Source organism: Kitasatospora sp. NPDC056273 (genome assembly GCF_042268845.1).
Classification (GTDB): domain Bacteria; phylum Actinomycetota; class Actinomycetes; order Streptomycetales; family Streptomycetaceae; genus Kitasatospora.
The window spans coordinates 57,672-110,083 of the sequence record NZ_JBHJSJ010000027.1; the positions used below are offsets into that span (position 1 = coordinate 57,672).

A 52,412-nucleotide genomic window follows, 5' to 3' on the forward strand; every position below is an offset into this window, starting at 1 on the left:
GGTGCTGGGCGACGAAGCGGAGGCCCAGGCGCACCTGATCACCGGGAACGCGCTCAGCGTCCTGTCCGGCCGGGTGTCGTACACGCTGGGCCTGAACGGGCCCGCGGTGACCGTCGACACGGCGTGCTCCTCCTCGCTGGTGGCGATGCACCAGGCGGTGCAGGCGCTGCGGTCGGGCGAGTGCACGGTGGCGCTGGCCGGCGGTGTGACGGTGATGGCCGACCCGGGCGAGTTCGTGAGCTTCTCGCGGCTGCGCGCGCTGTCGGCCGACGGCCGCTGCAAGGCCTTCGGTGAGGGCGCGGACGGCATGGGCATGGGCGAGGGCGTCGGAATGCTGGTACTGGAGCGGCTGTCGGACGCCCGCCGCAACGGGCACCGGGTGCTCGGCGTGGTGCGCGGCAGCGCGATCAACCAGGACGGTGCGTCGAACGGTCTCACGGCGCCGAACGGTCCTGCCCAACGGCGGGTCATCCGGGCGGCGTTGGCGAGTGCGCAGCTGTCGGCGGCGGATGTGGACGTGGTCGAGGCGCACGGGACGGGTACGGAGCTGGGTGACCCGATCGAGGCGGGTGCGCTGCTGGCGACGTACGGCCAGGAGCGGTTCGAGGACCGGCCGTTGTGGCTGGGTTCGGTGAAGTCGAACATCGGGCACGCCCAGCAGGCCGCGGGTGTGGCCGGTGTGATCAAGATGGTGCTGGCGCTGCAAGCTGGTGTGCTGCCGAAGACGCTGCACGCGGACGAGCCTTCTTCGCACGTGGATTGGGAGACGGGCAACGTCCGTCTGCTGCAGGACGAGGTGGCGTGGCCGGCGGGCGAGCGGCCGCGCCGGGCGGGTGTGTCCGCCTTCGGGATCAGCGGCACCAACGCCCACGTGATCATCGAAGAGGCGCCGGCCGAGGTGGAGACGCCCGTCGACAGTGACGGCGGGAGCGTCGTGCCGGTGCTGTCGGGCGGTGTCCCGGCGTGGGTGCTGTCCGGACGGGACGCCGAGGCGCTGGCCGGCCAGGCGGGCCGACTGCGTGAACACGTGCTGGCGCGGCCGGAGTTGTCGGTCGGCGACGTCGCGTGGTCGCTCGCGACGACGCGTGCGGCGCTGGAGCACCGGGCCGTCGTGCTCGGCGGGGAGCGGGGCGAGTTCGCGGAGCGTCTGGCGGCGGTGGCCACGGGGCAGCCGGCGGCGGGCGTGGTGATCGGTTCGGTGGCTCCCGGTGGGGTGGGGCGGACGGTGTTCGTCTTCCCCGGTCAGGGGAGCCAGTGGGTCGGCATGGGGCGTGAGCTGGCCGCTTCGTCGCCGGTGTTCGCGGCAAAGCTGGCGGAGTGCGCTGCGGCTCTCGCCCCGTACGTGGACTGGCAGTTGGACGATGTGCTGGCCGGGCTTCACGGTTTCGAGGCCGCCGATGTGGTGCAGCCGGCGCTGTGGGCGGTGATGGTGTCGCTCGCCGCTGTGTGGGAGGCGGCGGGTGTTGCTCCGGACGCGGTGGTGGGTCACTCGCAGGGTGAGATCGCTGCCGTCGCTGTGGCCGGGATTCTCTCCCTCGACGATGCCGCGAAGGTCGTTGCTCTGCGGAGCAAGACTCTGAAGGCGCTGGCGGGTCGTGGCGGGATGCTGTCGATCGCGGAGCCGGTGGACGGCGTCCGGGCGCGGATCGCCCCGTACGGTTCCCGTCTGTCGATCGCGGCGGTGAATGGTCCGTCGGCGACGGTGGTTTCCGGTGACGCGGATGCTCTGCGTGAACTCGCGGACTCCTGCGGGGATTCGCCGCGCGCTCGGATGATCCCGGTGGACTACGCGTCCCACAGCGCGCACGTGGACGAGCTGCGCGAGGAGATCCTCTCGGTTCTCCAGGGCATCGCTCCGACCGAGGCCCGGATCCCCATGGTCTCGGCGCTGACGGGCGAGTGGCTGGCGGGTTCCGAGCTGGACCCGGCGTACTGGTACGCGTCGCTGCGGGAGACCGTCGAGTTCGAGCGGGCGGTTCGTCTGCTGGGTGAGTCCGGGCACGGTGTGTTCCTGGAGGTGTCGCCGCATCCGGTGCTGACGCCGGCGATCGGTGACGCCCTGGAGACGATGGCCCCGGTCGTCGCGGGCACGCTGCGACGGGAGGAAGGCGGCGCGCAGCGTCTGCTGACCTCGTTCGCCGAGGTGTACGCGCAGGGTCTTTCGGTCGACTGGGCCGCCGTACTCGGCCGCGGTTCGACGGTGGACCTGCCCACCTACGCCTTCCGCCACCGCCACTACTGGCCGGAGGCGGACCGCAAGCGCGCGGACGTCACGGTGGCCACCGGTGCGGAGGCGGGCTTCTGGACCGCCGTGGAGAGTGGTGATGTCACCGCGCTCGCCGGTCTGCTCGGGGTGGACCCGGCGGATGCCGCGCTGGGTGCGCTGACCGACTGGCGGCGCCGTGAGCGGGCCGGCTCGGCGGTCGCGGACTGGCGGTACCGGGTGTCGTGGGCGCCGGTGAGCGAGTCCAACGGGGTCCTGGCCGGGACCTGGCTGCTGGTCGGGGACGGCACCGACGCGGCTGCGGTCGCGGAGGCGCTGGACCTTCCGGGTGCGCGGGTCGTCCGCTCGACTCCGGACGGTGTCGCCGCTGCGGTGGCCGCGCACTCCGACCTGCGGGGTGTGGTCTCGCTGCTGGCGCTGGACGAGTCGCCGGAGGAAGCGTTCCCGCTGGTTCCCGGCGGTCTGGCCGCGACGGTCGCGCTGGTTCAGGAGCTTGGCCGGCTCGGTGTGTCCGCCCCGCTGTGGGTGGTCACGCGGGGTGCGGTGGGTGCGGTCGCGGGTGATGCGGTGCGGCCGGTCCAGGCGCAGCTGTGGGGTCTGGGTGCCGTCGCGGCGCTGGAGTTGGCGGGCCGCTGGGGCGGGCTGATCGACCTTCCGGCTGCCGTGGACGCCCGCGTCGGTGCGCGGCTGGCGTCCGTCCTGGTCGGCGATGAGGACCAGGTCGCGGTGCGTGCGGGCGGTGTGCTGGCGCGGCGATTGGTGCGCGCCGGCCGTCCGGTCGTCCGCGAGGCGTGGTCGCCGCGTGGGTCGGTGCTGGTGACGGGTGGCACGAGCGGCGTCGGTGCGATCACCGCCCAGTGGGTGGCGGATCGTGGTGCCTCGCGGGTCGTGCTGACGTCCCGTTCGGGACCTGGTGCCGCCGGTGTGGCGGAGCTGGCGGCCTCGATCGCGGCTCGTGGATCGGCAGTCGACGTGGTGGCGTGTGACATCGCCGACCGCGCCTCCGTGGCGGAGATCCTGGACCGTATCGACGCGACGGGCCCGGCGCTGTCGTCGGTGGTCCACTCGGCGGGTGTCGGTGACCGTAGGCCGGTCGAGGAGATCGAGCCTTCGGACCTGTCCTGGCTGCTGTCGGCGAAGGTCGGCGGCGCTGTGGTGCTGGACGAGTTGACGGCGGGTCGGAATCTCGACGCGTTCGTGCTGTTCTCGTCGGGCGCGGGTGTGTGGGGCAGCGGTGGCCTGGGCGGTTACGCGGCGGCGAACGCGCACCTGGACGCGTTGGTCGAGGACCGTCGCTCCCGGGGCCTGGTGGCTTCTTCGGTGGCCTGGGGCCTGTGGGCGGGCGTCGGGATGGCCGCGAGCTCCGGTGGCGAGCGGTTGCGCGAGTTCGGTATGGAGGGCATCGACGGGCGCCGGGGCATGCTGGCCTTGGGTCAGGTCCTGGACGCGGGCGAGGGTGCGATGGTGGTGGCCGGCTTCGACTGGCCGCAGTTCGTGCCGACCTATACCCTTCACCGGGCCAGCCGTCTACTGGCGGACCTGCCTGAGGTTCGGGAGGCCCTGGCCGCCGAGGCCGGCACCACCACGACCGAGGAAGTCAGCGCGTGGGCGGGCCGGTTGGCCGGAATGCCGGCCGCGGAGCGGCGCCAGGTCCTGACCGACCTGGTCCGGGGCCACGCGGCCGCGGTCCTCGGCTACGACTCGGCGGACGACGTGCTGCCGCAACGCGCCTTCAAGGAGCTGGGCTTCGACTCCGTCGGAGCGGTCGAGCTGCGGAACCGCCTCTCGAAGGCGCTCGGTATCCGGCTGGCCTCCACGATGGTCTTCGACCACCCGAACGCCACCGCCCTCGCGGAGCAGATCCTGCGCGAGTTCATGCCGGAGCAGGCCGCTCCGGAGGGTGACGCCGACGAGCTGGCCCTCAGGGAGGCCATCGCGGCGATCCCGCTGGCCCGCATCCGGCAGGCCGGCCTGCTGGACCTGCTGCTGCAACTCGCCGACCCGGCCCAGGACAACGGCGCGGACAGTCGAACGGATACGGAGTCCATCGACGGCATGGACGCCGAAGACCTCATTCGCATAGCCCTCGATGGCAAAGACTCCTGACGCCCTCGTTGATTCGGAGCACATGATCATGGAAACGACCAACGACAGGCTCGTCGAAGCACTTCGCACCTCCCTCAAGGAAGCCGAGCGGCTCCGGCAGCAGAACAGCGCGCTCCTTGCGGCGTCGAGCGAGCCGATCGCGATCGTGGGTGCGGGCTGCCGGTTCCCGGGCGGTGTGACGGGTCCCGAGGAGTTCTGGGACCTGGTGGCCGGCGGTGTCGACGCGGTGGGCGCCTTCCCCGCCGATCGCGGCTGGGAGGCCTTCGAGGAGGCGTTCGGCCGAGGGCAGACGTACCGCCGGCAGGGCGGATTCGTCTACGACGCGACCGAGTTCGACGCGGGGTTCTTCGGGATCAGCCCGCGCGAGGCGCTGGCGATGGACCCGCAGCAGCGCCTGCTGCTGGAGACCTCCTGGGAGGCCATCGAGCACGGCGGGATCGACCCGAAGTCGCTGCACGGGTCGATGACCGGTGTGTTCATCGGAGCGAACACGTCGGGGTACAGCTCGGTTCTGCCCGTCGAGGACGAGAGCCTGGACGGCTACCGGCTGATCGGCGCGGTGTCGGCGGTCGCCTCGGGTCGGATCTCGTACTGCCTGGGTCTGACCGGTCCGGCGGTGACGGTGGACACGGCGTGCTCGTCGTCGCTGGTGGCGATGCACCAGGCGATCCTGGCGCTGCGGGCCGGTGAGTGCTCGATGGCGCTGGCCGGCGGCGTGGCGGTGATGGTGTCGCCGGGTGCGTTCATGGAGTTCGGGCGTCAGGGCGGTATGGCGTCGAGCGGTCGGTCGAAGGCGTTCTCGGAGGAGGCCGACGGGATCGGCTGGGGCGAGGGTGCGGGCATGGTGCTGCTGGAGCGTCTCTCGGACGCGCGCCGTAACGGGCACCAGGTGCTGGCGGTGATCCGCGGGAGCGCGGCGAACCAGGACGGCGCCTCGAACGGTCTGGCGGCGCCGAACGGTCCCTCGCAGCGGCGGGTGATCCGTGCGGCGCTGGCGAACGCGCAGCTGTCGGCGGCGGACGTGGACGTGGTCGAGGCGCACGGCACCGGCACGACGCTCGGTGACCCGATCGAGGCGCAGGCGCTGCTGGCCACCTACGGGCAGGCCGAGGACCGCGCCGCCGACCGGCCGTTGTGGCTGGGGTCGGTGAAGTCCAACATCGGGCACTCGCAGTGCGCGGCCGGTGTGGCGGGTGTGATCAAGATGGTGATGGCGCTGCGGCACGAGGTGCTGCCGAAGACGCTGTTCGCCGAGGAGCCGTCCTCGCACGTGGACTGGACGTCCGGGAACGTGCGGCTGCTCCAGGAACCGGTGGCGTGGCCGGCGGGCGAGCGGCCGCGGCGTGCGGGTGTGTCGGCGTTCGGCGTGAGCGGGACGAACGTCCACCTGATCGTGGAGGAGGCTCCGGCGGCCGTCGAACCCGAGGCGCGGGAGGCCCGGGTGCTTCCGGTGTTCGCCGGTGGGGCGTCGGCCTGGCCGGTCTCCGGTCAGAGCGCTGCGGCGCTGGCGGGTCAGGCGGGTCGGCTGCGTGAACACGTGGCGGAGCGGCCGGAGTTGTCGGTCGGCGATGTGGCGTGGTCGCTGGCGACGACGCGTGCGGCGCTGGAGCGCCGGGCCGTCGTGCTCGGCGCGGACCGGGATGAACTGGCGGCGGGGCTGACGGCCGTCGCCACCGGGCAGCCGGCGGCGGGTGTGGTCACGGGGTCGGTGGCGGCCGCCGGTGTGGGGCGGACGGTGTTCGTCTTCCCGGGGCAGGGGAGCCAGTGGGTCGGCATGGGGCGTGAGCTGGCGGAGGCCTCGCCGGTGTTCGCGGCGCGGCTGGCGGAGTGTGCTGCGGCCCTGGCGCCTTACGTGGATTGGCAGTTGGACGATGTGCTGGCGGGGCGCCACGGTTTCGAGGCCGCTGACGTCGTGCAGCCGGCGCTGTGGGCGGTGATGGTCTCGCTCGCCGCCGTCTGGGAGGCGGCGGGTGTCGCTCCTGACGCCGTGGTCGGCCACTCGCAGGGTGAGATTGCCGCTGCGGCCGTCGCGGGGATTCTCTCCTTGGACGACGCCGCCAAGGTCGTCGCTCTGCGGAGCAAGACCCTGAAGGCCCTTGCTGGTCGTGGTGGGATGCTGTCGATTGCCGAGCCGGTGGAGGGTGTTCGGGCGAGGATCGCTCCGTACGGCTCTCGCCTGTCGGTGGCGGCGGTGAACGGCCCGTCGGCGACGGTCGTCTCCGGTGACGCCGACGCGCTGCGCGAACTCGCGGACTCCTGCGGGGATTCGCCGCGCGCCCGGATGATCCCGGTGGACTACGCGTCCCACAGCGCCCATGTGGACGAGCTGCGCGAGGAGATCCTCGCTGTTCTCCAGGGCATCGTGCCGACCGAGGCCCGGATCCCCATGGTGTCCGCGCTGACGGGCGCGTGGCTGTCGGGCCCGGAGATGGACCCCGCCTACTGGTACGCGTCGCTGCGCGAGACGGTGGAGTTCGACCGTGCCGTGCGGATCCTCGGCGACGCGGGCCACGGCGTGTTCCTGGAGGTGTCGCCGCACCCGGTGCTGACGCCGGCGATCGGTGACAGCCTGGAGGACCGCTCCCCGGTGGTCGCAGGCACCTTGCGGCGCGACGAGGGCGGCGCGCAGCGCCTGCTGACCTCGCTCGCCGAGGCGTACGTCCAGGGCGCCCCCGTCGACTGGGCGTCGGTGCTCGGCGCCGGGACGACCGTCGCGCTGCCGACCTACGCCTTCCAGCGGCGCCGCTACTGGCCCGAGGCCCCGGCAGTGGAGCGGGCGAAGCTGTCGGTGGACGACTGGCGCTACCGCATCACCTGGCAGCCCTCCACCGCTCGTGGCCCGGCGGACCTGTCCGGCACCTGGCTGGTCGTCGGCGACGGCCCCGAGGCGGCGACGGTCGCCGAGGCGTTGGCCGGTCAGGGTGCCGAGGTCGTGACGGCCGTTGGCCCGGAGCAGCTTGGCGCGGTGCCGGCCGAGGGCGTGGCCGGTGTGGTGTCGCTGCTGGCCCTGGACGAGACGCCGCTCGCCGACCACCCGTTGGTTCAGCGCGGGCTGGCGGAGACCGTCGAGCTGGTGCAGGCGTTGGGCCGGGCCGGGGTCGCGGCTCCGCTGTGGGTGCTGACCCGCGGCGCGGTGGCCGTCGGCCCGGACGAGGTGACGACGAGCCCGGTGCAGACGCAGGTCTGGGGTCTCGGCCGTACGGTCGGTCTGGAGCACGCGGACCGTTGGGGCGGTCTGGTCGACCTGCCGCCGGCGCTGGACGCCGATGCCGCCGCTCGTCTGGTCAGCGTGTTCGCCGATGGCAGTGAGGACCAGGTCGCGGTGCGGCCGTCCGGGGTGTTCCTGCGCCGGCTGGTACGCGCTGAGGCCCGGCGCGTCGAGTCGGAGGACTGGTCGCCGCGCGGCACCGTCCTGCTGACCGGCGGCTCGGGTGCGATCGGCGTCGTCCTCGGTCCGTGGCTGGCCGAGCACGGTGCGCCGAGGGTGGTTCTGACCTCCCGCTCCGGCCCGTCGGCGCCCGGGGTGGCGGCGCTCGCGGCCACGCTGGCGCAGGCTGGTTCGGCCGTCGAGGTCGTGTCGTGCGACCTGTCGGTGCGCGAGCAGGTGACCGGCATGGTGACGTGGATCGAGGCCTCCGGCCCCGGCCTCTCCACCGTCCTGCACTCGGCGAACACCCCGTTCCTCGCACGGCTGGAGGACACCGACCGCGACGGGCTCGCCCTGGCGGTCGGCGCGAAGGCGGCCGGCGCCGTCCACCTGGACGAGGCGACGGCGGACCTGGGCATCGACGAGTTCGTGATGTTCTCGTCGATCTCGGCGACCTGGGGCAGCAACGACCACGCCGCGTACGCGGCGGGCAACTCCTTCCTGGACGGGCTCGCCGAGGACCGTCGCGCCCGTGGCCTGCCCGGGACCTCGATCGCCTGGGGTGTCTGGAACACCCGCGACTGGGACGCCGTGGACGCGGCGATGGACCAGGCTCCCGGCCGCGTCACCCCGCACCGCCTGCTGCGGCAGGGCATGAACTTCCTGGACACCCAGCGGGCGCTGACCGCGCTCGCCGAGGTCCTCGCGGACGACGAGACCTTCATCGCGGTCGCGGACGTCGAGTGGGAGAAGTTCGCGCCGGTGTTCACGGCCGCCCGCCCGCGCCCGCTGCTGGACACCATCCCCGAGGCCCAGGAGGACACCGCCCCTCGTACGGTCGACGAGCAGCGCGGCGAGTTCGCCGCGCGCCTGGCGGGCCTGTCGGTGGCCGAGCGGCGCCGGACCGTCGTGGAACTGGTCCGGGCCCAGGCCGCCGCGGTGCTGGGGCACGACTCCGTGGACGAGATCGTGGCCAGCCGGGCGTTCCGGGAGCTGGGCTTCGACTCGCTGACCGCCGTCGAGCTCCGCAACCGTCTCAACGCGGCCGTGGGCGTCCGGCTGCCGTCCACGGTGATCTTCGACCACCCGAGCGCCTCGGCGCTGGCGGACGAGATCCTGGCCGCGCTGTTCGGCACGGACGCGGACGAGGGCCAGACCGTGACGGCGGCGGCGGTGTCGACCGACCCGATCGCGATCGTCGGCATGGCCTGCCGTTACCCGGGCGGTGTCCGGACGCCCGAGGAGCTGTGGGACCTCTTGGCGGCGGGCGGGGACGCGATCGGCGCCTTCCCGGCCGACCGCGGCTGGGACGTCGACGCGCTCTTCGACCCGGACCCGGACGCCGAGGGCTCGACCTACGTGGTCGAGGGCGGATTCCTCAGCGGGGCAGCGGAGTTCGACGCCGGGTTCTTCGGCATCAGCCCGCGCGAGGCCCTCGCCATGGACCCGCAGCAGCGCCTCCTGCTGGAGACCTCCTGGGAGGCCGTCGAGCGGGCCGGCATCGACCCGAAGTCGCTGCACGGCTCCGCGACCGGAGTCTTCGTCGGCGCGGCTTCCTCCGGCTACATCGGCGCCGCGAGCGGCGAGGCGGGAGCCCAGGCCCACCTGATCACCGGGAACGCGCTGAGCGTGCTCTCCGGCCGGATCTCGTACTCCCTGGGCCTGGTGGGCCCGGCGGTGACCGTCGACACGGCGTGCTCGTCGTCCCTGGTCGCGCTGCACCAGGCGGTGCAGGCGCTGCGGTCGGGCGAGTGCGACGTCGCCCTCGCCGGCGGTGTGACGGTGATGGCCGACCCGGGCGAGTTCGTCGGCTTCTCGCGCCTGCGGGCGCTCGCCTCCGACGGCCGCTGCAAGGCCTTCGGCGAGGGCGCGGACGGCATGGGCATCGGTGAAGGCGCCGGCATGCTCGTGCTGGAGCGGCTCTCCGAGGCGCAGCGCAAGGGCCGTCGGGTCCTGGGCCTGGTGCGCGGCTGCGCGATCAACCAGGACGGTGCGTCGAACGGTCTCACGGCGCCGAACGGTCCGGCCCAACGGCGGGTCATCCGGGCGGCGTTGGCCAACGCCCGGATCTCGGCGGCGGACGTCGACGTGGTCGAGGCGCACGGGACGGGTACGGAGCTGGGTGACCCGATCGAGGCGGGTGCGCTGCTGGCGACGTACGGCCAGGAGCGGTTCGAGGACCGGCCGTTGTGGCTGGGGTCGGTGAAGTCGAACATCGGGCACGCTCAGCAGGCCGCGGGTGTGGCCGGTGTGATCAAGGTGGTGCTGGCCCTGCAAGCTGGTGTGCTGCCGAAGACGCTGCACGCGGACGAGCCGTCCTCGCACGTCGATTGGGAGACGGGCAACGTCCGTCTGCTGCAGGACGAGGTGGCGTGGCCGGCGGGCGAGCGGCCGCGCCGGGCGGGTGTGTCGGCCTTCGGCATCAGCGGCACCAACGCGCACGTGATCATCGAAGAGGCCCCGGCCGCGATCGAGGCGAGCGCCCCGGCTCCCGCCCCGGCGGTGGAGAGCGGGGTCCAGGCGTGGGTGGTGTCCGGTCGCAGCGCGACCGCGCTGGCCGGTCAGGCCGGTCGGCTGCGTGAACACGTGCTGGCGCGGCCGGAGTTGTCGGTGGGCGACGTCGCGTGGTCGCTGGCGACGACGCGTGCGGCGCTGGAACACCGGGCCGTCGTGCTCGGCGGCGAGCGGAGTGAGCTCGCGGCGGGTCTCGTGGCGGTGGCCACGGGGCAGCCGGCGTCCGGTGTGGTGACCGGGTCGGTGGCTCCTGGCGAGGTGGGGCGGACGGTGTTCGTCTTCCCCGGTCAGGGCAGCCAGTGGGTCGGCATGGGGCGTGAGCTGGCGGAGGCCTCGCCGGTCTTCGCCGCGAGGTTGGCGGAGTGTGCCGAGGCTCTCACGCCTTACGTGGATTGGCAGTTGGACGATGTGCTGGCTGGTCGGCACGGTTTCGAGGCCGCTGACGTCGTGCAGCCGGCGCTGTGGGCCGTGATGGTCTCGCTCGCGGCCGTGTGGCAGGCGGCGGGCGTCGCTCCGGACGCTGTGCTGGGTCACTCGCAGGGTGAGATCGCCGCTGCCGCCGTCGCGGGGATTCTCTCCCTGGAGGACGCCGCCAAGGTGGTGGCTCTGCGGAGCAAGACCCTGAAGGTGCTGGCCGGTCGTGGCGGGATGCTGTCGATCGCGGAGCCGGTGGACGGTGTCCGCGCGCGGATCGCGTCGTACGGCTCTCGCCTGTCGGTCGCGGCGGTGAACGGTCCGTCGGCGACGGTGGTTTCCGGTGACGCCGATGCGCTGCGTGAACTGGCGGACGCCTGTGGGGATTCGCCGCGTGCCCGGATGATCCCGGTGGACTACGCGTCCCACAGCGCGCACGTGGACGAGCTGCGGGAGGAGATCCTCTCGGTTCTCCAGGGCATCGCTCCGACCGAAGCCCGGATCCCGATGGTGTCGGCGCTGACCGGTGCGTGGCTGTCCGGCCCCGAGCTGGATCCGGCCTACTGGTACGCGTCGCTCCGGGAGACGGTGGAGTTCGACCGTGCCGTGCGGATTCTGGGCGACGCGGGACACGGTGTGTTCCTGGAGGTGTCGCCGCACCCGGTGCTGACCCCGGCGATCGGCGACGCCCTGGAGGACCGTTCCCCGGTCGTCGTGGGCACCCTGCGGCGCGACGAGGGCGGCGCCCAGCGGCTGCTGACCTCGCTCGCCGAGGCCTATGTGCGGGGGCTCCCCGTCGACTGGGCCGGGCTCCTGGGCGGTGGTTCGACGGTGGATCTGCCGACGTACGCGTTCCAGCACCGTCACTACTGGCCCGAGGCGGTGGCCGAGGTTGCCGAGGGCTCCGTCGTCGACGCCGAGTTCTGGGCGGCGGTCGAGGGCGGGGACGCCGACGGCCTTGCGGCGGCGTTGAACATCGACGGTGACCGGTTGGGTGAGGTGCTGCCGGCGCTGGCCGACTACCGGCGCCGTGGCCTGGCCGGCTCGGCGGTCGCGGACTGGCGATACCGGGTGTCGTGGGCGCCGGTGGGCGAGTCCGGCGGGGTGCTGACCGGGACGTGGCTGCTGGTCGGGGACGGCACCGACGCGGGCGTCGTGGCGCAGGCGTTGGCGGATCACGGTGCCGATGTCGTCACTGCGGACCGTCCTGACCGGATCGGTCAGACCGTGGCCGCGCTCGGTGATCTGCGGGGTGTGGTGTCGCTGCTGGCGCTGGACGAGTCGCCGGAGGAGGCGGGTCCGTGGGTGTCGCGTGGTGGCGCTGACACGCTCGCGCTGGTTCAGGAGCTTGGCCGGCTCGGTGTGTCCGCTCCGCTGTGGGTGGTCACGCGGGGTGCGGTGGGTGCGGTCGCGGGTGATGTGGTGCGGCCGGTGCAGGCGCAGGTCTGGGGTCTGGGTGCCGTGGCGGGGCTGGAGTTGGCGGGCCGTTGGGGCGGGCTGATCGACCTTCCGGCTTCCGTGGATGCGCGTACGGGTGCGCGGCTGGTGTCGGTTCTCGCGGGTGTCGAGGACCAGGTCGCGGTGCGTGCGGGCGGTGTGGTGGCGCGGCGGTTGGTGCGCGCTGGCCGTCCGGTCGTGCGTGAGGCGTGGTCGCCGCGTGGTTCGGTGCTGGTGACGGGTGGCACGAGCGGCGTGGGTGCGATCACCGCCCAGTGGGTGGCGGATCGTGGTGCTTCGCGGGTCGTGCTGACGTCCCGTTCGGGTCCGGGTGCCGCCGGTGTGGCGGAGTTGGCGGCCTCGATCGCGGCTCGTGGAACGGCGGTGCAGGTGGTGACGTGCGACGTCGCCGACCGCGCCTCCGTGGCGGAGATCCTGGACCGTATCGATGCGACGGGTCCGGTGCTGTCGTCGGTGGTTCACTCGGCCGGGACGGGCGGGCGGACGCCGGTGGAGCAGCTGTCGGTGGCCGAGCTGTCGCGGCTGCTGTCGGCGAAGGTCGGCGGTGCCATGGTGCTGGACGAGTTGACGGCCGGCCGTGATCTCGACGCGTTCGTGCTGTTCTCGTCGGGCGCGGGTGTGTGGGGAAGCGGTGGCCTGGGCGGCTATGCGGCGGCGAACGCGCACCTGGACGCGTTGGTCGAGGATCGCAGGGCCCGGGGCCTGGTGGCTTCTTCGGTCGCCTGGGGCCTGTGGGCCGGTGTCGGGATGGCCGCGAGCTCGGGCGGTGAGCGGTTGCGCGAGTTCGGTATGGAGGGCATCGACGGGCGTCGGGGCATGCTGGCGCTGGGCCAGGTCCTGGACGCGGGCGAGGGTGCGATGGTGGTGGCCGGCTTCGACTGGCCGCAGTTCGTGCCGACCTATACCCTCTACCGGGCCAGCCGTCTGCTGGCGGATCTGCCCGAGGTCCGTGCGGTCCTGGCCGCCGAGGCCGCCGTCACCACGACGACCGAGGAAGTCGGCGCGTGGGCAAGCCGGTTGGCCGGAATGCCGGTCGCTGAGCAGCGCCAGGTCCTGACCGACCTGGTCCGGGGCCACGCGGCCGCGGTCCTCGGTCACGAGTCGGCGGACGACGTGTTGCCGCAGCGGGCGTTCAAGGAGCTGGGTTTCGACTCCGTCGGAGCGGTCGAGCTGCGGAACCGCCTCTCCAAGGAGGTCGGTGTCAAGCTGGCCTCCACGATGGTCTTCGACCACCCGAACGCCACCGCCCTCGCGGACTACGTACGGGGTGAGCTGGTCGGCACCGGTGGAGCGGACGACGGCGATCCGGTGCTGGAGACCCTGGAGCGGCTGGCCGCCGAACTGGACTCCGTCGACGGGGGAGCCGACGCGCGCCAGGACATCACCGAGCGCATGCAGACCCTGCTGTCCCGGTGGATGCGGCGCGGCGCCCCCGGCGCCGGCGCGGAGGACGGTGGCGCCGCCGCCACCCGGCAGACCGTGGCCGGACAGCTCAACGAAGCCTCGGCCGACGAGGTTCTGGACTTCATCAACAAGGAACTGGGGGCGTCGTGATGATCTCCGGTGCTCAGATCAAGACGACGTCGAGGAGGACCCACGATGGCCGATGAGAAGCAGCTGCTCGACGCTTTGAGGAAGCTGGCCGCCGAGCACTTCGAAACCCGTGAGCGGGTCAAGGAGCTGGAGTCCGGCGCCCGCGAGCCGATCGCGATCGTGGGCATGGGGTGCCGGTACCCGGGCGGGGCGGTCGGTCCCGAGGAGTTCTGGAACCTGGTGGCCGACGGCGTCGACGCGGTGGGCGGGTTCCCGTCCGACCGCGGCTGGGAGGCGTTCGACAACCAGGGCGGATACCGCCGGCAGGGCGGATTCGTCTACGACGTGGCCGACTTCGACGCGGGGTTCTTCGGGATCAGTCCGCGTGAGGCGCTGGCGATGGACCCGCAGCAGCGGCTGCTGCTGGAGACCTCGTGGGAGGCGATCGAGCGCGCGGGGATCGACCCGCGGTCGCTGCACGGCTCGGCGACCGGCGTCTTCGTCGGTGCGAGCCACGCCGGTTACGAGGCCAGCCTGCCCGTCGAGGACGCCAGCCTGGACGGCTACCGGCTGATCGGTACGGTGTCGTCCGTGGCGTCGGGCCGGATCTCGTACTGCCTGGGTCTGACCGGTCCGGCGGTGACGGTGGACACGGCGTGCTCGTCGTCGCTGGTGGCGATGCACCAGGCGATCCTGGCGCTGCGGTCGGGCGAGTGCTCGATGGCGCTGGCCGGCGGTGTCGCGGTGATGGTGTCGCCGGGTGCGTTCATGGAGTTCGGGCGTCAGGGCGGTATGGCGTCCAGTGGCCGGTCGAAGGCGTTCTCGGAGGAGGCCGACGGGATCGGCTGGGGCGAGGGTGCGGGCATGGTGCTGCTGGAGCGCCTGTCGGACGCCCGGCGCAACGGCCACCAGGTGCTGGCCGTGATCCGTGGCAGCGCGGCGAACCAGGACGGCGCGTCCAACGGTCTGGCGGCGCCCAACGGCCCCTCGCAGCGGCGGGTGATCCGCGCGGCGCTGGCCAACGCGCAGCTGTCGCCCTCCGACGTGGACGCGGTGGAGGCCCACGGAACGGGTACGACGCTCGGTGACCCGATCGAGGCCGGCGCGCTGCTGGCCACGTACGGCCAGGAGCGGTTCGAGGACCGGCCGTTGTGGCTGGGCTCGGTGAAGTCCAACATCGGGCACTCGCAGTGCGCCGCCGGTGTGGCGGGTGTGATCAAGATGGTGATGGCGCTGCGGCACGAGGTGCTGCCGAAGACGCTGTTCGCCGAGGAGCCATCCTCGCACGTGGACTGGACGTCCGGGAACGTGCGGTTGCTGAGCGAGTCGGTGGCGTGGCCGGCGGGTGAGCGGCCGCGTCGTGCGGGTGTGTCGGCGTTCGGTGTGAGCGGGACGAACGTCCACCTGATCGTGGAGGAGGCCCCGGCGGCCGTCGAGGCGGCGGCTGAGCCGGCGGGCCAGGAAAACCCGGTACTCACCGGAGCGGCGGGTGTGGCCTGGCCGGTCTCCGGTCGCAGCGTGGCGGCGCTGGCCGGTCAGGCGGGTCGGCTGCGTGAACACGTGGCGGAGCGGCCGGAGTTGTCGGTCCGCGATGTGGCGTGGTCGCTCGCGACGACGCGTGCGGCACTGGAGCACCGGGCCGTCGTGCTCGGCGCGGACCGGGATGAGCTGGCGGCGGGGCTGACGGCTGTCGCCACCGGGCAGCCGGCGGCGGGTGTGGTCACGGGGTCGGTGGCTGCTGCCGGGGTGGGGCGGACGGTGTTCGTCTTCCCCGGTCAGGGCAGCCAGTGGGTCGGGATGGGGCGCGAGCTGGCGGAGGCCTCGCCGGTGTTCGCGGCGCGGCTGGCCGAGTGTGCCGAGGCTCTCGCTCCGTACGTGGACTGGCAGTTGGACGACGTCCTGGCGGGGCGCCACGGTTTCGAGGCCGCTGACGTCGTGCAGCCGGCGCTGTGGGCCGTGATGGTGTCGCTCGCTGCGGTATGGCAGGCGGCTGGTGTCGCTCCGGACGCGGTGCTGGGTCACTCGCAGGGTGAGATCGCCGCTGCGGCCGTCGCGGGGATCCTGTCCCTCGATGACGCCGCCAAGGTGGTGGCTCTGCGGAGCAAGACCCTGAAGGTGCTGGCCGGTCGTGGCGGGATGCTGTCGATCGCGGAGCCGGTGGACGGTGTCCGCGCCCGGATCGCCCCGTACGGCACCCGCCTTTCCGTCGCGGCCGTGAACGGCCCGTCGGCGACGGTCGTCTCCGGTGACGCCGACGCGCTGCGTGAACTCGCCGAGGCATGCGGGGATTCGCCGCGCGCCCGGATGATCCCGGTGGACTACGCCTCGCACAGCGCCCACGTGGACGAGCTGCGCGAGGAGATCCTGACCGTCCTCGACGGGATCCGGCCTCGTGAGGCGCAGGTCCCGATGATCTCCGCGCTGACCGGTGCATGGCTCGCGGGCCCCGAACTGGACCCCGCCTACTGGTACGCGTCGCTCCGCGAGACGGTGGAGTTCGACCGTGCCGTGCGGATTCTCGGCGACGCGGGCCACGGCGTGTTCCTGGAGGTCTCGCCGCACCCGGTGCTGACCCCGGCGATCGCCGACAGCCTGGAGGACCGCTCCCCGGTCGTCGCAGGCACCCTGCGCCGCGACGAGGGCGGCGCGCAGCGCCTGCTGACCTCGCTCGCCGAGGCGTACACGGGAGGCGCCCCTGTCGACTGGGCGGCGGTGCTCGGCGGCGGCACGGCGGTCGAGCTGCCGACCTACGCGTTCCAGCGGCGCCGCTACTGGCCCGAGGCCCCAGCGGTCGAGCGTACGAAGCTGTCGGTGGACGACTGGCGCTACCGCATCACCTGGCAGCCGGCCGCCGCGAGCGGCCCGGCGGACCTGTCCGGCACCTGGCTGGTCGTCGGCGACGCCCCCGACGCGGCCACGATCGCCGAGGCGCTGACGGCGCGTGGCGCCGAGGCGGTGCGGACGACGCTCGCGGGCCTCGACGAGGCCATCGCAGGAGCGGGCGGGGACGTGCGCGGTGTGGTGTCGCTCCTGGCGCTCGACGAGTCGCCGGACGCCGAGTTCGCGTGGCTGTCCCGGGGCAGTGCCGACACCCTCGACCTGGTCCAGAGGTTGGGCCGGGCCGGGACCACCGCTCCGCTCTGGGTGCTGACCCGTGGCGCGGTGCAGGTCGCCGCCGACGAGGTGACGACCAGCCCGGTGCAGACCCAGGTCTGGGGTCTCGGCCGCACGGTCGGCCTGGAGCACGCGGACCGCTGGGGCGGCCTGCTCGACCTGCCGCCGGTGCTGGACGCCGATGCGGCCGCTCGTCTGGTCGGCGTCCTCGCGGACGGCAGTGAGGACCAGGTCGCGGTGCGGCCGTCGGGTGTCTTCCTGCGCCGGCTGGTACGGGCGGAGGCCCGGCGCGTCGAGTCGGAGGACTGGTCGCCGCGCGGCACCGTCCTGCTGACCGGCGGCACCGGCTCGATCGGCGTCTGCATCGGCCCCTGGCTTGCCGAGCACGGCGCGCCGAGGGTTGTTCTGACCTCCCGGTCCGGCCCGTCGGCGCACGGCGTGGCGGCGCTGGCCGCCGCCGTGGCGACCGGCGGTTCGGCCGTCGAGGTCGTCAGCTGCGACCTGACGGAGCGTGCGCAGGTCACGGCGATGGTGGCGTGGATCGAGGACACCGGCCCCGGCCTCTCCACCGTCCTGCACTCCGCCAACGCGCCGATCCTGGCCCGGGTGGAGGACACCAGCCGGGAGGAGCTGGCCGTCGCGGTCGGCGCGAAGGCGGCCGGCGCCGTCCACCTGGACGAGGCGACGGCGGACCTGGGCATCGACGAGTTCGTGATGTTCTCGTCGATCTCCGCCACGTGGGGCAGCAACGACCACGCCGCCTACGCGGCCGGGAACTCCTTCCTGGACGGCCTCGCCGAGGACCGTCGCGCCCGCGGCCTGCCCGGGACCTCGATCGCGTGGGGCGTGTGGAACACCCGCGACTGGGACGCCGTCGACGCGGCGATGGACCAGGCTCCCGGCCGCGTCACCCCGCACCGCCTGCTGCGGCAGGGCATGAACTTCCTCGACACCCAGCGGGCGCTGACCGCGCTCGGCGAGATCCTGGCCGACGACGAGACCTTCATCGCCCTCGCGGACGTCGAGTGGGAGAAGTTCGCGCCGGTCTTCACGGCCGCGCGGCCTCGCCCGCTGCTGGACACCATTCCGGAGGCCCAGGAGGACACGACGGTCCGTCGTGACGAGGACGGGCGCGGTGACTTCGAGCTCCAGCTGGCCGGCCTGTCGGCGGCCGAGCGGCGCCGGACGGTCACCGAACTGGTGCGGACGCACGCGGCCGCGGTGCTGGGCCACGAGTCGGTGGACGAGATCGTGGCGAGCCGGGCGTTCCGGGAGCTGGGCTTCGACTCGCTGACCGCCGTCGAGCTCCGCAACCGCCTGAACACCGCGTGCGGCCTGCGGCTGCCGTCCACGGTGATCTTCGACCACCCGAGCGCCTCGGCGCTGGCCGACGAGATCCTGGCCGCGCTCTTCGGCACGGACGCGGACGAGGGCCAGGCCGTGACGGCGGCGGTGGCGGTGGCGGTGTCGACCGACCCGATCGCGATCGTCGGCATGGCCTGCCGTTACCCGGGCGGTGTCCGGACGCCCGAGGAGCTGTGGGACCTCCTGGTCGCGGGCGGGGACGCGATCGGCGCGTTCCCGGCCGACCGCGGCTGGGACATCGAGGCGCTGTTCGACCCCGACCCCGACGCCGAGGGCTCGACCTACGTCGTGGAGGGCGGATTCCTCAGCGGGGCAGCGGAGTTCGACGCCGGGTTCTTCGGGATCAGCCCGCGCGAGGCGATGGCCATGGACCCGCAGCAGCGGCTGCTGCTGGAGACCTCCTGGGAGGCGGTCGAGCGGGCCGGTATCGACCCGAAGTCGCTGCACGGCTCCGCGACCGGCGTGTTCATCGGCGCGGCGTCGTCGGGCTACATCGCGACGGGTGCCACCGTCCCGGGCGCCGAGGCGCACCTGATCACCGGCAACGCGCTGAGCGTGCTCTCCGGCCGGGTGTCGTACACGCTGGGCCTGAACGGGCCCGCGGTGACCGTCGACACGGCATGCTCGTCGTCCCTGGTCGCGCTGCACCAGGCGGGCCAGGCCCTGCGGTCGGGCGAGTGCTCGATGGCGCTGGCGGGCGGTGTGACGGTGATCGCCGACCCGGCCGAGTTCGTCGGCTTCTCACGCCTGCGGGCGCTCGCCTCCGACGGCCGCTGCAAGGCCTTCGGCGAGGGCGCCGACGGCATGGGCATCGGCGAGGGCGCGGGCATGCTCGTGCTGGAGCGCCTCTCGGACGCCCGCCGCAACGGGCACCGGGTGCTCGGCGTGCTCCGGGGGAGCGCCGTCAACCAGGACGGCGCCTCCAACGGCCTGTCCGCCCCCAACGGCCCGGCCCAACGGCGGGTCATCCGGGCGGCGTTGGCGAGTGCGCAGCTGTCGGCCGCGGATGTCGACGTGGTCGAGGCGCACGGGACGGGCACGGAGCTGGGTGACCCGATCGAGGCGGGTGCGCTGCTGGCGACGTACGGCCAGGAGCGGTTCGAGGACCGGCCGTTGTGGCTGGGGTCGGTGAAGTCGAACATCGGGCACGCCCAGCAGGCCGCCGGTGTGGCCGGTGTGATCAAGATGGTGCTGGCGTTGCGGGCCGGGGTGCTGCCGAAGACCCTGCACGCCGATGAGCCGTCCTCGCACGTCGATTGGGAGACGGGCAACGTCCGGCTGCTCCAGGACGCGGTGCAGTGGTCGGCGGGCGAGCGGCCGCGTCGGGCGGGTGTGTCCGCCTTCGGGATCAGCGGCACCAACGTCCACCTGATCGTGGAGGAGGCCCCGGCGGCCGTCGAGGCGGCGGTTGAGCCGGCGGGCCAGGAGAACCCGGTACTCACCGGGGCGGCGGGTGTGGCCTGGCCGGTCTCCGGTCGTGGCGCGACCGCGCTGGCGGGCCAGGCGGGTCGGCTGCGCGAGTACGTGCTGGCGCGGCCGGAGCTGCCGGTGGGTGACGTCGCGTGGTCGCTGGCCACGACGCGTTCGGTGTTCGAGCAGCGTGCGGTCGTGCTGGGCGGCGAGCGGGGCGAGCTTGCGGCGGGTCTCGCGGCGGTGGCCACGGGGCAGCCGGCGGCGGGTGTGGTGACCGGGTCGGTGGCGGCCGCTGGTGTGGGGCGGACGGTGTTCGTCTTCCCCGGCCAGGGGAGCCAGTGGGTCGGCATGGGTCGCGAGTTGGCCGCTTCGTCGCCGGTGTTCGCGGCGCGGCTGGCTGAGTGTGCTGCGGCTCTGGCGCCTTATGTGGAGTGGCAGTTGGACGATGTGCTGGCGGGCCGGCACGGCTTTGAGGCTGCTGATGTGGTGCAGCCGGCGTTGTGGGCGGTGATGGTGTCGCTGGCTGCGGTGTGGGAGGCGGCGGGTGTCGCTCCCGATGCGGTGGTGGGTCACTCGCAGGGTGAGATCGCTGCCGCTGCGGTCGCCGGGATCCTGTCGCTGGAGGACGCGGCGAAGGTCGTCGTTCTGCGGAGCAAGACTCTGAAGGCGCTGGCGGGTCGTGGTGGGATGCTGTCGATCGCGGAGCCGGTGGAGGGTGTCCGGGCGCGGATCGCTCCGTACGGCTCTCGCCTGTCGGTCGCGGCGGTGAACGGCCCGTCGGCGACGGTCGTCTCCGGTGACGCCGACGCGCTGCGTGAACTGGCGGACTCCTGTGGGGATTCGCCGCGTGCTCGGATGATCCCGGTCGACTACGCGTCCCACAGTGCCCACGTGGACGATCTGCGCGAGGAGATCCTCGCTGTTCTTCAGGGCATCGCGCCGACCGAGGCTCGTATCCCGATGGTGTCGGCGCTGACCGGCGCGTGGCTGTCGGGCCCCGAGCTGGACCCGGCGTACTGGTACGCGTCCCTGCGCGAGACCGTCGAGTTCGACCGTGCCGTGCGGATCCTCGCCGACGCGGGCTACGGTGTGTTCCTGGAGGTGTCGCCGCACCCGGTGCTGACGCCGGCGATCGGCGACGCTCTGGAGGAGCGCTCCCCGGTCGTGGTCGGCACCCTGCGCCGCGACGAGGGCGGCGCGCAGCGCCTGTTGACCTCGCTCGCCGAGGCCTATGTCCAGGGCGCCCCCGTCGACTGGGCGGCGGTGACGGCCGGCGGTACGACCGTCGCGCTGCCGACCTACGCGTTCCAGCACCGCCACTACTGGCCCGCCTTGGACGGCCGCCGTTCCGAAGCGGGCGAGGCCACCGGTGCGGAGGCGGGCTTCTGGACCGCCGTGGAGAGTGGTGATGTCACCGCGCTCGCCGATCTGCTCGGGGTGGACCCGGCGGATGCCGCGCTGGGTGCGCTGACCGATTGGCGGCGCCGTGAGCGGGCCGGCTCGGCGGTTGCCGATTGGCGGTACCGGGTGTCGTGGGCGCCGGTGAGCGAGTCCAACGGGGTCCTGGCCGGGACGTGGCTGCTGGTGGGGGAGTCCCCGGATGCCGCTGCCGTCGCGGAGTCGCTGGAGCACCACGGGGCAACCGTGGTCCGCTCGGCTCCGGACGGCGTCGCCGCTGCGGTGGCCGCGTGCTCCGATCTGCGGGGTGTGGTGTCGCTGCTGGCGCTGGACGAGTCGCAGGAGGAGGCGGGTCCGTGGGTGTCGCGTGGTGGCGCTGACACGCTCGCGCTGGTTCAGGAGCTTGGCCGTCTCGGTGTGTCCGCCCCGCTGTGGGTGGTCACGCAGGGCGCGGTGCGGGCGGTCGCGGGTGATGCGGTGCGGCCGGTCCAGGCGCAGCTGTGGGGTCTGGGCGCTGTCGCGGCACTGGAGTTGGCGGGCCGCTGGGGCGGCCTGATCGACCTGCCGACAACGGTGGACGCGCGTACGGGTGCGCGGCTGGCGTCCGTCCTGGTCGGGGATGAGGACCAGGTCGCGGTGCGTGCGGGCGGGGTGGTGGCGCGGCGGTTGGTGCGCGCAGGCCGTCCGGCCGTCCGCGAGGCGTGGTCGCCGCGTGGCTCGGTCCTGGTGACGGGCGGTACGAGCGGCGTGGGTGCGATCACCGCCCAGTGGGTGGCGGATCGTGGCGCGGCGCAGGTCGTGCTGACGTCCCGTTCGGGCCCGGGTGCCGCCGGTGTGGCGGAGCTGGCGGCCTCGGTCGCGGCTCGCGGTGCGGCAGTCGAGGTGGTGTCGTGTGACATCGCCGACCGCGCCTCCGTGGCGGAGATACTGGACCGTATCGACGCGACGGGTCCGGCGCTGTCGTCGGTGGTTCACTCGGCCGGAACGGGCGGGCGGACACCGGTGGAGCAGCTGTCGGTGGCCGAGCTGTCGCGGCTGCTGTCGGCGAAGGTCGGCGGCGCCACGGTGCTGGACGAGTTGACGGCGGGTCGGGATCTCGACGCGTTCGTGCTGTTCTCGTCGGGCGCGGGCGTGTGGGGCAGCGGCGCTCTGGCTGGCTATGCGGCGGCGAACGCGCACCTGGACGCGTTGGTGGAGGATCGTCGTTCCCGTGGTCTGGTGGCTTCTTCGGTCGCGTGGGGCCTGTGGGTCGGCGTCGGCATGGCGGCCGGCTCGGGGGGCGACCGGTTGCGCGAGTTCGGTATGGAGGGCATCGACGGGCGTCGGGGCATGCTGGCGTTGGGCCAGGTCCTGGACGCGGGCGAGGGTGCGATGGTGGTGGCCGGCTTCGACTGGCCGCAGTTCGTGCCGACCTACACCCTGCACCGGCCGAGCCGTCTGCTGGCGGATCTGCCCGAGGTTCGGGAGGTGCTGGCCGCCGAGGCCGGCACCACCACGACCGAGGAAGTCAGCGAGTGGGCGGGCCGGTTGGCCGGAATGCCGGTCGCTGAGCAGCGCCAGGTCCTGACCGACCTGGTCCGGGGCCACGCGGCCGCGGTCCTCGGCTACGAGTCGGCGGACGACGTGCTGCCGCAACGCGCGTTCAAGGAGCTGGGCTTCGACTCCGTCGGAGCCGTCGAGCTGCGGAACCGCCTCTCCAAGGAGGTCGGTGTCAAGCTGGCCTCCACGATGGTCTTCGACCACCCGAACGCCACCGCCCTCGCGGACTACCTGCGGGGCGAACTCGTCGGCACCGGCGGCCAGACGGCCCAGGCCGACGGCGCGGTCCAGGTCGTGGCCGCGGCGATCGGCGAGCCGATCGCGATCGTCGGCATGGGCTGCCGGTACCCGGGCGGTGTGACGGGGCCCGACCAGTTCTGGGACCTGCTCGTCGCGGGGACCGACACGATCAGCGAATTCCCGACCGACCGAGGCTGGGAGGCCGTCGAGGAGGGCTTCGGCCAGCGGCAGGCGTACCGCCGACAGGGCGGATTCATCTACGACGTGGCCGACTTCGACGCGGGGTTCTTCGGGATCAGCCCGCGTGAGGCGCTGGCGATGGACCCGCAGCAGCGGCTGCTGCTGGAGACGTCCTGGGAGGCGATCGAGCGCGCGGGGATCGACCCGAAGTCGCTGCACGGCTCGGCGACCGGCGTCTTCGTCGGTGCGAGCCACGCCGGTTACGACGCGAGCCTGCCGGCCGACGACCGGAGCCTGGACGGCTACCGGCTGATCGGCACGGTGTCCGCCGTGGCCTCGGGCCGGATCTCGTACTGCCTGGGCCTGACCGGCCCCGCCATCACGGTGGACACGGCCTGCTCGTCCTCCCTGGTGGCGATGCACCAGGCGATGCTCGCCCTGCGGTCGGGCGAGTGCTCGATGGCGCTGGCCGGCGGTGTCGCGGTGATGGTCTCGCCCGGCGCGTTCATGGAGTTCGCCCAGCAGGGCGGCATGGCCTCCAGCGGCCGGTCGAAGGCGTTCTCGGACGAGGCCGACGGCATCGGCTGGGGCGAGGGTGCGGGCATGGTGCTGCTGGAGCGCCTGTCGGACGCCCGGCGCAACGGCCACCAGGTGCTGGCGGTGATCCGCGGGAGCGCGGCGAACCAGGACGGCGCGTCCAACGGTCTGGCGGCGCCCAACGGCCCCTCGCAGCGGCGGGTGATCCGCGCGGCGCTGGCCAACGCCCAGCTGTCGCCCTCCGACGTCGACGCGGTGGAGGCCCACGGCACCGGCACCTCGCTCGGTGACCCGATCGAGGCGGGCGCACTGCTGGCGACGTACGGCCAGGAGCGTTACGAGGACCGGCCGTTGTGGCTGGGCTCGGTGAAGTCCAACATCGGCCACACCCAGTGCGCCGCCGGCGTCACCGGCGTGATCAAGATGGTGATGGCGCTGCGAAACGGCATGCTGCCGAAGACCCTGCACGCGGACCAGCCGTCGACCCACGTGGACTGGGAGACGGGCAACGTCCGTCTGCTCCAGGACGCGGTGCGGTGGCCGGCGGGCGAGCGGCCGCGCCGTGCGGGGGTGTCGGCCTTCGGTGTGAGCGGCACCAACGTCCACCTCATCCTGGAGGAGGCGCCCGACGCCGAAGCCGAGGAGCTGGAAGCCGAGGTGCTTCCGGTGCTCGCCGGTGGGACGTCGGCCTGGCCGGTCTCCGGCCAGAGCGCTGCGGCGCTCGCGGGTCAGGCGGGTCGGCTGCGTGAACACGTGCTGGCGCGGCCGGAGTTGCCGGTCGGCGACGTCGCGTGGTCGCTCGCGACGACGCGTGCGGCGCTGGAGCACCGGGCCGTCGTGCTCGGCGGCGAGCGGGGCGAGCTCGCTGAGCGTCTCGCGGCGGTGGCGACGAAGCAGCCCGCGTCCGGTGTGGTGACCGGTTCGGTGGCTCCTGGCGGGGTGGGGCGGACGGTGTTCGTCTTCCCCGGCCAGGGGAGCCAGTGGGTCGGGATGGGGCGCGAGTTGGCCGAGTCGTCGCCGGTCTTCGCGGCCAAGCTGGCGGAGTGCGCCGAGGCTCTCGCGCCGTACTTGGATTGGCAGTTGGACGATGTGCTGGCTGGCCTTCACGGCTTTGAGGCCGCTGATGTGGTGCAGCCGGCGCTGTGGGCGGTGATGGTGTCGCTGGCTGCTGTGTGGGAGGCGGCGGGTGTTGCTCCGGACGCGGTGGTTGGTCACTCGCAGGGTGAGATCGCGGCGGCCGCCGTCGCGGGGATCCTGTCCCTCGATGACGCCGCCAAGGTGGTGGCTCTGCGGAGCAAGACCCTGAAGGCCCTTGCTGGTCGTGGCGGGATGCTGTCGATCGCCGAGCCCGTGGACGGCGTGCGCGCGCGGATCGCTCCGTACGGCTCCCGCCTGTCGGTCGCGGCGGTGAACGGCCCGTCGGCGACGGTCGTCTCCGGTGACGCGGACGCGCTGCGCGAACTCGCCGACTCCTGCGGGGAGTCCCCGCGCGCCCGGATGATCCCGGTCGACTATGCGTCGCACAGCGCGCACGTGGACGAGCTGCGCGAGGAGATCCTCTCGGTTCTCCAGGGCATCACGCCGAGTGAGGCCCGGATCCCCATGGTGTCCGCGCTGTCCGGCGCCTGGCTCTCGGGCCCGGAGCTGGACCCCGACTACTGGTACGCGTCCCTGCGCGAGACCGTGGAGTTCGACCGCGCCGTGCGGATCCTCGGCGACGCGGGCCACGGTGTGTTCCTGGAGGTCTCGCCGCACCCGGTGCTGACGTCGGCGATCGGCGACAGCCTGGAGGACCGCTCTCCGGTGGTCGCAGGCACCCTGCGGCGCGACGAGGGCGGCGCTCAGCGCCTGCTGACCTCGCTCGCCGAGGCCTATGTCCAGGGCGCCCCCGTCGACTGGGCGGCGGTGCTCGGCGACGGGACGACCGTCGCGCTGCCGACCTACGCCTTTCAGCGGCGCCGCTACTGGCCCGAGGCCCCGGCGGTGGAGCGTACGAAGCTGTCGGTGGACGACTGGCGCTACCGCATCACCTGGCAGCCGTCCGCCATCAGCGGCTCGGCGGTCCTGTCTGGGCCCTGGCTGCTGGTCGGGGACGCGCCGGACGCCGGTGCGGTGGCCGACGGGCTGGCGGGTCGTGGCGCCGAGGTCGTGCGGACGACGCTGGCGGGCCTCGACGCGGCCATCGCCGGTGCCGGTGCGGATATCCAGGGCGTGGTGTCCCTCCTGGCCCTGGACGAGACGCCGGACGCCGAGTTCGGGTGGGTCCCGCGCGGCAGCGCCGACACCCTCGACCTGGTGCAGAAGCTGGGCCGGGCCGGGATCGCCGCTCCCCTCTGGGTGCTGACCCGCGGCGCGGTGCAGGTGGCCGCCGGCGAGGTGACGACCAGTCCGATCCAGACGCAGGTCTGGGGTCTGGGCCGGGCCGTGGGCCTGGAGCACGCGGACCGCTGGGGCGGTCTGGTCGACCTGCCGCCGGTGGTGGACGTCGAGGCGGCCGCCCGGCTGGCCGGCGTGCTCGCCCACGGCCGGGAGGACCAGGTCGCGGTGCGGCCGTCGGGTGTGTTCCTGCGCCGCCTGGTGCGCGCCGAGGAGCACCGGCCCAAGGCCGGGGCCTGGAGCCCGAAGGGGACGGTCCTGCTGACCGGCGGTACGGGCTCGATCGGTGTCTGTGTCGGCCCGTGGCTTGCCGAGCACGGCACGCCGAGGGTCGTTCTGACCTCCCGTTCGGGTCCGGCGGCGCCCGGGGTGGCGGCGCTGGCCGCCACCGTCGCGGCTGCGGGCACCGCCGTCGAGGTCGTGTCGTGCGACCTGACGGAGCGTGCGCAGGTCACGGCCATGGTCGCGTGGATCGAGGACTCCGGCCCCGGCCTGTCCACCGTCCTGCACTCGGCGAACACGCCGTACCTGGCCCGACTCGAGGACACCAGCCGGGAGGGTCTGGCGGCGGCACTGGGCGCGAAGGCGGCCGGCGCCGTCCACCTGGACGAGGCGACGGCGCACCTGGGCATCGACGAGTTCGTGATGTTCTCGTCGATCTCGGCGACCTGGGGCAGCAACGACCACGGCGCCTACGCGGCGGGCAACTCCTTCCTGGACGGCCTCGCCGAGGACCGTCGCGGCCGGGGCCTGCCCGGGACGTCGATCGCCTGGGGTGTCTGGAACACCCGCGACTGGAACGCGGTCGACGCGGCGATGGACCAGGCGCCCGGCCGGGTGACCCCGCACCGGCTGCTGCGGCAGGGCATGAACTTCCTGGACACCGACCGGGCGTTGACGGCGCTCGGCGAGATCCTGGCCGACGACGAGACGTTCATCGCCCTGGCGGACGTCGAGTGGGAGAAGTTCGCGCCGGTCTTCACGGCCGCCCGCCCGCGCCCGCTGCTGGACACCATTCCGGAGGCGCAGGAGGACACCTCCTCCGGCCGTCCGGAGGACGACCAGCGCAACGAGTTCGCCGCCCGGCTGGCGGGCCTGTCGGCCGCCGAGCGGCGCCGGACCGTCGTGGAGCTGGTGCGGACGCACGCCGCCGCGGTCCTCGGCCACGACTCGGCGGACGAGATCATGGCGAGCCGGGCGTTCCGCGAGCTGGGCTTCGACTCGCTGACCGCCGTCGAGCTCCGCAACCGGCTGAACAGCGCGTGCGGGGTGCGGGTGCCGTCGACGCTGGTCTTCGACCACCCGACCCCGGAGGCGGTGGCGGACTTCCTGATCACCGAGCTGACCGGGAGGGAACTGGTCGGCCACACGGCCGTGCTGGACGAGTTCGAGCGGCTGGCCGCCGGGCTCACCCCGTCGGACGACGAGACCCGCGCGGAGATCGTCGCCCGCCTGGAGGCGCTGACCCAGCGTTTCCGCGCCGTCCGCGAGACCGGGGCGGACGGGACGGGCGAGGCCGACGAGCGCGCTCTGCAGGAGGCCACCGCCGACGAGCTGTTCGCCCTCCTGGAGGACGAGCTCGACGACCCGGACTTCGACTGACCATGCCGGGACCGTCGGCGCCAACTCCTCCCGAACGAGGTCGAATGTGAGCGACAGCACCATGCAGAACGAAGAGAAACTGCTCGATTTCCTCAAGCAGACCACCGCCAAGCTCCGCACCACGCGGGCCCGGCTGCGCGAGGCGACCGAGCGGGAGCGGGAGCCGATCGCGATCGTCGGGATGGCCTGCCGCTACCCGGGCGGCGTGCGCACCCCCGAGGACCTGTGGGACCTCCTGGTGGCGGGCGGGGACGCGGTCGGCGGGTTCCCCACCGACCGGGGCTGGGACCTCGGCGCGCTCTTCGACGCCGCCCCGGGCGCGGACGGCACGAGCAGCACCGTCCAGGCCGGGTTCGTCTCCGGGGCCGCGGACTTCGACGGCGGGTTCTTCGGGATCAGTCCGCGCGAGGCCCTGGCGATGGACCCGCAGCAGCGGCTGCTGCTGGAGACGGCCTGGGAGGCGGTCGAGCGGGCCGGGATCGACCCGGCGAGCCTGCGCGAGTCGGCCACCGGCGTGTTCGCGGGCGCCGCGCCCTCCGGGTACGCGACCGCCGGCGGCGACCTCTCGGGCTCGGAGGCGCACCTGATCACCGGTACGGCGATGAGCGTGCTGTCCGGCCGGGTGTCGTACACGCTGGGCCTGACGGGGCCGGCGGTGTCGGTGGACACCGCCTGCTCCTCCTCGCTGGTCGCGCTGCACCTCGCCGTGCAGTCGCTGCGGGCGGGGGAGTGCACGCTGGCGCTGGCCGGCGGGGTGACCGTGATCGTCAGCCCGGGCGAGTTCGTGGGCTTCTCGCAGCAGAACGCCCTTGCCCGGGACGGCCGTTGCAAGGCCTTCGGGGCGGGCGCGGACGGCATGGGCCTCGCCGAGGGTGCGGGTGTGGTGGTGCTGGAGCGGCTGTCGGACGCCCGGCGCAACGGGCACCGGGTGCTGGCCGTGGTCCGGGGGAGCGCCGTCAACCAGGACGGCGCCTCCAACGGCCTGTCCGCGCCCAACGGCCCCGCTCAGCAGCGGGTGATCCGCGCGGCGCTGGCCAACGCCCGGCTGGCGACGGGGGACGTGGACGTCGTCGAGGCGCACGGCACCGGCACCACGCTGGGCGACCCGATCGAGGCGCAGGCGGTGCTGGCGACGTACGGGCAGGGGCATCCGGCCGAACGGCCGCTCTGGCTGGGGTCGGTGAAGTCGAACATCGGGCACGCCCAGCAGGCGGCCGGCATCGCCGGTGTGATCAAGATGGTGCTGGCGCTGCGGCACGAGGAGCTGCCGGCGACGCTGCACGCGGCGGAGCCGACCCCGCACGTCGACTGGTCGGCGGGGCACGTGAGCCTGCTCCAGGAGCGCGTGGCGTGGCCGGCGGGCGAACAGCCGCGTCGGGCGGGCGTCTCGGCGTTCGGGATCAGCGGCACCAACGCGCACGTGATCCTGGAGGAGGCGCCCGCCGGAGGGCCGGCCGCGCCGGAGCCGGACGGGACGCCGGAGCCGGCCGCGGTGTCGGCGCCCGCCGCGCCGCCGGTGCTGGTCGCGGAGCCCGCCGTGCTCCCGGTCACCGTCTCCGGACGGTCCGAGGAGGCCTTGGCGGACCAGGCGCGGCGGCTGCGGGACCACCTCCTGGCCCGACCCGAGCTGCCGCTGCCGGAGGTGGCCCGGTCGCTCGCCACCACGCGGACGGCGTTCAAGCGGCGCGCGGTGGTGCTGGGCACCGACCGTGCCGAGCTGGCGGCGAAACTGGAGGCCGTGGCCGCGGACCGGCCCGGGGCCGGGGTGCTGATGGGCGAGGTGCCGTCGGCCGGGGTGGGGCGGACGGTGTTCGTCTTCCCGGGGCAGGGCAGTCAGTGGGTCGGTATGGGGCGTGAGCTGGCGGAGGTTTCGCCGGTGTTCGCGGCGCGGCTGGCCGAGTGTGCCGAGGCTCTGGCGCCGTATGTGGACTGGCAGTTGGACGAGGTGCTGGCCGGTCGGCACGGTTTCGAGGCCGCCGATGTGGTGCAGCCGGCGCTGTGGGCGGTGATGGTCTCGCTGGCGGCGGTGTGGGAGGCGGCCGGTGTCGTTCCCGACGCCGTGGTGGGCCACTCCCAGGGTGAGATCGCGGCGGCGGCGGTGGCCGGGATCCTCTCGCTGGAGGACGCGGCGAAGGTGGTCGCTCTGCGCAGCCGGACCCTGAAGGCGCTGGCGGGTCGTGGCGGGATGCTGTCGATCGCCGAGCCGGTGGCGGGTGTGCGGGCGCGGATCGCTCCGTACGGTTCCCGCCTTTCCGTCGCGGCGGTGAACGGTCCGTCGGCGACGGTGGTTTCCGGTGACGCCGACGCGCTGCGTGAACTGGCGGACTCCTGCGGGGATTCGCCGCGTGCCCGGATGATTCCGGTCGACTACGCCTCGCACAGCGCGCACGTGGACGAGCTGCGCGAGGAGATCCTCGCGGCCCTCCAGGGCATCGCCCCCCGCGAGGCGCGGATTCCGATGGTCTCCTCCAGCACCGGCGCCACGGTCTCCGGGCCGGAACTGGTGCCGGACTACTGGTACGCCAGCCTGCGCGAGACCGTCGAGTTCGACCGGGCCGTGCACACCCTCGCCGGAACCGGCCACGGCGCCTTCGTCGAGGTGTCCCCGCACCCGGTGCTGGCCCCGGCCATCGCGGACAGCCTGGAGTCGTACGGCCCGGTCGTGGCCGACACCCTGCGCCGCGACGACGGCGGCGCCGGGCGCCTCCTGCTCTCGCTGGCCCAGGCGTACGTCCGCGGCCTGCCCGTGGACTGGACCGCCCTGCTGCCCGCCGGGACCGGGAGCGGCACCGTCGACCTGCCGACCTACGCCTTCCAGTACCGCCGCTACTGGCCGGTGTTCCCGGAGCCGGCGGCCCGGGACGCGGTGGCCGGCTGGCGGTACCGCGTCGAGTGGCAGCCCCTCGACGGGCCGTCGGGTGCGGCACCGGCGGGCTCGGCGCTGTCGGGCTCGGCACCGGCGGCCTCGGTGCCGTCCGGCACGTGGCTCGTGGTCGCCGGCCCGGCCGGGGCCGGGACGGCCGCCGAGGTGGCCGGCGCGCTGCGGGCCGGCGGCGTCGAGGTCCGGGTGCTGGAGACCGGCGCCGCCGATCGCGGGACCCTCGGCGATGTCCTGCGCGGCGTCGGCGAGTTCGCCGGTGTGGTGTCCCTGCTGGCGCTGGACGAGACGCCGCTGCCCGGTCGGCCCCGGGTGCCCGCCGGTCTGGCGGCCTCCAGCGCGCTGCTGCAGGCGCTGCTCGACGCGGGGTCGGTGGTGCCGCTGTGGGTGCTGACCCGTGGCGCGGTGGCGGCGCTGCCGGGCGAGGTGCCCAGTCTGGCGCAGGCCCAGGTGTGGGCGTGGGGGCAGACGGCGGGGCTGGAGCAGGCCAAGCAGTGGGGCGGCCTGGTCGACCTCCCGGCCGGGTCGGACGCGTCGGCCGGGTCCGACGCCTCGGTCGGGGACCGCCTGGCCGGGCTGCTCGCCGCGGGACCGGAGGGCGAGGACCAGGTCGCGTTGCGCGGCACGGGGGCGTTCGCGCGCCGCCTGGTGCGCGCCCCGCGCCCGGAAGCTGGAGCCGCCGAGCCGTGGCGGACCGCCGGGACGGCGCTGGTCACCGGCGGTACCGGCCTGATCGGCGGCCGGACGGCGCGGCTGCTGGCCGAGCGCGGCACCCCGCGCGTGGTGCTGGCCGGCCGCTCCGGCCCGGCCGCGCCCGGGGTGCCCGAGCTGGCGGCCGGACTGGCGGCCCTCGGCAGCGCCGTCGAGGTGGTCGCCTGTGACGTCGCCGAGCGGCCCGCGGTCGGCGCGCTGCTGGACCGCGTCGCCGCCACCGGCCCCGCGCTGTCGGCGGTGGTGCACTCGGCGGGCACCGGCCACGGGGCGCCGGTCGCCGCGCTGACCGACGCCGGGCTGCAGGAGGTCTCCGAGGTGAAGGTCGGCGGCGCCCTGCACCTGCACGAGCTGTCGGTCGAGCGCGGACTGGAGCTGGACGCCTTCGTGCTGTTCTCCTCCGGCGCCGCCACCTGGGGCAGCGGGCTGCTGGCCGGGTACGGCGCCGCCAACGCGGCGCTGGACGCCCTGGCCGAGCGGCGGCGCGCGGCCGGACTGGCGGCCACCTCGGTGGCCTGGGGCCTGTGGGGCGGCGGCGGCATGGGCGCGGGGGAGGCGGGTGAGCAGCTGAGCGCCTACGGGCTGCGGACGATGGCTCCCGAGCGCGGCATCGAGGGCCTCGCCCAGGCGCTGGACGACGACGAGACGCTGCTCGTCGTCGCCGACGTCGACTGGGCGCGGTTCGTGCCGCTGTACACGCTGCACCGGCCGAGTCCGCTGCTGTCCGCGCTTCCCGACGCCCTCCGGGTCCTGGAGCAGGGGGACGAGGACGGGGACGGGTTCGCGGGCGACGACGGCGCCGGTGCGCGGCGGTCGTCCGCCGCCGTCCGGCTGTCCGCCCGGCTCGGCGGGGCGCGGTCGGCGCGGGAGCGGGAGGCGGTCCTGCTGGAGCTGGTCCGGGAGCACGCCGCCGCCGCGCTCGGCCACCCGGACGCGGCGGCCGTCGACCCGGACGCCACGTTCCTGGAGCAGGGGTTCACCTCGCTGAGCGCGCTGGAGCTGCGCAAGCGACTCGCCGGGGCCACCGGTCTGCGGCTGAGCGGTCCGCTGGTCTTCGACCACCCCACCCCCGCCCTGACGGCCGCGTACCTGCGGGAGCGGCTCGCCGACGGACCGGTGCGCCAGGACGGCGGACCGGAGCGGGCCGCGCCCCGCTTCGCGCTGGCCGCCGCGCCGGAATCCACGGACGGCGTGGGGCAGGCCGGAGCCGCCGGGACACCGGCCGCCGAGACGCTGGCCGCCCTGTACCTGCGGGCGAACAGCCTCGGCCAGGGGGCCGACGCCGTACGGATGGTCGCCGGGCTGGCCCGGTTCCGGCCCCGCTTCGCCGGTGCGGACGAGCTGGCGGGCGTCCCGCCCCTGGTCCCGCTCACCCGCCGGTCCGCGGACACGGTCGGGCCGACGCTCGTCTGCCTGCCGTCGTTCGGCGCGGGCGACGCCCAGGAGTTCGTCCGGGTGGTGCAGGGCCTGTGCCGCCCCCGGCACGTCCTCTCCGCGGTGATCCCCGGCTACACGGCGGGGGAGCCGCTGGCCGCCGACCCGGACGCGCTGCTCGACCTGTGCGTCCGGACGGTGCTCGCCGCCCCGGAGACCGCCCCGGAGGCCGGCCCGTTCGTCCTCGTCGGCTACTCCTCCGGCGGGCTGGTCGCGCAGGCCCTCGCCGCCCGCCTCGCCGAACTGGGCCGGGGCCCCGCCGCGCTGGTGCTGCTGGACAGCTTCGCCCCGCAGTCGGCCGGTGCCCCCGACGAGATCATCGGCACCCTGCCGGCCGCCGTGCTCCTGGGCAACCCCGGGGGCGTCGACGCGGGCGGCATCGGCGGGGACGACTGGCTGACCGCGCTCGCCCACTACTACGTCCAGGACTGGCGCGGCCACGTCCCGTACACCGCGGACCTGCCGACCCTGCTGCTCCGCCACGGCGGCGAGCCGGGCGGCCCCGAGGGCGGGGACGGCGCCGTCCGCCTCCCGTGGGACCTCTCCGGCGACCTCACCCCGGTGACCGTTCCGGGCGACCACTTCACCATGATCGGCGCCCACGCCGGGACCACCGCGCGGGCCGTCGACTCCTGGCTCGACGAGCACTTCACCACCACCCGGGAGGGACACGATGACTGACCGTCACGAACAGCACCGCCTCGCCGTCATCGGCGGCGGCGTCATGGGCACCAACATCGCCGCCCTCGCCCTCGGCCACGGCGTGGACGTCACCCTCGTCGACGTCGACGAGCCGACCCTGGCCACGGCCCGGACGGCGATCCGCCGCAAGCTGAAGCACGCCCAGCTGCTGGAGGCCCTCCCCGCGGGCCGCGCCCACGGCACGCTGGCCACCACCACCGCGCCGGCCGACATCGCCGACGCGACCGCCGTCGTCGAGGCCGTCGTGGAGGTCGCCGAGGTCAAGCGCGAGGTGCTGACCGAGGTCTCCGGGCTGGTCGCCCCCGGCACCCTGCTGATCTCCAACACCTCGTGCATCCCCATCGACGAGATGGCGGGCTGGGTGGCGCGCGGCGACGAACTCGTCGGCGTGCACTTCATGAACCCCGCCTACCTGATCACCATGGTCGAGGTGATCCGCGGCCGGGCCACCGGCGACGCCACGATGACCGCCGTCACCTCGCTGCTGACCGCGCTCGGCCGTACGGCGCTGGTGGTCAACGACGCACCGGGCTTCGTCGTCAACCGGCTGCTGCACCCGCTGATCAACCGGGCGGCGATGCTCGTCCAGGAGGGCGTCGCCTCCGCCGAGACGGTGGACGGGCTGCTGGAAGGCTGCCTCGGCCACACCACCGGACCGCTGCGCACCGCCGACCTGATCGGCATCGACAACCTCGTCGACTCCCTGCGGGTCCTGCACGAGCGCACCGGCGACCCCGAGTGCGACCCCTGCGAGCTGATGCTCCGGAAGGTCCGCGACGGGCACCACGGCCGCAAGTCCGGCCGGGGCTTCTACACGTACGGCTGAGCACCGGCCCTCCCCGAAACGGCCGGCCCCGAACGGCCAGCACCGAACAACGAAAGGTACGGACACATGACCACCGCGAACGCCGCTGCCGGGACGACCGCCGTCGAGCAGGCGCTGAGCGCCTTCCTCGTCGGACACACCGGCGCCGAACCCGAGGTCGAGCAGGACCTCTTCGCCACCGGCGCGATCTCCTCGATGTTCGCCATGGAACTGGTGGTGTTCCTGGAGGACGAGTACGACATCGAGATCGTCGGCGCCGAGCTGAACCGGGACAACTTCCGCAGCATCCGCGCCATGGCGGCCATGGTGCTGCGCCTGCGCGAGACCGGGGACGCATGAGCGGCGGGGCCACGGGTACGGCCGCCACGGGTACGGGCGGGACGGGCTTCGACACCGCCGCGATCGACGCCCTGGTCGGCGACGGGCCGGCCGCCTGGGACGCGGCCGGCCGGATCCCCGTCGAGCTGCTGCGCGAGCTCGGCGCGATGGGCGTGCTGTGCGCCGAGGTGCCGGCCCGCTTCGGCGGGCCCGGCCGCACCGGCCAGGAGAACGGCGAACTCACCGCCCACGTCGGCGCCCTGTGCAGCTCGCTGCGCAGCGTGATGACGGTCCAGGGGATCGCCGCGGCGGTCGTCCGCCGCTTCGGCGACCGCGAGCAGCGCCGGCGCTACCTCGGGCAGCTGACGAGCGGCCGGCTCGCCTGCGTGGGCTTCAGCGAGCCGGGCGCGGGCTCCGACCTCAGCGGCATGACCACCCGCATCCGTCCGGCCGAGGACGGCAGCGGCGACCTGATCGTCTCCGGCGAGAAGATGTGGATCACCGGGGCCGCCTACGCCGACCTCGTCATGGTCGTCGGCCGCTACGGCGACGGTCCGGACGGCGCCGCCGCGATGGTGCCGACGGACGCCCCCGGCGTCCGCATCGAGCCCGTCGCGGCCCCGCTCGGCTGCCGCGCCGCCACGCACTGCCGCATCGTGCTCGACGACGTCCGGATCCCGGCCGACGCCGTGCTCGGTGGCGGGCGCCAGCCGCTCGCGCTGCTGTTCACGGTCGGCCTGTCCTACGGCCGGATGTCGGTGGCCTGGGGCTGCGTCGGCATCCTGCGCGCCTGCCTCACGGCCGCCGTCGGGGACGCCCGCACCCGCGAGCAGGGCGGCGGCCCGATCGGCGAGCACCAGCTGGTGGCCCGGCACATCGCCGAGCTCTACACCTCGGAGCGGATCGCCACCCAGGTCTGCCGGCACGCCGCCGAGCAGTGGGACCGCACCGCCCCGGACGCGGCGGTGACGGCGGTGCTGGCCAAGCAGGTCGCCGCCACCCACGCGACCCGCGGCGCCGCGACGGCCGTCCAGGTGCTCGCCTCGCGGGGCTTCACCGACGGCCACGTGGTGGCCCGGGCCTACCGGGACGCCAAGGCGATGGAACTGATCGAAGGCAGCACCGAGATCTCGCAGTTGATCCTCGCCCGGCACGCCCTCGACCGGCTCTGAGCCGCCCGCCGCCCCGCACGGGCACGACGCACCATCAGCACGACACGCACCACACGCACCACGAACACGGCAACGAACGGAAATCGAAGGAGCGCCCCGTGTCCGACGCACCCACCCTCGTCAAGTGCCTGGTCTGGGACCTGGACAACACCCTGTGGCGGGGCACCCTCCTGGAGGACCACGAGGTGGTGCTGCCCGAGGAGATCCGCCGCACCATCGTCGAACTCGACGCCCGGGGCATCCTCCAGGCCGTGGCCAGCAAGAACGACCACGACCACGCCTGGCAGCAGCTGGAGGCCCTCGGCGTCGCCGAGTACTTCGTCCTGCCGCAGATCGGCTGGCATCCCAAGTCCCGGTCGGTCAAGGAGATCGCGGACGGGCTGAACTTCGCCCTGAAGACGGTCGCCTTCATCGACGACCAGCCGGCCGAGCGCGCCGAGGTCGCCCACCACCACCCCGAGGTCCGCTGCTTCGACGCGGCGCTGGCCGCGGAGCTGACCGGCCTCCCCGAGTTCAGCCCGGCCGTCGTCACCGTCGACGCCGCCCGCCGCCGCAGCATGTACCAGGCGGGCTTCCGCCGGACCGCCGAGCGCGAGGAGTTCACCGGCCCCGACGAGGCCTTCCTCCGCTCGCTGGACCTGGTCATGGAGATCAAGCGGGCCGACGACGCCGACCTCTCCCGGGTCGAGGAACTCACCCTCCGCACCAGCCAGATGAACGCCACCGGCGTCTACTACTCCGACGCCGACCTGCGGGCCCTGATCGCCGATCCGGAGCACGAGGTCCTCACCGTCTCCCTCACCGACCGCTTCGGCCCGCACGGCGCCGTCGGCGTGCTGCTCGTCGGCTACCACGAGCGGGTCTGGCACCTGAAGCTGCTGGCCACCTCCTGCCGGGTGGTGTCCTTCGGCGCGGGCGCCGTCCTGCTGGACTGGCTGATCGGCGAGGCGGCGGCGGCCGGGGTCCACCTGGCCGCCGACTTCCGCCGCACCGACCGCAACCGGATGATGGAGATCGCCTACCGGTTCGCCGGGTTCACCGACGCGGCGTGCGACTGCCTCGCCGAACTGCGCTCTGCCGATGTCGACGCCGATGCCGACGCCGGGGCTGGGGCGGCCGGCTCCGGGCGTGCGGGCATCGAGTTCCGGCACCTGGTGGCGGACCGCCGCCCGGCCCCCACCACCGTGCGCGTCGACGCCCCCGCCCTCGGCCCCGTGGCCTCCACGGGGTCCGCGGGTTCCACGGGCGGAGCCGGCGCATGACCGCCGAGCCCCTGGCCGTCATCGGCATGGCCTGCCGCTACCCCGGCGGCATCGACTCGCCCGAGGACCTGTGGCAGGCCCTCGTCGACCGCCGCACCGTCGCGGGCCCCTTCCCCACCGACCGCGGCTGGGACCTCGACGCGCTGCGCCGCGACGGGCGCTGCGCCACCGACCGCGGCGGGTTCCTCGACGGCGCGACCCGCTTCGACGCCGCCTTCTTCGACCTCTCCCCGCGCGAGGCCGACGCCATGGACCCGCAGCAGCGGCTCGCCCTGGAGGTGGGCTGGGAGGCCCTGGAGCACGCCCGCATCGACCCGACCACCCTGCGGGGCTCCCGCACCGGGGTGTTCCTCGGTGCCGAGGCCCGGCCGTACGGGCCCGCGCTGCACGAGGCGCCCGCCGACCTCGCCGGCGTGCTGTTCACCGGCACCGCCCCGAGCGTCATCAGCGGGCGGCTGGCCCACACCCTCGGCCTCAACGGCCCCGTCCTCACCGTCGACACCTCGGCCTCCAGCTCGCTGGTGGCGCTGCACCTCGCCGTCGAGGGGCTGCGCGGCGGTGAGTGCGAACTGGCGCTGGCGGGCGGGGTGACGGTGATGACGACGCCCGGCTACCACGTCGCGTTCAGCGCGCTGGGCGGTCTGGCCCCGGACGCCCGCTGCAAGCCCTTCTCCGCGGACGCGGACGGCGTGGCCTGGTCCGAGGGGGCCGGCGTGCTCGTGCTGGAACGGCTGGAGCGGGCGCGGCGCCTGGGCCACCGGGTGCTGGCGGTGATCCGCGGCTCGGCCGTCAACTCCGACGGCGCCAGCCACAGCCTGACGGCCCCGAACGGCGAGGCCCAGCGCGCGGTCATCCACGCCGCGCTCGCCGACGCGGAGCTGGCCCCCGCGGAGATCGACGCCGTCGAGGCGCACGGCACCGGCACCCGGCTGGGCGACCGCGTCGAGGCGGGGGCCCTGCTCGCCGCCTACGGCGCGGACCGGGCGCACGGACGCCCGCTGCTGGTCGGCTCGGTGAAGTCCAACCTCGGCCACACCCTCGCGGCGGCGGGCGTCGCGGGCATCATCAAGACGGTCCTCGCCCTGCGGCACCGCACGCTCCCCGAGTCGCTGCACATCACCGAGCCCACGCCGGCCGTCGACTGGGGGGACGGCGCGGTGCGGCTGCTGACGGAGCCGACCCCGTGGCCGGAGACCGCGCACCCGCCCCGCGCGGGAGTGTCGGGCTTCGGCATCGGCGGCACCAACGCCCATGTCGTCCTGGAGGCCGCCCCCGCCGAACCGGCCCCCGCCATAACCGCCGCGCCCGTGGCGCCCGTGACGGAGGGCGCCGACCCCGTCTGGCTGCTCTCCGCCCGGACGCCCGCCGCACTGGCCGCGCAGGCCGAGCGGTTGCGGGAGCACCTGGCGGCCCGGCCGGAGGCGTCGGCCGGGGAGGTCGCCCGGTCCCTCGCCACGACGCGGGCGGCGCTCGACCACCGCGCCGTCCTGCTCGGCCCGCGGCCGCTGGACGCCCTGGCGGACCTCGCGGCCGGCCGTCCCTCCGCCGCCGTCGTCACCGGCGCGGTCGGCCCCGAGGGCCCCGGGCGGACGGTGTTCGTCTTCCCCGGCCAGGGCGGCCAGTGGGTGGGGATGGGCCGTGAGCTGGCGGAGGCCTCGCCGGTGTTCGCGGCGCGGCTGGCGGAGTGCGCCGAGGCCCTCGCGCCGTACGTGGACTGGCAGTTGGACGATGTCCTGGCGGGCCTTCACGGTTTCGAGGCCGCCGACGTCGTGCAGCCGGCGCTCTGGGCGGTGATGGTCTCGCTGGCCGCCGTGTGGCAGGCGGCCGGTGTCGCTCCCGACGCGGTGGTGGGCCACTCCCAGGGCGAGATCGCGGCGGCCGCCGTCGCGGGAATCCTCTCCCTCGACGACGCCGCCCAGGTGGTGGCCCTGCGCAGCCGGGCGCTGACGGCGCTGGCCGGGCGAGGCGGGATGCTCTCCGTCGCCGACGCGGTGGACGCCGTCCGGGAGCGGATCGCGCCGTTCGGGGAGCGGCTTTCGGTCGCGGCCGTCAACGGCCCCTCGGCGACGGTGGTCTCCGGTGAGCCCGACGCCCTGCGGGAGTTGGCGGACGCGTACGGTGAGGCGGTGCGCACCCGGCTGATCCCCGTCGACTACGCCTCGCACAGCGCCCACGTGGACGAGCTGCGCGAGGAGGTGCTCGCCGTCCTGAAGGGGATCGAGCCGGGCCCGGCCCTGGTCCCGATGGTCTCCGCGCTGACCGGGGAGTGGCTGGCCGGCCCCGAGGCGGGCCCGGAGTACTGGTACGCGAGCCTGCGCGAGACCGTCGAGTTCGACCGGGCCGTCGGGGTGCTCACCGCCGCCGGCCACGGCGCCTTCGTCGAGGTGTCCCCGCACCCGCTGCTGGTCGGCGGCATCGCCGCCGAGGCGGCCGTCGGCACCCTGCGGCGCGAGGACGGCGGCCCGGACCGCCTGCTGGCCTCGCTGGCCGAGGCCCATGTCCGGGGGGTGCCCGTCGACTGGGACACGGTGCTGCCGGCGGCCGGCCGCACCGTGGACCTGCCGACGTACGCCTTCCAGCGCACCCGCCACTGGCTGGCCGCCGGGCAGCAGGCCCCGGCACGTCCCGACCCGGACGCCGGCGCTCCGGCCCCGGCCACCACGGCCCCCGCGGCCCTGGGCACCCAACGCGCCGTACTGGACCTGGTCCGCGCCCACGCCGCGGCCGTCCTCGGCCACGACGGCGCCGGGGGCGTGCACCCGACCCGCACCTTCAAGTCCCAGGGCCTCGGTTCCGTCCTGGCCGTCGAGCTGCGCAACCGCCTCGCGTCCGCCACCGGCCTCGTGCTCCCGCCGGGCCTGGTGTACGACCACCCGTCACCCGCCGTCCTGGCGTCCCACCTGCACACCGCCCTGAACCCCGATCCGCTGCCCGCCGCGCTCGACGCCCTCGAAGCACTGCTCGCCGCCGCCGAGGATCCGGCGGCCCGGGAACGGGCGTTGGCCCGGCTGGAGTCGCTGGTCGGCCGGACCGGCGGCGGGTCCGCTGCCGGGCCCGGCCGGGGGACCGGCGCGGACGCGCTGTCCGACACCACCGACGACGAACTCCTCGCCCTCATCGAGGCCGAGCTCGGCCCCGACCGTGATCACTGAACGGAGAACCATGTCCGCCCGACCCGACCCCACCGCCGACGACGACCTCTGGCTGCGCTGCTACCGGAGGACGGAGGCGCCCGCCGCCCGCCTGGTGTGCTTCCCGCACGCGGGGGGCACCGCCCCGTTCTACCGCCCGGTGCCGTACGCGCTGGCCGCCGCCGACCGCGTCGAGGTCCTGGCCGTCCAGTACCCGGGCCGTCAGGACCGCCGCCGGGAGGAGCCGATCGCCGACCTGAACGTCCTGGCCGACCGGATCCACGAGGTGCTGGCCCGGCAGCCCGAGCTGCCCCTGGTGCTGTTCGGCCACAGCATGGGCGCCGTCGTCGCCTTCGAGGTGGCCCGCCGCTGCGAGGCCGCCGGCCGGCCCGCCGCCCGCCTGGTCGTCTCCGGCCGGCGCGGCCCGGCGATCGGGCTGGGCCCGACCGAGGGGGTGCACCTGCTCGGCGACGACGCGATCACCGACGAGATCCGCCGCCTGGACGGGTCCTCGTCCGTCGTCCTCGACGACCCGGACCTGATGGCGGCCGCGATGCCGGCGCTGCGCGCCGACTACCGCGCCATCGAGACCTACCGGGCCGGCGCGGACGCCGTCGTCAGCTGCCCGATCACCTCCCTGACGGGCGACCGCGACCCCAAGACCTCGGTCGCCGAGGCGGAGGACTGGCGGGCCCACACCACCGGCGGGTTCGACCTCCAGGTCTTCCCCGGCGGGCACTTCTTTCTCACCGAGGAGATGCCGCGGGTCATCGGGCTGCTGGACGGCCACCTGGCCGAGGCCGTCGACGCCCCGCGCGCGTCCTCCGGCGGACGGTGACACGGGCGCGGGTGCCGCCCGGACGGGTCGAACCGTCCGGGCGGCACCCGCGGAGCACTCCGGCAGGGGCGCAGGTCAGGGCGTCAGGTAGCCGTGCGAGAACCCGGCGGCCACCGCCGCCGCCCGGTCGCTGACCCCGAGCTTGGCGTACATGTGCAGGAGGTGGGTCTTGACCGTCGCCTCGCTGATGAAGAGCTTCCGCGCGGCCTCGCGGTTCGTCGTCCCCTGGGCGACCAGTTCGAGGATCTCCAACTCGCGCGCCGACAGCGGCGCGGGCGCCGGCCGTCGGACCTGGCCCATGAGCCGGGTCGCGATCGAGGGGGAGAGCACCGCCTGCCCCTGCGCGGCCGCCTCCACCGCGCGGAACAGCTCCTCCCGCGGCGCGTCCTTCAGCAGGTAGCCGGTGGCGCCGGCCTCGATGGCGGGCACCACGTCGCTGTCCGTGTCGTACGTGGTGAGCACCAGCACCCGCGAGGGCACACCGCGCTTGGTCAGCTCCTTGATGGCGGTGACCCCGTCGGTCCTCGGCATCCGCAGGTCCATCAGGACCACGTCGGGCCGCAGCTCCTCCGCGGCGGCGATGGCCTCCGCGCCGTCACCGGCCTCGCCGAGCACCTCGAAGCGGGGGTCGGCCCGGAACATGCCCCGCAGCCCGTCCCGCACCACCGGATGATCGTCGACGATCAGCAGGGTGATCATTCCGCACCTCCCGCGGGGATGGCGGGGACGGCCGCCGAGATCGCCGTCCCGCCCCCCGGTTCCGACTCGATGGCCAGCCGCCCGGCGAGCCGCTGCACCCGCTGGCGCATGCCGAGGAGCCCGAACCCGCCGCTGGCGGACCCGTTGACCCGCTTGGCGCTCGGATCGAAGCCCACGCCGTCGTCCCGCACGTCGAGGGTGACCAGGTCCTCCATGTACGACAGGGTCAGGCCGACCCGGCCGGCCCGCGCGTGCTTGGCCACGTTGGCCAGCGCCTCCTGCGCGGTGCGCAGCAGCGTCACCTCGACCTCGGTGTGCATCGGCCGGGCGTCGCCGGTGGTGGTCAGCACCGCGTCGATGTGGTTGATCTCCGACCAGCGCCGGGCCACGTCGCCGATCGCGTCCGGGAGCCGGGCCTCGGCGAGCACCGCCGGCTCCACCGCGTGGACCGTCCGGCGGGCCTCGACGAGGCTCTCGCGGGCCAGGTTCGTCGCGTTCGCCAGGTGCTGGCGCAGCGTCGGGGGCTCGTCCAGGGTCTGCTCGGCGGCCTGGAGCTGGGTCAGTATGCCGGCCAGCCCCTGGGCCAGGGTGTCGTGGATCTCCCGCGCCATCCGCTGGCGTTCGTCCAGGACGCCCGCCTCGCGGGCCTGGACCATCAGCCGGGCGTGGAGGGCGGCGTTCTCCGCCAGCGCGGCCTCCAGCTTGGCGTTGGCCTCGTGCAGTTCGACGAGGGCCTGCTTCTGCTTGTCGTTGCGATGGTCGGCCATCTCGACGAAGTAGAACAGCGCCCCGGCCAGCACCGCGGAGATCAGGCCGACGGCCAGCCACGCCCACCACATGTGGGCGTCGTTGATGCCGGCCACGCCCCCCATGAACGCCGCCGCCGAGATCATCGCGGTGACGGCGGCGCCGACGTACCGCCGGCGACCCCGCAGGTACTTGAAGGCCTGGGGGTAGCCGACGAAGGTGAAGAGCCCGTACCAGGGCGCGACGCCCACCAGGGCGGCGGCCAGCAGCATCAGCCCGGTGTAGTACACGCCCATCAGCCGGCGGTTCTGCCGCCGTTCCGGGCGCAGCGTGCGGAAGCAGAGCATCCAGAGCGCGGCGGCGGCGGAGAGCCCGAGCACCAGCGTGAAGTGCATCGGCACCCGCCAGACCAGCTGCAGCAGCGTGATCACGGTGCTGATCGCCAGGAGGACGTACGGGAGTGCCTTGAAGGCCGCGGTCTCCGTACGCTCCCAGTGATCGAACTCGGCGCGCAGCTCGGCCTCGATGCTCAACCCTCTACTCCCAGCGGAAGTATCGCGCGGCCAGTCCGCCGGCCACGATCGTCCACCCCAGCATGGCGGCGAGGTGGATCAGCTGCGGCCAGTGCCCGGCGGTGGTGTCCTGCAATGATTGCACGCCGGCGCCGAGCGGAGTCAAGTCGCTGATGGTCAGCAGGACATCGTTCATCTTGGCGCGCGGCAGCCACAGGCCGGCGAAGAACACCAGCGGGAAGAAGACCAGCGAACCCATCGCGCTGGCGCTCCGGCCGGTCGGCGCGAGCGCGGCGACGAGCAGGCCGACCGCGAACATCGCCAGTGCCACCAGCAGGTAGCTGAGCAGGTAGGCGGGCAGCTTGCGGGGCAGGTCGACGTCGAACGCCAGCTTGCCGATGGTCAGCATGACCAGCATCGTCACCACGGACAGCACGGTGGCCATCAGCAGCTGCGCGCCGAGCATCACACCCGGCTTGACCGGGGTGGTCCGCATGCGCCGCAGCACACCCTTCTCCCGGTACGAGGCGAACAGTTGGGACAGGCCGCTGAGCGCGAACAGGGCGATGCCCATCGACACGACGATCGGCAGGTACAGGGTGATCGGCCGCACGTTGCCGAGCTCGGGGCTGTTCGCCCGCATCGAGGGGATCAGGCCGAGCACGACGAGCAGGATCGGGGCGAACGCGAGCGCGAAGAACACGACGATCGGCTCGCGGAGGAACAGCTTGGTCTCGGTGGCGGTGAGCCGGAGCAGGGGGGACACGGTGGGACTCCTCAGGATTCGACGGGGCGGCCGGTGAGCGCGACGAACGCGTCCTCCAGCGAGTTCTGCTCGACCCGCAGGTCGAGTGCGGTGATCCGCTGGCCGGCGAGCAGGGTGGTCACCGCGAGCAGCAGGTCCCCCCTGCCGGTCACGACGATCTGCGGGCCGGCCCACTCGACGGAGGTGACCTCGTCCAGCGCGGTCAGCCGGGTCTCGTCCAGCGGCCCGGACGGCCGGAACCGGATCCGCTGGCCCTTGTCGACCCGCGACACCAGGCCGCCCGGGGTGTCGATCGCGATGACCCGCCCGGTGTCGATCACGGCGAGCCGGTCGCAGAGCCGCTCCGCCTCCTCCATGAAGTGCGTGACCAGCAGGATCGTCACGCCCCGGTCGCGGATGCGCTCGATCAGGCCCCACACGTCGCGGCGCGCCTGCGGGTCGAGGCCGGTGGTGAGCTCGTCGAGCACCGCCACCTTCGGGGTGCCGAGCAGCGCGAGCGCGATCGACAGCCGCTGCTTCTGCCCGCCGGACAGCCGCCGGAACTGGGTGCCGAGCTTGCCGGTGAGGTTCAGGATCTCGGCCAGCTCGCGCCAGTCGGCCGGCTGGCGGTAGAAGGAGCTGTACAGCTCCAGCGCCTCGCCGACCTTGAGCTTGTCGGGCAGCTCGCTCTCCTGCAGCTGCGCGCCGAGCAGCTGCCGCAGCTCGCCGGTGTCGCGCTGCGGGTCGATGCCGCAGACGCTGATGGTGCCGCCGTCCGGGGTGCGCAGCCCCTCGATGCACTCGACGGTCGTGGTCTTGCCGGCCCCGTTGGGCCCCAGGATGCCGAAGATCTCGCCCTGCTCGACGGCGAAGCTGACCCCGTTCAGCACGGAGTTGTCGCCGTAGCGCTTGACGAGGCTGTCCACCTCGATGATTGCCATGGCATCAGCCTGGCAGTCGGCCCCGGTCCGCCGGATCGACTGGACGGCCAGACCTGGGGCGGGCGGCGGTGGATGCCCGGCATCAACCGATCGGTTGATGGCTGCTCAGCGGGGCCTGCGGCGGGGCCCGCTGCTGCTCAGCGGGCCCGGGCGCCGGATCCTCCAGGGTGCCACGCGGGCCGGTCCGGCGGAACCCCCGTGAACCGTCCTCCTGTTACCGCCGGGGGGAGGTCAGCCCTCGCCGTTCCACGACCGCCACAGCGCCGCGTAGGACCCGCCGGCGGCGACCAGTTCGTCATGGGTGCCCAGCTCGACGATGCGGCCGGACTCCATGACGGCGACGCGGTCCGCGTCGTGGGCGGTCTGCAGCCGGTGGGCGATGGAGACGACCGTCCGGTCCGAGCGCACGGCGGCCATCGCCCGCTCGGCCTGCCGCGCCGTGGTCGGGTCCAGCAGGGAGGTCGCCTCGTCGAGGATCAGGGTGTGGGGGTCGGCCAGGTGGACCCGGGCGAGGGTGAGCTGCTGGGCCTGCGCCGCGTCGAGTTCGACGCCGCCGGCCCCGAGCGCGCAGTCCAGCCGGCCCGGCAGGTCGTGCACCCAGCCGGCCTCGACCAGGGCGAGCGCGGCGAGGATCTCCTCGTCACCGGCGTCCGGGGCCGCCATGGTCATGTTGTCCCGGAGGGTGCCCATGAACACGTGGTGCTGCTGGGTGATGAGGACGATGCGGTCGCCCAGGCCGCCCGCCGCCGCCAGGTCGGCGACCGGCACGCCGCCGACCCGGACGTGTCCCGCGTCCGGGGCGTCGACCCCGGACAGCAGCCTGCCGAGGGTGGACTTCCCGGCGCCGGACGGGCCGACGACCGCGAGCCGCTCGCCCGGGCGGACCACCAGGTCGATGCCCTTGAGCACGTCCGGCGAGCCCGGGTAGGCGTACCGGACGCCGCGGACCTCGATCCGGTCGTCGGACGGCCGCCGGTCGAGCACCGGCGGATCCTCCGACACCAGGCCGACGCCCTTGATACGGGCGAACGAGGCGCCGCTGCGCTGCAGTTGCTCCATCCAGTTGAGGGCGCGGTCGAGCGGGTCGACCAGCTGCCACATGTACAGGCTGCCGGCCACCACCGTGCCCAGGCCCACCGCGCCGTCGAGGTAGCCGAGGCCGCCGACCAGCAGGACGAGCGCCGTGGGCAGCGCGTGGGCGAACTCGGTGACGGGGAACAGTACGGTGCGCAGGAACAGGGTGCGCACGCCGGCCCGGTAGGCGGTGTCGATCGCCCGGTCCACGGCGAGGTCCTGGCGGGGGCCGAGCCCGAACGCCTCGACGGTGCGGGCGCCGTGGGCGGTCGCGTTGAGCGCCTCGGCGACACCGCCGTAGGCGGCGCCCTCGGCGAGGTAGGCGTCCCGGGCCCGGCGCAGGTACCAGCGGCCCACCGCCCAGACGACCGGCAGGCTCACCAGCGCGCACAGCCCGATCAGCGGGTCGAGCAGGAGCGCGGCGCCGAGGACGAACAGCACCTGGACCGCGGCGATGAAGACGTCCGGGGCCGCGTTGCGCAGGGTGGCGGCCACCGTGCCCACGTCGAGGGAGGAGCGGGTCACCAGGTCGCCGGTGCCCACCCGCTCCGCGTACCGGCCGGGCAGCGCCAGCGTCCGGTCGACGACCTCCTCCCGCAGCCGGGCCAGGGCGCGCTCCCCGAACCGGTGCGAGAAGTAGCGCGCGAAGCGGGTCAGCAGCAGCTGGGCGAGGGCGAAGCCGAGCACCGCCGCCGCCAGCACGTCGACCTGGCCGACCGTCAGCTCGCCGTTCTCGACCCGGGTGACGATGCGGCCGAGGTACCACGGCGCGGCGACCCCGGCCAGGGCGGCGAGGCAGGTGAGGAGGAGGACCCCGCACATCGCCCGGCCGTCGTCGACGAGCAGGCGCCGGACGGCCCGCCGTACGGTCGCCCGGTCGGCGACGGGGAGCCGGTGGGGGTCGTCGTGGTCGTGGCTCATCGGGATGCTCCTTCCCGGGGCTCTGCGGTGGCGTCGGCCTCGGGGCGGGCTTCGGCGTCGGGGCGGGCGTCGGGGTCCGGGCGGGCGTCGGGGTCGCCGCGGAGGACCAGTGCCGCGTAGGCGGGCTCGGTGGCGAGGAGTTCGCCGTGGGTGCCCGTGGCGCGGACCCTGCCGTCCACGAGGTGGCAGACCCGGTCGGCCCGGCCGAGGACCAGCGGGGAGGTGCCGACGACCAGGGTGGTGCGGCCGGCGCGGAAGGCGCCGAGCCGGGCGGCGACGGCGGCCTCGGTGAGCGCGTCCAGGGCCGAGGTGGGCTCGACGAGCAGCAGCACCTCGGGGTCGGCGAGCAGGGCCCGGGCCAGCCGCAGCCGCTGGAGCTGGCCGCCCGAGACGTTGCGGCCGCGGTCCTGGAGCGGTGCGTCCAGGCCGCCGGGCAGGAGGCCGACGAGGTCCTCGGCCGCCGCCGCGTGCAGCGCGCGCCCGATCTCCGCGGCCGTGCGCCCGCCGTGGACCGCCACCGCGGAGCCCAGGGTGCCGCCGAACACGTAGGACTCGTTGTCGGACACCAGGACGTGCCGGCGCAGCGCGGCCGTCTCCCACGCGGAGACCTCGACCCCGCCCCAGGTGGCGCCGGACGGGGTGTAGCCGGCCAGCCGGTCCACCACGGCGCGGGCCTCGTCGGCCCGTGCGGAGACCAGGGCCGTGACCTGCCCGGGGCGCAGCACCAGGCCCGACTCCGGGTCGTGCAGCTCCGCCGGACCGTCGGGCGGCGCCGTGCGGGTGCGCTCGCCGGAGGACTCGGGCCGCAGCGCCAGGATGTCGATGACGCGGCGGGCGGCGACGAGGCCGCGCGGGAGGTCGTCGGCGCCCTCGACGAAGAACGAGACCGGTGCCAGGAGGGCCGCCACGTACCCGTAGACGGCGACCAGTTCGCCGACCGTGATGTCTCCGGCCGCCGCCATCCGCGCGCCGAGCCAGGTCACCACGGCCAGGAAGACGACGGGCAGGCAGGCGCCCACCGCCTGCACCCAGCTGGTGAGCGAGGCCACCCGGTAGCCGAGCGGCACCAGCGCCCGGGAGCGCTGCCGGTAGCGCCCGGCGAACATCGGCTTGCCGCCGATGCCGTTCAGTACCCCGAGCCCGGCCACCAGGTCGCCGGCCAGGGCGGTCAGCGCCCCCTGCTCCTCGCGGTAGCGGCCCTCGGCGCCGTGCAGCCTCCCCATCAGCGGACCGATGACCACGGCCAGCAGCGGGACGCCGAGCAGGACCACCGCGGCCAGGACGGGGGAGATCCGGACCAGCAGGACGGCGGCGGCGAGGTACGCGAGCACCGCGCCGACGCCGGGCCCGGTGATGGTCAGCGTCTGGGCGATCCGGCCGGTGTCACCGGCCTGGAGGTGCGTCAGCTCGCCGGCCGACACCTGGCGCGGCAGCGTCGTCCCCAGCCGGTTCACGTGGCGGGTGACGGCCTGGACCGTCCGGAAGGCGGCGTCGGCCCGGATGAACGTCATCGTGCGGTGCCGCAGCATGCCGAGGACCGCGATGAGCGCCCCGACCGCGAGGACCACCGCCACCCAGCCGACCAGCGCCCCGGTGTCCCGCGCGCGCAGCCCGTCGTCGATCGTCCGCGACATCAGGTACGGCGGCAGCATCAGCGCGCACATCCACAGGCTCCCCCAGGTCGCGCCGAGCAGCACCCGCCTGCGCTGCATCGACACGAGCCACCAGAGGTACCGCAGCGGGCTCCGGTGGTCGGGCGTTCCGGGGTCGGTGTACGGGACCCGGCGGGTACCCGTGGGCAGGTCCGGTCCGTCGGTCATCGCGCTCCGTCCTTGGGCAGGTTCACCGGGCCCCGGGACGACGTCCTGGCGGCGCTGCCCTGTCGGACTCCGGCGGAGACGGCCGGCCCCGGACGCGAACTGCCGCACACCGACGGCGGGGTGGCGCCCGGAAGCGGTCACGGCGCCGCCCGCGTGCCGGCGCCGCCGGAGCATTCGGCCGCCGAGCTGCCGGGATGCCACCGTACTCGAAGAAGTCCGCACGTGAACGGGCCGAGGAGGATTGTCCGGAAATCGGACTGCCCGACCACCCTCAGCTGACCGAGGTGTGACGGTCCGTCGGACACCGGCACGCGGGCGCCCCGGTGCGGGACGGTGGTCCGCTCCCGCACCAGGACGCCCGCCGACAGGCCGTGGATCAGATGGAGCTGGTGATCACGGTGCCGGTGTGGTTGCCGGGGATCGCGGTGAGGTCGAGGTACTCGGGGTCGGCCCAGGTGCCATCGAGGTGGCGGGCGGTCAGGATGACCTTGTTGTCGTTGGTGGTGACGGCGAACTGGGCGTCGGTGTCGACGGTGGCGGCGCTGATGCCGGTGCCCGTGACCTTCCCGATGACGTCGACGAGGGAGTTCATCCGCGACCAGTCGCCGGAGGCGTAACGCAGGGTGTGGTACTGGCCGTCGCTCGCGACGGTGGCGAGGTCGAGGTCGTTGTTCTGGCGGGTGACGGCGACGGAGGTCACCGGCCCGGTGGCGCCGGCGACGTCGGAGACCGATCCCCAGAGGGACCAGGCGCCGCTGGCGTTGCGCCGGGTGTGGTAGACCTTCCCGCCCGACACGGCGGCGATGTGCAGGTCCCCGGAGGCGGTTCCGCCGGCGGAGATGGCGGTGATGCCGTTGAGCGGCCCGGTGTTGTCGGTGACCACCTTGAACCCGCTCCACTGGCCGTTGCCGTAGCGGACGGTGTGGAACAGGATGCCGTTCGCGACGACCACGATGTGCAGATCGGCGCCGACGGGGGTGGCGGCGATCTGGGTGATGTTGCCGAGGTCGGCGACGTTGGCGTTGACGTCGATGAACTTCTGGCCCCAGCTGCCGTCGAGGCTGCGGATGGCGTGGTGCAGGTGCCCGTCGCCGCCCAGGGCCAGGACGTGGGTGTTGGTGTCGATGCCGGCCGAGGTGACGGCGCGGACGCCGCCGATGTTCCCGGCCGCGGCCTGGACGTCCTGGTACGGGGTCCACGAACCGTCGTACAGGCGGGTCGCGGCGTAGAGGTTGGTGTCGCTGCGCACCAGGGCCTGGGTCTTCCAGCCGATGGCCTTGGCGCGGGTCTGCTGCACCCAGCCGGCGATGTCGTCGACCCGGGAGCTGAAGACGCCGGTGCGGGTCTCGGTGGCGGGCACGCCCAGGCAACCGCCCTGCCAGGAGCGGGAGGCGACCGCGAGCAGCTCGGCCTTGCCGTTGGTCGTACGGACCACGGGGGCGCCGGTGTCGCCCTTGCAGACCGCCGCACCGCCGGTACCGGTGGTGCCGATGCCGGTCGCGCTCACGGTGTCGAGGGTGAACGCGCCGGTGTGGAGCTTCAGCGGCGCCCACTCGTCCTTGGTGCGCCCGTACCCGGGCACGCGCAGCGACTGCCCGGTGGCGGGCGCGGCGGTGGCGATCCGCAGCGGGGCTATGCCGTCCACGGGCGTGGCCAGACGGGCCATCACCAGGTCGCGGTCGGCGCGCGGCACCAGCTCGGCGATCTCGGCGGTCTTGCCGGCGCCGGTGGTCAGATCGGTGCGGCCGATGGTCGCGGTGGTCTTCCACTTCGGCTTGCCGGCCGCCAGGGCCTGCGGCTGCGCCGGGTCGTCGGAGAAGCAGGAGGCGGCGGTGAGCACCCAGCTGCGGTCGACCAGCGTGCCGGTGCAGGCCCGCAGGTTGTCGCCGATCGCCAGGTGCGCGGTGTAGGCGTAGGTGTCGTTGGCGGCCGCGTCGCCGACCACGGCGCCGGCCGGGGGCGTGGCGAGGGTGGTCAGGGCGCCGGCGGCGAGGACGGTGGCCAGGGCGCCGGCCCGCAGGTTGCGGGTCGAGGAGTTGCGAGGCATAGGGGGATTCCCGGAGGTGAGAGGTGGGAGGTGGATGCGCGGGTGGCTGTCAGCCGGTGACGGTCAGTTCGAGGAGGCTGGTCGCGTTGCCGTTGCTGCCCTTGCCGACCGGCTGGAAGCCGTCCTTGGGGACGTCGAGGGTCTGCTGGGTGGTGCCGTCGGTGAGGCCGGCCCGGACCGCGTGGCCGCCGGAGGTCTGGATGGCGAAGACCTGGGGCAGCTCGAGGGTGAGCGACCCGGTGGTGCCGGAGACGGTGAAGCAGATCTGGTTGTCCGGGTTGCCCGGGGCCATGGTCCAGACCTGGATCTGGTTGGGCTTGGAGCATTCGCCGAGCAGGATGTGGCCGTCGCCGCGCAGCAGCTTCACCTTGGTGATGGCGGCGGCGCCGGGGTAGGCGAAGTCCTCGACCGCGGGCGGTGCGGCGGAGTTGTCGGCGGGGGTGGTGTCGGCTGCGGCGAGTGTGGTGGCGCCGGCGAGGGCCGTGGCGGTCACGGCGGCGGCGGCCAGCCACCGGCCTGCGGTGGCGCGGCCGGTCCTTCCGGCCGTGCGGAGGGGGGTGTGGGTCACCTGGGGCTCCATCGGGAAGGTGAGCGGGGAGCGGTACGGGCCGGTGCTGGTCAGCCGGTGACGCGCAGTTCGAGCAGGGCGGCCGGCTTGCCGTTGCCGGAGCCGCTGCCGATCCCGACGGGGAGGGCGGTGCCCTTGGCGATGTCGACGCTCTGCGCGCCGTCGACGCTGGTGAGCTTGGCGTTGAGCGAGTAGGCGTCGGTGCGGATGCGGAACACGTTGGGCACCTCCAGGGCGAGGTAGCCGGTGGTGCTGGTGGCGCGGAAGCAGATCTGGTTGCCGCCGGCGTTGGGCAGGTCGAAGCTGAACACGCTGATCTGGCTGTCGACGGCGCAGTCGGACAGCACGATGTGGCCGTCGCCGCGCAGCAGCTTGACGTTGGGGTACGGCGCCGGGCCGGGGTAGTTGAAGTCCTCGACCGCCACCGGCGCGGCCGAGTTGTCCGCCGGAGTGCCGTCGGCGGAGGCCAGTGCGGTGGCGCCGAGCGTGGCGGCCACGGCGACCGCAGCGCCAACGAGCAAGCGGGACAAGCGCTTTGCCATGCCTAATCCTTTTCGTTCATCTGGTGTTGCCCTGACGGGCGGATCTGCGGAATCGGGTGACCGGCCTGAATGGTGGGCGAACCAACCGGCAATGACGAGACGTCATTGCCGGTGGAAGTAGCCGAAGTTGCCGCATCGACGCCTTCGGTGCCGCAGCCGGAATCCGGGCCATCGAACCAGATGGGCTGGCGGCTCGACAAGCACTTTCTAGGCTCTGGCCAGGCAGAATGTCATGCTTTCCCAGTGGTTGGGTGCCTATCGGTGATGCGGTTGTATTTGCTTGGCTTTGCCCTTTGGCAGGTGTTTCATTGGCTGCTTTTCGAGCAACTTTCTGACTTCGTGAACGTTCTGTCGTACCGTCATCTGACGTAGGCTCCGCTGCGGCCGTGAATCCGGCCGATGCCGACAGTGGAGGTTTTCTGATGCACCATTCGATATCCCGGTCACGGGGGCGGGGGAGGGGAAGGCCGCCGCTGCTGGGCAGGCTCTCCCTGGGCCTGCTGCCGCTGGCTCTGACGGCGGGGCTGGTGGGGTCGGGCATCCAGACGGCTTCGGCCGTCGAGCCGACCGGCGGGCAGGCCCAGCCGAGCGCCCGCGAGCGTGCCGTGCAGGCATGGCTCGGCGGCGGTCCTCGTGTCCACGAGCTCGCCGAGGCCGCGCTCGCGGGCTCCGACCAGGACGTGAAGCAGTTCGTCGACAACGACCTCGCCGGCGCCCAGCGCCTGGACGACCTGCTCGCGGCCACGCAGATCTCCAGCGTGGGCGGGCCGAAGGTCCGCGAGGCGGCGGACAAGGCGATCGAGGGCACTCCCGCGGGGTTGCGCGCCTTCCTGCAGAGCGGCTGGAAGTCGGCTCTCGACGCCGACCGGCGGCTGACGATCACCCGGCTCACCGACCCCGCGATGGGCGCGGGCAGCAACCTGCAGGCTGCCGGTGACGCGGCGCTGCGCAGCAATACCAGCGACGACCTGCAGCGGTTCCTGACCGAGGGACAGTTCCCGGCAAAGGATTCCGACGACCGGCTCAAGCTGGTGCAGATCCTCAGCGCGGGCGGCACGAACACCCAGGCGGCGGCGCGTGCGGCGCTGAACGGGTCGATCGAGGACGTGCGCGACTTCCTGGCGGTCGGCCAGTACATCGCGCA

Annotated in this window: 20 protein-coding genes and 1 pseudogene (1 of these 21 only partly in view); 12 read left to right on the forward strand and 9 right to left on the reverse strand. The window is 74.0% G+C overall.

Annotated features, from left to right (window positions below; genetic code table 11):
• The 10 genes and pseudogenes from ACFCY1_RS23580 to ACFCY1_RS23625 form a co-directional block, all read left to right on the forward strand.
• Window positions 1-4,330 carry the final stretch of a type I polyketide synthase gene (locus ACFCY1_RS23580; RefSeq protein WP_375875970.1) on the forward strand. It extends 13,952 nt beyond the left edge of the window, so 4,330 of the gene's 18,282 nt are visible here — the last part of the coding sequence; its start codon lies off the left edge, out of view; its stop codon occupies window positions 4,328-4,330.
• A gap of 28 nt (window positions 4,331-4,358) precedes the next feature.
• Entirely contained in the window at window positions 4,359-13,637 is a 9,279-nt protein-coding gene (locus ACFCY1_RS23585) for a type I polyketide synthase (protein ID WP_375875959.1), read from the forward strand.
• 45 nt (window positions 13,638-13,682) lie between these two features.
• Window positions 13,683-27,380 (forward strand): annotated as a pseudogene (locus ACFCY1_RS23590) (type I polyketide synthase); the annotation flags it as partial.
• A gap of 46 nt (window positions 27,381-27,426) precedes the next feature.
• Window positions 27,427-33,084 carry an SDR family NAD(P)-dependent oxidoreductase gene (locus tag ACFCY1_RS23595; protein WP_375875960.1) on the forward strand — a complete coding sequence of 1,886 codons (5,658 nt, stop codon included), beginning with the start codon at window positions 27,427-27,429 and terminating at the stop codon, window positions 33,082-33,084.
• Window positions 33,077-33,931 carry a 3-hydroxyacyl-CoA dehydrogenase family protein gene (locus ACFCY1_RS23600; protein ID WP_049658117.1) on the forward strand — a complete coding sequence of 285 codons (855 nt, stop codon included), beginning with the start codon at window positions 33,077-33,079 and terminating at the stop codon, window positions 33,929-33,931. Before ACFCY1_RS23595 ends, ACFCY1_RS23600 begins: the two co-directional genes overlap by 8 nt.
• Before the next feature lie 66 nt (window positions 33,932-33,997).
• Window positions 33,998-34,270, forward strand: coding sequence for a methoxymalonate biosynthesis protein (locus ACFCY1_RS23605; RefSeq protein ID WP_049658118.1), 273 nt, complete (start codon window positions 33,998-34,000; stop codon window positions 34,268-34,270).
• Complete coding sequence (locus tag ACFCY1_RS23610) at window positions 34,267-35,421, forward strand: acyl-CoA dehydrogenase family protein (protein WP_117490452.1); 1,155 nt, start codon at window positions 34,267-34,269, stop codon at window positions 35,419-35,421. Before ACFCY1_RS23605 ends, ACFCY1_RS23610 begins: the two co-directional genes overlap by 4 nt.
• A 98-nt stretch (window positions 35,422-35,519) precedes the next feature.
• Window positions 35,520-36,683: an HAD-IIIC family phosphatase gene (locus ACFCY1_RS23615; protein ID WP_375875961.1), complete on the forward strand. Its 1,164-nt coding sequence runs from the start codon at window positions 35,520-35,522 to the stop codon at window positions 36,681-36,683.
• Window positions 36,680-39,835 (forward strand): type I polyketide synthase, encoded by a 3,156-nt coding sequence (locus ACFCY1_RS23620; protein WP_375875962.1) that lies wholly within the window; start codon window positions 36,680-36,682, stop codon window positions 39,833-39,835. The genes ACFCY1_RS23615 and ACFCY1_RS23620 overlap by 4 nt, the downstream gene beginning before the upstream one ends.
• A gap of 10 nt (window positions 39,836-39,845) precedes the next feature.
• Window positions 39,846-40,652: a thioesterase II family protein gene (locus ACFCY1_RS23625; RefSeq protein ID WP_049652921.1), complete on the forward strand. Its 807-nt coding sequence runs from the start codon at window positions 39,846-39,848 to the stop codon at window positions 40,650-40,652.
• Between the two features lie 75 nt (window positions 40,653-40,727).
• Here the strand turns inward: ACFCY1_RS23625 and ACFCY1_RS23630 are convergent, their stop codons facing one another.
• The 9 genes from ACFCY1_RS23630 to ACFCY1_RS23670 all read right to left on the reverse strand — a co-directional run bounded on the left by ACFCY1_RS23630 (window position 40,728) and on the right by ACFCY1_RS23670 (window position 51,268).
• A complete protein-coding gene (locus ACFCY1_RS23630; RefSeq protein WP_049652923.1) occupies window positions 40,728-41,351 on the reverse strand; it encodes a response regulator transcription factor in 624 nt (207 codons plus the stop codon).
• A complete protein-coding gene (locus ACFCY1_RS23635) occupies window positions 41,348-42,631 on the reverse strand; it encodes a sensor histidine kinase (protein WP_117490458.1) in 1,284 nt (427 codons plus the stop codon). Before ACFCY1_RS23635 ends, ACFCY1_RS23630 begins: the two co-directional genes overlap by 4 nt.
• A gap of 4 nt (window positions 42,632-42,635) precedes the next feature.
• Window positions 42,636-43,376, reverse strand: coding sequence for an ABC transporter permease (locus tag ACFCY1_RS23640; RefSeq protein WP_049652927.1), 741 nt, complete (start codon window positions 43,374-43,376; stop codon window positions 42,636-42,638).
• An 11-nt stretch (window positions 43,377-43,387) separates the two neighbouring features.
• Window positions 43,388-44,296, reverse strand: a complete 909-nt coding sequence (locus tag ACFCY1_RS23645) for an ABC transporter ATP-binding protein (protein WP_049652929.1) — start codon at window positions 44,294-44,296, stop codon at window positions 43,388-43,390.
• A 231-nt stretch (window positions 44,297-44,527) separates the two neighbouring features.
• Window positions 44,528-46,291 (reverse strand): ABC transporter ATP-binding protein, encoded by a 1,764-nt coding sequence (locus ACFCY1_RS23650; protein ID WP_375875963.1) that lies wholly within the window; start codon window positions 46,289-46,291, stop codon window positions 44,528-44,530.
• Window positions 46,288-48,111: an ABC transporter transmembrane domain-containing protein gene (locus tag ACFCY1_RS23655; RefSeq protein WP_375875964.1), complete on the reverse strand. Its 1,824-nt coding sequence runs from the start codon at window positions 48,109-48,111 to the stop codon at window positions 46,288-46,290. The genes ACFCY1_RS23650 and ACFCY1_RS23655 overlap by 4 nt, the downstream gene beginning before the upstream one ends.
• A gap of 376 nt (window positions 48,112-48,487) precedes the next feature.
• Entirely contained in the window at window positions 48,488-50,158 is a 1,671-nt protein-coding gene (locus tag ACFCY1_RS23660) for a trypsin-like serine protease (protein WP_375875965.1), read from the reverse strand.
• Window positions 50,159-50,207: 49 nt separating this feature from the next.
• A complete protein-coding gene (locus tag ACFCY1_RS23665; protein WP_375875966.1) occupies window positions 50,208-50,726 on the reverse strand; it encodes a hypothetical protein in 519 nt (172 codons plus the stop codon).
• A 50-nt stretch (window positions 50,727-50,776) separates the two neighbouring features.
• Window positions 50,777-51,268 (reverse strand): hypothetical protein, encoded by a 492-nt coding sequence (locus ACFCY1_RS23670; RefSeq protein WP_375875967.1) that lies wholly within the window; start codon window positions 51,266-51,268, stop codon window positions 50,777-50,779.
• Window positions 51,269-51,337: 69 nt separating this feature from the next.
• Between ACFCY1_RS23670 and ACFCY1_RS23675 the strand changes: the two genes are divergently transcribed.
• Window positions 51,338-51,640, forward strand: a complete 303-nt coding sequence (locus ACFCY1_RS23675; protein WP_375875968.1) for a hypothetical protein — start codon at window positions 51,338-51,340, stop codon at window positions 51,638-51,640.
• A 14-nt stretch (window positions 51,641-51,654) separates the two neighbouring features.
• Window positions 51,655-52,412, forward strand: a 758-nt coding sequence (locus tag ACFCY1_RS23680) for an ALF repeat-containing protein (RefSeq protein ID WP_375875969.1), incomplete at its 3' end; no start/stop codon positions are given.

Bases quoted from the DNA above. Each gene is read 5' to 3' on its own strand.
- ACFCY1_RS23585 (WP_375875959.1), top strand. From the start codon at position 4,359: ATGGAAACGACCAACGACAGGCTCGTCGAAGCACTTCGCACCTCCCTC.
- ACFCY1_RS23600 (WP_049658117.1), top strand. From the start codon at position 33,077: ATGACTGACCGTCACGAACAGCACCGCCTCGCCGTCATCGGCGGCGGC.
- ACFCY1_RS23605 (WP_049658118.1), top strand. From the start codon at position 33,998: ATGACCACCGCGAACGCCGCTGCCGGGACGACCGCCGTCGAGCAGGCG.
- ACFCY1_RS23610 (WP_117490452.1), top strand. From the start codon at position 34,267: ATGAGCGGCGGGGCCACGGGTACGGCCGCCACGGGTACGGGCGGGACG.
- ACFCY1_RS23620 (WP_375875962.1), top strand. From the start codon at position 36,680: ATGACCGCCGAGCCCCTGGCCGTCATCGGCATGGCCTGCCGCTACCCC.
- ACFCY1_RS23625 (WP_049652921.1), top strand. From the start codon at position 39,846: ATGTCCGCCCGACCCGACCCCACCGCCGACGACGACCTCTGGCTGCGC.
- ACFCY1_RS23630 (WP_049652923.1), bottom strand. From the start codon at position 41,351: ATGATCACCCTGCTGATCGTCGACGATCATCCGGTGGTGCGGGACGGG.
- ACFCY1_RS23645 (WP_049652929.1), bottom strand. From the start codon at position 44,296: ATGGCAATCATCGAGGTGGACAGCCTCGTCAAGCGCTACGGCGACAAC.
- ACFCY1_RS23650 (WP_375875963.1), bottom strand. From the start codon at position 46,291: ATGAGCCACGACCACGACGACCCCCACCGGCTCCCCGTCGCCGACCGG.
- ACFCY1_RS23655 (WP_375875964.1), bottom strand. From the start codon at position 48,111: ATGACCGACGGACCGGACCTGCCCACGGGTACCCGCCGGGTCCCGTAC.
- ACFCY1_RS23660 (WP_375875965.1), bottom strand. From the start codon at position 50,158: ATGCCTCGCAACTCCTCGACCCGCAACCTGCGGGCCGGCGCCCTGGCC.
- ACFCY1_RS23670 (WP_375875967.1), bottom strand. From the start codon at position 51,268: ATGGCAAAGCGCTTGTCCCGCTTGCTCGTTGGCGCTGCGGTCGCCGTG.
- ACFCY1_RS23675 (WP_375875968.1), top strand. From the start codon at position 51,338: ATGGTGGGCGAACCAACCGGCAATGACGAGACGTCATTGCCGGTGGAA.